The organism is Craterilacuibacter sinensis, assembly GCF_009831765.1.
GTDB lineage: Bacteria > Pseudomonadota > Gammaproteobacteria > Burkholderiales > Chromobacteriaceae > Craterilacuibacter > Craterilacuibacter sinensis.
Window position 1 is genome coordinate 1 of the sequence record NZ_WSSB01000017.1, and the last position, 46336, is coordinate 46336.

Annotated in this window: 51 protein-coding genes and 1 tRNA gene; 25 read left to right on the forward strand and 27 right to left on the reverse strand. The window is 59.9% G+C overall.

Translation table 11 applies throughout. The features are described from left to right. Positions 1–192: 192 nt before the first annotated feature. Both GQF02_RS16175 and xth read right to left on the reverse strand, forming a co-directional pair. Positions 193–1020, reverse strand: a complete 828-nt coding sequence (locus tag GQF02_RS16175; RefSeq protein WP_160798084.1) for an AraC family transcriptional regulator — start codon at positions 1018–1020, stop codon at positions 193–195. Between the two features lie 101 nt (positions 1021–1121). After that, entirely contained in the window at positions 1122–1898 is a 777-nt protein-coding gene (gene xth, locus GQF02_RS14520; protein WP_160798086.1) for an exodeoxyribonuclease III, read from the reverse strand. A 122-nt stretch (positions 1899–2020) separates the two neighbouring features. Between xth and GQF02_RS14525 the strand changes: the two genes are divergently transcribed. Continuing rightward, the gene (locus tag GQF02_RS14525) at positions 2021–2200 is read left to right on the forward strand and encodes a hypothetical protein (RefSeq protein ID WP_160798088.1); all 180 of its coding nucleotides are present in this window, start codon (positions 2021–2023) and stop codon (positions 2198–2200) included. Between the two features lie 50 nt (positions 2201–2250). On the opposite strand, the gene GQF02_RS14530 is transcribed toward GQF02_RS14525, so the two are convergent. The 3 genes from GQF02_RS14530 to GQF02_RS14540 all read right to left on the reverse strand — a co-directional run bounded on the left by GQF02_RS14530 (position 2251) and on the right by GQF02_RS14540 (position 7110). Continuing rightward, entirely contained in the window at positions 2251–3342 is a 1092-nt protein-coding gene (locus GQF02_RS14530) for a porin (RefSeq protein ID WP_160798090.1), read from the reverse strand. A gap of 93 nt (positions 3343–3435) precedes the next feature. Then, positions 3436–4932, reverse strand: a complete 1497-nt coding sequence (locus tag GQF02_RS14535; RefSeq protein ID WP_124736491.1) for an amino acid permease — start codon at positions 4930–4932, stop codon at positions 3436–3438. Positions 4933–5076: 144 nt separating this feature from the next. Then, positions 5077–7110, reverse strand: a complete 2034-nt coding sequence (locus GQF02_RS14540; RefSeq protein WP_160798092.1) for a M3 family metallopeptidase — start codon at positions 7108–7110, stop codon at positions 5077–5079. A 71-nt stretch (positions 7111–7181) separates the two neighbouring features. Between GQF02_RS14540 and GQF02_RS14545 the strand changes: the two genes are divergently transcribed. The 5 genes from GQF02_RS14545 to GQF02_RS14565 all read left to right on the forward strand — a co-directional run bounded on the left by GQF02_RS14545 (position 7182) and on the right by GQF02_RS14565 (position 13434). Next, complete coding sequence (locus GQF02_RS14545; protein WP_160798094.1) at positions 7182–7715, forward strand: gamma carbonic anhydrase family protein; 534 nt, start codon at positions 7182–7184, stop codon at positions 7713–7715. Between the two features lie 230 nt (positions 7716–7945). After that, positions 7946–9289 carry a GntT/GntP/DsdX family permease gene (locus GQF02_RS14550; protein ID WP_124736488.1) on the forward strand — a complete coding sequence of 448 codons (1344 nt, stop codon included), beginning with the start codon at positions 7946–7948 and terminating at the stop codon, positions 9287–9289. A 54-nt stretch (positions 9290–9343) separates the two neighbouring features. Next, positions 9344–10690 carry a D-serine ammonia-lyase gene (dsdA, locus tag GQF02_RS14555; RefSeq protein ID WP_124736487.1) on the forward strand — a complete coding sequence of 449 codons (1347 nt, stop codon included), beginning with the start codon at positions 9344–9346 and terminating at the stop codon, positions 10688–10690. Positions 10691–10773: 83 nt separating this feature from the next. Beyond that, positions 10774–11757, forward strand: a complete 984-nt coding sequence (gene dsdC / locus GQF02_RS14560) for a DNA-binding transcriptional regulator DsdC (protein ID WP_124736486.1) — start codon at positions 10774–10776, stop codon at positions 11755–11757. Between the two features lie 33 nt (positions 11758–11790). Continuing rightward, positions 11791–13434 (forward strand): methyl-accepting chemotaxis protein, encoded by a 1644-nt coding sequence (locus GQF02_RS14565; protein WP_160798096.1) that lies wholly within the window; start codon positions 11791–11793, stop codon positions 13432–13434. Here the strand turns inward: GQF02_RS14565 and tpx are convergent. The 6 genes from tpx to GQF02_RS14595 all read right to left on the reverse strand — a co-directional run bounded on the left by tpx (position 13407) and on the right by GQF02_RS14595 (position 18207). Beyond that, positions 13407–13901: a thiol peroxidase gene (gene tpx / locus GQF02_RS14570; protein ID WP_124736484.1), complete on the reverse strand. Its 495-nt coding sequence runs from the start codon at positions 13899–13901 to the stop codon at positions 13407–13409. The two genes, GQF02_RS14565 and tpx, sit on opposite strands and share 28 nt — an antisense overlap. A 135-nt stretch (positions 13902–14036) precedes the next feature. Beyond that, entirely contained in the window at positions 14037–14651 is a 615-nt protein-coding gene (locus GQF02_RS14575) for an O-methyltransferase (protein WP_160798098.1), read from the reverse strand. A 172-nt stretch (positions 14652–14823) separates the two neighbouring features. Then, a complete protein-coding gene (locus GQF02_RS14580; RefSeq protein WP_160798100.1) occupies positions 14824–15198 on the reverse strand; it encodes a nuclear transport factor 2 family protein in 375 nt (124 codons plus the stop codon). Between the two features lie 236 nt (positions 15199–15434). Continuing rightward, complete coding sequence (locus GQF02_RS14585) at positions 15435–15824, reverse strand: carboxymuconolactone decarboxylase family protein (RefSeq protein WP_160798102.1); 390 nt, start codon at positions 15822–15824, stop codon at positions 15435–15437. A gap of 17 nt (positions 15825–15841) precedes the next feature. Continuing rightward, positions 15842–16741, reverse strand: a complete 900-nt coding sequence (locus GQF02_RS14590) for a DMT family transporter (RefSeq protein ID WP_160798104.1) — start codon at positions 16739–16741, stop codon at positions 15842–15844. Positions 16742–16782: 41 nt separating this feature from the next. Beyond that, positions 16783–18207, reverse strand: coding sequence for an aminotransferase-like domain-containing protein (locus GQF02_RS14595; RefSeq protein ID WP_160798106.1), 1425 nt, complete (start codon positions 18205–18207; stop codon positions 16783–16785). Between the two features lie 120 nt (positions 18208–18327). Here GQF02_RS14595 and GQF02_RS14600 point away from each other — a divergent pair, with 120 nt between their 5' ends. From GQF02_RS14600 to GQF02_RS14615, 4 genes are read left to right on the forward strand one after another with little or no spacing between them, the layout of a single operon-like run. After that, positions 18328–19095, forward strand: a complete 768-nt coding sequence (locus tag GQF02_RS14600) for a transporter substrate-binding domain-containing protein (RefSeq protein ID WP_160798108.1) — start codon at positions 18328–18330, stop codon at positions 19093–19095. Between the two features lie 7 nt (positions 19096–19102). Next, on the forward strand, positions 19103–20209 hold the full coding sequence (locus tag GQF02_RS14605) for a succinylglutamate desuccinylase/aspartoacylase family protein (protein WP_160798110.1): 1107 nt from the start codon (positions 19103–19105) through the stop codon (positions 20207–20209). Between the two features lie 18 nt (positions 20210–20227). After that, positions 20228–20914, forward strand: a complete 687-nt coding sequence (locus GQF02_RS14610; RefSeq protein ID WP_160798112.1) for an ABC transporter permease — start codon at positions 20228–20230, stop codon at positions 20912–20914. Further along, positions 20911–21639, forward strand: a complete 729-nt coding sequence (locus GQF02_RS14615) for an ABC transporter permease (RefSeq protein WP_160798114.1) — start codon at positions 20911–20913, stop codon at positions 21637–21639. Before GQF02_RS14610 ends, GQF02_RS14615 begins: the two co-directional genes overlap by 4 nt. A gap of 64 nt (positions 21640–21703) precedes the next feature. On the opposite strand, the gene GQF02_RS14620 is transcribed toward GQF02_RS14615, so the two are convergent. Next, positions 21704–23137: a sodium:solute symporter family protein gene (locus GQF02_RS14620; RefSeq protein ID WP_160798116.1), complete on the reverse strand. Its 1434-nt coding sequence runs from the start codon at positions 23135–23137 to the stop codon at positions 21704–21706. Positions 23138–23415: 278 nt separating this feature from the next. Further along, on the reverse strand, positions 23416–24264 hold the full coding sequence (locus GQF02_RS14625; protein ID WP_124736588.1) for an MBL fold metallo-hydrolase: 849 nt from the start codon (positions 24262–24264) through the stop codon (positions 23416–23418). 210 nt (positions 24265–24474) lie between these two features. Here GQF02_RS14625 and GQF02_RS14630 point away from each other — a divergent pair, with 210 nt between their 5' ends. Continuing rightward, on the forward strand, positions 24475–25716 hold the full coding sequence (locus GQF02_RS14630; RefSeq protein WP_160798118.1) for a response regulator: 1242 nt from the start codon (positions 24475–24477) through the stop codon (positions 25714–25716). On the opposite strand, the gene GQF02_RS14635 is transcribed toward GQF02_RS14630, so the two are convergent. From GQF02_RS14635 to modA, 7 genes are all read right to left on the reverse strand, one after another. Further along, positions 25713–25964, reverse strand: a complete 252-nt coding sequence (locus GQF02_RS14635) for a FeoC-like transcriptional regulator (protein ID WP_160798120.1) — start codon at positions 25962–25964, stop codon at positions 25713–25715. The two genes, GQF02_RS14630 and GQF02_RS14635, sit on opposite strands and share 4 nt — an antisense overlap. After that, complete coding sequence (feoB, locus tag GQF02_RS14640; protein ID WP_160798122.1) at positions 25958–28243, reverse strand: Fe(2+) transporter permease subunit FeoB; 2286 nt, start codon at positions 28241–28243, stop codon at positions 25958–25960. The genes GQF02_RS14635 and feoB overlap by 7 nt, the downstream gene beginning before the upstream one ends. Further along, positions 28234–28473 (reverse strand): FeoA family protein, encoded by a 240-nt coding sequence (locus tag GQF02_RS14645; protein WP_220789502.1) that lies wholly within the window; start codon positions 28471–28473, stop codon positions 28234–28236. Before GQF02_RS14645 ends, feoB begins: the two co-directional genes overlap by 10 nt. A 98-nt stretch (positions 28474–28571) precedes the next feature. After that, complete coding sequence (locus GQF02_RS14650; RefSeq protein WP_124736593.1) at positions 28572–29435, reverse strand: ATP-binding cassette domain-containing protein; 864 nt, start codon at positions 29433–29435, stop codon at positions 28572–28574. Next, complete coding sequence (gene modB / locus GQF02_RS14655) at positions 29432–30109, reverse strand: molybdate ABC transporter permease subunit (RefSeq protein ID WP_124736594.1); 678 nt, start codon at positions 30107–30109, stop codon at positions 29432–29434. The genes GQF02_RS14650 and modB overlap by 4 nt, the downstream gene beginning before the upstream one ends. Then, complete coding sequence (locus tag GQF02_RS14660) at positions 30099–30500, reverse strand: TOBE domain-containing protein (RefSeq protein ID WP_160798126.1); 402 nt, start codon at positions 30498–30500, stop codon at positions 30099–30101. Before GQF02_RS14660 ends, modB begins: the two co-directional genes overlap by 11 nt. After that, complete coding sequence (gene modA / locus GQF02_RS14665; protein ID WP_160798128.1) at positions 30497–31252, reverse strand: molybdate ABC transporter substrate-binding protein; 756 nt, start codon at positions 31250–31252, stop codon at positions 30497–30499. Before modA ends, GQF02_RS14660 begins: the two co-directional genes overlap by 4 nt. A gap of 200 nt (positions 31253–31452) precedes the next feature. On the opposite strand from modA, the gene GQF02_RS14670 reads away from it, so the two are divergent. Further along, entirely contained in the window at positions 31453–31779 is a 327-nt protein-coding gene (locus tag GQF02_RS14670) for a hypothetical protein (protein WP_124736597.1), read from the forward strand. Between the two features lie 74 nt (positions 31780–31853). On the opposite strand, the gene obgE is transcribed toward GQF02_RS14670, so the two are convergent. The 3 genes from obgE to rplU all read right to left on the reverse strand — a co-directional run bounded on the left by obgE (position 31854) and on the right by rplU (position 33836). Further along, entirely contained in the window at positions 31854–33107 is a 1254-nt protein-coding gene (obgE, locus tag GQF02_RS14675) for a GTPase ObgE (protein ID WP_124736598.1), read from the reverse strand. Positions 33108–33236: 129 nt separating this feature from the next. Further along, positions 33237–33512: a 50S ribosomal protein L27 gene (rpmA, locus tag GQF02_RS14680; protein ID WP_124736599.1), complete on the reverse strand. Its 276-nt coding sequence runs from the start codon at positions 33510–33512 to the stop codon at positions 33237–33239. A gap of 12 nt (positions 33513–33524) precedes the next feature. Further along, positions 33525–33836: a 50S ribosomal protein L21 gene (rplU, locus tag GQF02_RS14685; RefSeq protein ID WP_124736600.1), complete on the reverse strand. Its 312-nt coding sequence runs from the start codon at positions 33834–33836 to the stop codon at positions 33525–33527. 188 nt (positions 33837–34024) lie between these two features. On the opposite strand from rplU, the gene ispB reads away from it, so the two are divergent. The 3 genes from ispB to GQF02_RS14700 all read left to right on the forward strand — a co-directional run bounded on the left by ispB (position 34025) and on the right by GQF02_RS14700 (position 36859). Further along, positions 34025–34996: an octaprenyl diphosphate synthase gene (ispB, locus tag GQF02_RS14690; RefSeq protein ID WP_328698633.1), complete on the forward strand. Its 972-nt coding sequence runs from the start codon at positions 34025–34027 to the stop codon at positions 34994–34996. 11 nt (positions 34997–35007) lie between these two features. Further along, positions 35008–35082, forward strand: a tRNA-Arg gene (locus GQF02_RS14695). A 538-nt stretch (positions 35083–35620) separates the two neighbouring features. Continuing rightward, positions 35621–36859, forward strand: coding sequence for a tyrosine-type recombinase/integrase (locus GQF02_RS14700; protein WP_160798132.1), 1239 nt, complete (start codon positions 35621–35623; stop codon positions 36857–36859). 105 nt (positions 36860–36964) lie between these two features. Here the strand turns inward: GQF02_RS14700 and GQF02_RS14705 are convergent, their stop codons facing one another. Then, complete coding sequence (locus tag GQF02_RS14705; RefSeq protein ID WP_160798134.1) at positions 36965–37135, reverse strand: hypothetical protein; 171 nt, start codon at positions 37133–37135, stop codon at positions 36965–36967. A gap of 187 nt (positions 37136–37322) precedes the next feature. Here GQF02_RS14705 and GQF02_RS14710 point away from each other — a divergent pair, with 187 nt between their 5' ends. From GQF02_RS14710 to GQF02_RS14725, 4 genes are all read left to right on the forward strand, one after another. Next, positions 37323–38201 (forward strand): hypothetical protein, encoded by an 879-nt coding sequence (locus GQF02_RS14710; protein WP_160798136.1) that lies wholly within the window; start codon positions 37323–37325, stop codon positions 38199–38201. A 134-nt stretch (positions 38202–38335) separates the two neighbouring features. Then, the gene (locus GQF02_RS14715; RefSeq protein WP_160798138.1) at positions 38336–38545 is read left to right on the forward strand and encodes a helix-turn-helix domain-containing protein; all 210 of its coding nucleotides are present in this window, start codon (positions 38336–38338) and stop codon (positions 38543–38545) included. Beyond that, entirely contained in the window at positions 38542–38745 is a 204-nt protein-coding gene (locus tag GQF02_RS14720) for a helix-turn-helix transcriptional regulator (protein ID WP_220789503.1), read from the forward strand. Before GQF02_RS14715 ends, GQF02_RS14720 begins: the two co-directional genes overlap by 4 nt. Next, positions 38745–38990, forward strand: a complete 246-nt coding sequence (locus GQF02_RS14725; RefSeq protein WP_160798140.1) for a hypothetical protein — start codon at positions 38745–38747, stop codon at positions 38988–38990. Before GQF02_RS14720 ends, GQF02_RS14725 begins: the two co-directional genes overlap by 1 nt. A gap of 71 nt (positions 38991–39061) precedes the next feature. On the opposite strand, the gene GQF02_RS14730 is transcribed toward GQF02_RS14725, so the two are convergent. Then, complete coding sequence (locus GQF02_RS14730) at positions 39062–39223, reverse strand: hypothetical protein (RefSeq protein WP_160798142.1); 162 nt, start codon at positions 39221–39223, stop codon at positions 39062–39064. On the opposite strand from GQF02_RS14730, the gene GQF02_RS14735 reads away from it, so the two are divergent. The 6 genes from GQF02_RS14735 (at position 39222) to GQF02_RS14760 (ending at position 44131) form a co-directional block, all read left to right on the forward strand. Then, the gene (locus GQF02_RS14735) at positions 39222–39416 is read left to right on the forward strand and encodes a hypothetical protein (RefSeq protein ID WP_160798144.1); all 195 of its coding nucleotides are present in this window, start codon (positions 39222–39224) and stop codon (positions 39414–39416) included. The genes GQF02_RS14730 and GQF02_RS14735 overlap by 2 nt on opposite strands. After that, positions 39413–40090 (forward strand): KilA-N domain-containing protein, encoded by a 678-nt coding sequence (locus GQF02_RS14740; protein WP_160798146.1) that lies wholly within the window; start codon positions 39413–39415, stop codon positions 40088–40090. Before GQF02_RS14735 ends, GQF02_RS14740 begins: the two co-directional genes overlap by 4 nt. Positions 40091–40359: 269 nt before the next feature. Next, complete coding sequence (locus tag GQF02_RS14745; protein ID WP_160798148.1) at positions 40360–40539, forward strand: hypothetical protein; 180 nt, start codon at positions 40360–40362, stop codon at positions 40537–40539. Continuing rightward, the gene (locus tag GQF02_RS14750) at positions 40536–40898 is read left to right on the forward strand and encodes a hypothetical protein (RefSeq protein ID WP_160798150.1); all 363 of its coding nucleotides are present in this window, start codon (positions 40536–40538) and stop codon (positions 40896–40898) included. The genes GQF02_RS14745 and GQF02_RS14750 overlap by 4 nt, the downstream gene beginning before the upstream one ends. 3 nt (positions 40899–40901) lie before the next feature. Beyond that, entirely contained in the window at positions 40902–41228 is a 327-nt protein-coding gene (locus tag GQF02_RS14755; RefSeq protein ID WP_160798152.1) for a hypothetical protein, read from the forward strand. After that, positions 41225–44131: a DUF927 domain-containing protein gene (locus GQF02_RS14760; protein WP_160798154.1), complete on the forward strand. Its 2907-nt coding sequence runs from the start codon at positions 41225–41227 to the stop codon at positions 44129–44131. Before GQF02_RS14755 ends, GQF02_RS14760 begins: the two co-directional genes overlap by 4 nt. Before the next feature lie 837 nt (positions 44132–44968). On the opposite strand, the gene GQF02_RS14765 is transcribed toward GQF02_RS14760, so the two are convergent. Further along, a complete protein-coding gene (locus tag GQF02_RS14765) occupies positions 44969–45223 on the reverse strand; it encodes a hypothetical protein (RefSeq protein ID WP_160798156.1) in 255 nt (84 codons plus the stop codon). Positions 45224–45795: 572 nt separating this feature from the next. Further along, positions 45796–45960: a hypothetical protein gene (locus GQF02_RS14770; RefSeq protein WP_160798158.1), complete on the reverse strand. Its 165-nt coding sequence runs from the start codon at positions 45958–45960 to the stop codon at positions 45796–45798. Between the last annotated feature and the right edge of the window lie 376 nt (positions 45961–46336).

Consider the following 46336-nt stretch of genomic DNA (forward strand, 5'->3'; position numbering starts at 1 on the left):
CGTTAAAGGCGAAGCCGGTACCGTGATCTCGACCGAAAAAGCCGGTATCGAGTGGTACTGATCATTTCCCAGCGGATCTAGCCAAAGCCAGCCTTACCGGCTGGCTTCTTTACCAAGGCTGCGGTCTGAAGCTTGCGTTAAACCATAAAAAAGGCCGGCCCAAAGGGCCGGCTTTTTTCTCTGACGGGCACATCACTCATTCTGCCGGCTACGATATTCGCCCGGGGTCATACCCCGATGGCGCTTGAAAGTCATGGCCAGATGCGAGGCTGAATTGAAGGCCAGACGGTCGGCAATCTCCTGTATCGGCAAACGCGTGGCAAACAGCAGATAATCTGCCGCCTCCATTTTCTTGTCGATCAGATAGGCATGAAATGGCTTGCCAAAGAAGCGCTTGAAAAAGCGGCTGAAACTGGACTCGGACATATGGACCAGACTTGCCGCATGCGCAATATCCAGCGGCTCAGACAGGTGCTCGCGGATGTATTCGCTGATGGTCAGACACAGCTGGATATCCCGCTGTTCGACCGGATGATTCTGCTCCGAAGCCAAAGGGTGCCATTCACGCGCCGTACTGAGCGTATGCAGTATCTGCAGGATGGAAATCAGATACTCCATGCGAAAGCTATTGCGGATCATGAAAAAATCACGCCGCGCATGCATGGCGGTGCCGCCGTGAAACAGCAGGCCGGCAAAACCATGGCGCAGCAGATCCTGGATAGGCGTGAGATAGTGCGAGTTGAAAAATTCCGGCCCCAGGCGGGCCAGATTGATCGCCAGCGAATCCCAGCGCGCATCGGCGGTTCGAACCGTCACATGGTGCCGGACAAAAGGCGAGATAAATAACACGGCATCCGCCGCCAGCTCGACCGGCTCTGCCGTTCCGATCGCGACCAGCACGCCTTCGCTACGGGGAAACACCAGCTGGCTGTAAGGATGAAAATGCGGCGCACTGTCCTGCTGCTGTTGCAGCTTATCAAACAGGGTAAAGTCGAGGCGGTTGTCAAAAGCGTAATCCACACAGGCTCCCAGGCATTCGGCTTGCCGGCCATCATCCGGCAAGCCGGCCTCCCTGCCAACATGGATAGCACATACTCTTGATTCAGAACAAATAGTAAGGACTATTCCGCTGCCAGTGTCAGCACCACCGGCGTGTGATCGGATGGACGCTCCCATTTGCGCGGCACCTTGTCGATATCGCAAGCCAGCGCCCGCGCCTTAAGCGAATCGCTGATCAGAATGTGGTCGATGCGCACGCCAAGATTGCGGCGGAACATCATCGCACGGTAGTCCCACCAGCTGTACTGCTTGTCGTCCTGATTAAACAGGCGGAAAGAATCGGACAAGCCAAGCGCAATCAGGCGGAAGAAGGCGGCGCGCTCGGGTTCCGAGCACAAGACCTTGCCCTGCCAAGCCTCGGGGTCATATACATCGCGGTCGTCGGGTGCGATATTGTAGTCACCCAGCAAGGCGAAATCGGTATGTGCAGCCACTTCGCTTGCCACATAGCCTTCCAGTGCCGCGAGCCAGGCAAGCTTGTACGGGTACTTTTCCGAGTCGACCGCCTCGCCGTTGACGAAGTAGGCACACATCACGCGCACCCCGCCTACCGTGGCGGTGATCACCCGGCGCTGTACATCGTCGTAACCGGGAATACCGCTGACCACATCGCTTAAGGTCAAAGGGCTGCGCACCAGAATCGCCACGCCGTTATACGTTTTTTGTCCCAGCCAGGCTGCGCGGTAACCGGCCGCCTCGATCTCTTCCTGCGGAAACTTGTCCTGATCCAGCTTCAGCTCCTGCAGGCACAAGACATCGACCGGATTATCCTGCAGCCATTGCAAGACTTGTGGCAGGCGCACCTTGAGAGAGTTGACATTCCAGGTAGCCAATTTCATCAATAAACCCAATCCGTTAAACAATACGTTTAATCAATTAAACAACACTCGCCGCAAGAAACATTGTCAGCCCGCTCACCTGCGGCCTAGAATCAAATCGTCATATCAACGGAGAGAGCCTTTTGCGAGCTCAAGACAAGCGTTTGCAGCACACCGATGCACGGGCAATTTGCCCGACGCAGAATCCGAATCGTACCACCCTGACCCCGATTGCGCCGTCATTCGCGCTGCGCACCCCCACCTTCCGCCACCGCCATACGCTGGGTTCACCCGAGCGGGACGAGCCGGAAGCCAGCCGCTGATAATGCAAAACCGCCCGTTATCGGGCGGTTTTGCTTATACCGGAACCTGCCTAGAACGAGTGGGAAACACCGACCCCCAAGGTGTATTCGCTATCGGTGCCGCTGCCGCTATAAAACGGCACGTTCTGGCCATATTTGACATGGCCATACGAGACATAGCTCATGGTGCGTTTGGAAATCTGGTAATCGGTACCGACAACCCACTGCTTGTAGCCGGTGTCTGACTGTTTGGAGCCGTTTGCGTCAACATCCCAGCCATAGGCGTAGGTCAGGCGCGGCGTGAAGTTGCCCAGGCTATAGGACGCGGTCAGCTCGGCCTCGCGGGTTTTGTAGTTAGTGTTCCCCAGCGTGTCAAAACCCGGATTTGCTGCCGGCCACAGGTTGCCACCATAACCTCTGGTTTGCTGATAGCCAGCGGCCAGATACAACGGGCCTTCGCTGTACATCAGTTCGAAACGCTGCCCCAGAGCAGGAGATGTCTCAGCCTCATTATTGTTCTGATAATTCAGATAGCTATACGCAGCAGTAAAAGCATCCCAGTTATACGACACGCCGAAGTTGAAGGTGTTCTGCTTGGGCTGGCCATTGCCCGGCTCGCTAAAACCGTACAACAGGGCAAAGTCGAGACCTCCGAGCAGAGTCGGGCTGTCGTAGCGGATGGCGCTGTCCACCCTGCCATCGGTGCGGGTAAATATATTGCTGCCGTTGACGTGGGTGTTGCCGTTATACGTCCATGGGTCGACGTACTCCATATTCGAGTTCTGAAAGGTGCTGATGCGGCCCAGCTTGACCGAGCCCCAGTCATCCGAGGCCAGGCCGACGAAGCTGTCACGTGTGGCAAAGGTATTGCCCGACCCGCCATCGGTAAAATCAATACCCTGCTCGAGCTGCCAGATCGCCTTCAGGCCATTGCCCAAGGCTTCATTGCCGCGAAAGCCGATATGCGAGTTCACACCGGATGCGCTATCTATCTCGGTGGTAGCGCCAAATGAACCCGCAGTCTGGCCTGCGCTGTTATCCGGATAGGTCGCCGTCGCCGTCTTGTTGCGGGCAATCTCGCCGGTCATCTTGCCGTAGATTTCCACATCGGCCATTGCCGCTGCCGGCAAGGCAGCGATGGCCAACACCATTAATTTTTTCATATCCATAGTCTCCTGTGAAACCCACATCCACCCCAGCAGCACAAGCCTGAAACAGGGTTGCACGCAGCCTTGTGCAAACCCCTTACGTTTTAGTCAACTATCATCCGCTTTGCGCGCAGGCTCTACCCTGGGCGGGAATTGCATCTCGTCTATCCGCACAAACCGGGTCTTGTGTTTGATGCGGTAAACCAGCCACACCAGCAAAAACAGCGGCAAACCGATATAGGTGGCGATGATGCCGTTCCAGTTGATATTGGCCTCGAAAAAGGCTTCATAGTTTTGCCCGAGCACGATAAACAGGCACAAGCTGAAGGCGAACAGGGGGCCGAAGGGAAAGAAGCGCGCACGGTAAGGCAGTTCGGACAAGGAACGCCCTTGTGCGATAAAGCCCTTGCGGAAACGGTAGTGCGAAATGGCAATACCCAGCCAGGCAAGAAAACCGCATAGCCCGGACAGATTGAGCAGCCACAGGTAAATCACCTGATCACCGACCAGCGAGGTAAAAAAGCACAAGGCCCCAACCACAGTCGTCATCAGCAGCGCGTAAATCGGGATGCCGTTCTTGCTGAGTTTGGCAAACACCTTGGGCGCCTGCCCGTCCAGCGCCATCGAATACAGGGTACGGGTAGAGGCGTACATGCCCGAATTGCCCGCAGACAGAATGGCCGTGAGGATCACCGCATTCATGATGGACGCCGCCGCCATGACGCCGCTTTTTTCGAGCACCAGGGTAAAGGGCGAGACCGCGATATCCTTGACATTGCTTCTGAGCAGCAAGGGATCGTTATACGGCAGCAACAGGCCGATCATCAGAATGGACAGCACATAGAAGATCAAGATACGCCAGAACACCTGACGTATGGCTTTGGGTATGGTTTTTTCCGGATGCTCGGCCTCGCCTGCCGTGATACCGATCAGTTCGGTCCCCTGATAGGAAAAGCCGGCAATCATCGCCACACCGATAATAGCGCCCAGACCACCGACAAACGGCGCCTCTCCCATGGTGAAATTGGATAGCCCCGGTGCCGGCCCCTTGCCCAGCACACCCAACAGCATAAAGACACTGGCCAGCAGGAACACCACCACTGCGGCGACCTTGACCATGGAAAACCAGTATTCCCCCTCGCCGAAACTCTTGACCGAAAAAGCATTCAGCAACACAAAGATGGTCAAAAACAGAGCACTCCACCAGTAACCGGGCACGTCGGGAAACCAGAATGCCATCACAATCTGCGCCGCCACCAGTTCAACGGCGATGGTCACCGCCCAGTTGAACCAGTAATTCCAGCCCTGGGCAAAGCCGAAAGCCGGATCGACAAAACGCTCGCTATACAGGGTGAACGAGCCGGATTCGGGCATATACGCCCCCATCTCGCCGAGGCTGGACATCAGGAAATACACCATGATGCCGATCACCAGATAAGCCACCACCGCGCCCCCCGGCCCGGCCTGCGCAACCGAAGCGCCGGAGGCGACAAACAGGCCGGTGCCGATGGCTCCGCCTATCGCGATCATGGTCAGATGGCGTGCCTGCAAGCTGCGATGCAGCCCTGTTGTTGTCTGTTCTTGTGCGCCAGCTTCGCTACTCATGCCTTGTGCTCCTGTCTGAGAGACGCCTGTCTACTCAAAATAGCAGGCCAATGTAATTTCTCCCCCTTCAGGCATCCCAAATGGAAACAAAAAAGCCACCGGATTTACACCGGTGGCTTTTGAATGGAAACATATAGTTTGTGCTTAATGCACCGCTTCAACCATGCCGCCATGGCGCAATAGCGCGTCGATCTGAGGGTCACGACCACGGAAGGCACGGAAGGATTCCAGCGCCGGGCGCGAACCGCCTACGGCCAGAATCTCGTTCCAGAAACGTGCACCAGTTTCCGGGTTGGCGCCGCCCGCTTCTTCGAATGCCGCGTAGGCATCGGCCGACAACACTTCCGCCCACTTGTAGCTGTAATAGCCGGCGGCATAGCCGCCACCGAAGATATGGCTGAACGAGTTGGGGAAGCGGTTATAGGCCGGCGGACGGTTGACGGCCACCTCGTCACGCACCGCGTCCAGCAGCGCCATCCAGTCGCCGTCAGCATCCATCTCGTGGTACATGCGCATGTCGAACAGCGAAAACTCCAGCTGGCGCACCGTCATCATGCCGTTCTGGAAATTCTTGGCCGCGATCATCTTGTCAAACAGCAGCTTGGGCAGCGGCTCGCCGCTGTCCACCTGCGCCGTCATGCCCTGCAGCACATCCCATTCCCAGCAGAAATTCTCCATAAACTGCGATGGCAGCTCGACTGCATCCCACTCGACGCCGGAAATACCGGACACGCCCAGCTCGTCGACGCGGGTCAGCAGGTGGTGCAGGCCATGACCGAACTCGTGGAACAGGGTGATCACTTCGTCGTGGGTAAATACGGCTGGCTTGTCGCCAACCGGGCGGGTGAAGTTGCAGGTGAGGAAGGCCACCGGCTTTTGCACCTTGCCAGCCTTGGCGCGGCGGCCGAATACGTCGGCCATCCACGCGCCCGGACGCTTGCCTTCGCGCGCGTAAAGATCAAGGTAAAAACCGCCGATCAGCTCGCCATCCTTGACGATCTCGAAGTAGTCCACATCGTCGTGCCATACCTTCGCCTCCGCCTTGCGGATGTCGACGCAGTACAGGGTTTTCACCACGCCGAACAGGCCGTCCAGCACGCGCGGCTCAGGGAAGTATTGCTTGAGCTCCTGCTCGGAGAAGGCATAGCGCTGTTCGCGCAGCTTTTCGCTGGCGTAGGCGATGTCCCACGCTTCCAGCGACTCCAGACCCAGCGTTTCGCGGGCAAAGGCTTCCAGCTCGGCGCGGTCTTGCGCCGCATACGGCTTGGCGCGCACCGCCAGATCGCGCAGGAAGGCAATCACCTGCTCCGGCGACTCGGCCATCTTGGTGGCCAGCGACAGCTGGGCGTAGGAGTCAAAACCCAGCAACTGCGCTTCTTCGCGTGCCAGTTTCAGCTTCTCGCGCATAATGGGGGTGTTGTCCTGCTCCGCCGGGCCGAATTCTGACGCGCGCTTGGCGTAGGCTTCATACACCTCGGCGCGCAGTTCACGCTTGTCGGCATACTGCATCACCGGGAAATAGCAAGGAAACTGCAGGGTCAGCTTGAAGCCTTCCTTGCCATCGGCCGCCGCCATCGCGGCAAACATGGCACGCGCGTCGTCCGGCACACCGGCAAGCTCAGCTTCATCGGCAATGATTTTCACCCAGGCATCGGTCGCGTCCTGCACATTCTCGGAAAACTTGGCCGACAGCTCGGACATGCGCGTCGATACCTCGACATAGCGCGCCTTCTGCTCGTCCGGCAGCTCGGCGCCAGCCAGACGGAAGTCGCGCAGCGCATTTTCGATCACGGTCTTGCGCGCCTGTGGCCAGGCAGCAAAATCGCCGGCGGCACGCAAAGCCTGATACTTGGCGAACAGCTCAAGGTTCTGCCCAAGCTCGGTGCCGAACAAGGACACCTTGGGCAGAGCGGCATTGAACGCATCGCGCATGCCGTCCATGTTGAGCACGCTATTAAGGTGGTAGACCGCATTCCATGCGATCCCCAGCCGCTCGGTGGCATCGGTCAGCGGGCCTTCGACATTGTCCCAGCCCGGGGTGTCGCTATTGGCGGTCACAGCAGCGACGGCGGCACGCGCCTCGGCCAGCAGCTGGTCGATGGCGGGCGCGACATGCTCGGCGCGGATTTCATCGAAACGGGGCAGGCCAGAAAAATCGAGCAGCGGGTTGGTATTCATCGTTATGTCATCCTTGGTCGGGGCTCGCCTGTATGATAGGCAGCATCAAACGACAAGATGAGGACAGCCCGATGAATCACAACCTGCGTTCTTTTGATGGCATCACACCAAATGTGGCCGCTTCGGCCTATATCGACCCGGCAGCCGTGGTCATCGGTGAGGTCACACTGGAAAAAGACAGCTCGGTATGGCCGTATGCGGTCATTCGCGGCGACGTAAACAGCATCACCATCGGTGAAGGCAGCAATGTGCAGGACTTCGCCATGTTGCATGTCTCCCACAAAAAAGAATCCGATCCGCTGGGCGCGCCGCTAGTCATCGGCAAGCATGTGACCATCGGCCACCATGTGACGCTGCACGGCTGCACCATAGACGACGAGGTGCTGGTCGGCATCGGCTCCATCGTGCTGGATCGTGCGCATATCGAAAAGCATGTACTGGTCGGGGCAGGTTCGCTGGTGCCGCCGGGCAAACGGCTGGAGTCGGGCCATCTGTATCTAGGCAATCCGGTGAAAAAGGTGCGCGCGTTGACGGCAGACGAGATCGCCTATTTCAAGTACTCGGCCGAGCACTATGTGCGGCTGATGAATAAGCACAAGGGCTGAAGAGCAGCGAACTGAAACCCTGCAGGCGCGGACTCCCGCGCCTGCGTCCACCTCCTGCCACGACGGCTGAAGCACGCTTCCAGCTGCACGCAGCACCCGCTGCCATACATGCACACAAATCATCTGTCACCTGAAAAACCATCCTTTGCCAGTGACAGGGCAACAGCTGTCTAATCGCTCCCATCAGGCACGCTCACGATGCGTAAGCGGCCAATATTCCGGGAGATGTCATGCAAGGTGGTACAGGTTTATTACTGGTATTGCTATTGGCCATCGTGCTGATTGTGGTACTGATCGTCAAAGTCCGGGTTCATGCTTTTCTTGCACTGATGGCGGCCTGTTTCGTGGTCGGCATCGGCTCGGGCATGCCGCTCACCTCGATTGCCGCCTCGTTCGAAAACGGGGTCGGTGGCACGCTGGGCTTTCTGGCGGCGATTATCGGTCTGGGGAGCATTCTGGGCAAAATGCTGGAAGAATCCGGCGGAGCCGAGCGCATCGCCAAGACCCTGCTGCAGACGCTGGGCAAGGATCGCGCTTCATGGGCGATGATGCTGGTCGGCTTCATCGCCGGCATTCCGGTCTTTTTCGAAGTGGGCTTTGTGCTGCTAATTCCGCTGATCTATGTCGTCGCCAAAGAAACTCGCCTCAATATGCTGTATCTGGGCGTGCCGCTGGCCATTTCGCTGATGGTGGTGCATTGCATGCTGCCACCCCACCCTGCCGCCATGGCAATTACCGGCATGCTGGGCGCCGATGTAGGCAAGGTCATCATGTACGGCCTGATCGTGGGCTTGCCGACTGCCATCATCGCCGGCCCGGTCTGGATCAATCTGGTATGCAAGCGTGAAGCACCTTCTACCCAGCAGGCTTTTCTGGAAGAGCGCTGTGACAGCAGCGAGCGCAAGGATCTGCCCGGCTTCGGCATCACCCTGTTCACCATCCTGCTGCCGCTATTGCTGATGGTAGGCAAAACGGTTGCCACCATGGGGCTGACGCAAGGCACCACCAGCTACGAAGTGGTTGCCTTTCTGGGTAACCCGCTGCCAGCGCTGGCGATTGCGGTGATGTTCGCCTATTGGTCGCTGGGGCTGCGTCGCGGCCTGAAGATGGCCGACCTGCTGGTGCTGACCGACAAATGCTTCCCGCCACTGGCCAGCATCTTGCTGATCATCGGTGCCGGCGGTGCCTTCAACGGCATCCTGATCGACAGCGGCGTGGGCAAGGTTCTGGCCGGTACGCTGGCACAACTGGACATGAACCCTATCGTACTGGCCTGGCTGATTGCAGGGCTGATGCACTTCGCCGTCGGCTCGGCCACCGTTGCCATGATCAGCGCGGCCGGCATGGTATTGCCTATGCTGGGCGATAACTCCGGCTACAGCCGTGAAATCATCGTGATTGCCATCGGCGCCGGCGCTATCGGCTGGACCCACGTCACCGACTCGGCATTCTGGGTGGTGAAGGAATATCTGGGTGTCTCGCTATCCGATGCACTGAAGAAATTTACCGGCGGTACCGTGCTGGCCTCCGTGGTCGCACTGGGACTGACCTTGCTGTTGTCGCGCGTGATTTAAGCAGACTACAGACAACACACGATCAAACTTATTATCTGATACAGGAGCAACATCATGATTCTGGGCAAAACAATTGAAAGCTGGTGCGCCAGCTACCCGCTGATCAATGAACTGATCGCCTTGCAGGAAACCAGCTGGTTCAACCCTGGCATCGCACCGACGGCAGAAGCACTGGCAGATGTCGGCCTGACCGCTGCCGATGTGGCCGATGCCAGTGCCCGTCTGGACCGCTTTGCCTCCTACATCATGCAGGTGTTCCCGGAAACCCGCGCCAGCGGCGGTATTATCGAGTCGGGCATTCTGCCCATGCCCAAGCTGCAAGCCGAACTGATGGCGCGTCATGACCAGGAATCTGCCGGCCAGTTGTGGCTCAAGGCAGATTGCAACCTGCCGATTTCCGGTTCGATCAAGGCACGCGGCGGCATCTATGAAGTGCTCAAGCATGCCGAAGACCTGGCGCTGGCTGCCGGCCTGCTCACCATCGATGACGACTACGCCAAACTGGACAGCGATGCCATGCGCGCTTTCTTCGGCCAATACAAGGTCGCGGTCGGCTCGACCGGCAACCTCGGCCTGTCCATCGGCATCATGAGTGCACAGCTGGGCTTCCAGGCCTCGGTGCATATGTCGGCCGATGCCCGCCAGTGGAAGAAGGACAAGCTGCGCGCCCATGGCGTGACCGTGGTTGAATATGAATCCGACTACAGCGTCGCGGTGGCACAAGGCCGCAAACAGGCCGAATCCGATCCTAGCTGCCACTTTGTCGACGATGAAAATTCGACCAGCCTGTTCCTCGGCTACGCCGTTGCCGCCGAGCGCCTGCAGCGCCAGATCGCGGCCGCCGGCATCACTGTCGACGCCGAACACCCGCTGTTCGTCTATCTGCCATGCGGCGTTGGTGGCGGCCCGGGCGGGGTGGCCTTCGGTCTGAAACTGGTATTTGGCGATGCCGTACACTGCATCTTTGCCGAACCGACCCACTCGCCGTGCATGCTGCTGGGCGTCCATACCGGCATGCACGACGCGGTGTCGGTGCAGGACTTCGGCATCGATAACGTCACCGCCGCCGACGGACTGGCGGTCGGCCGTGCCTCCGGTTTTGTCGGCAAGGCGATGCAGCGCCTGCTGGACGGCTACTACACCGTCAGCGATGAAACGCTGTATCGCTATCTGGCACTGGCCGAACAGCTGGAAGGCATCCGCATGGAGCCTTCGGCACTGGCAGGCGTGCAGGGCATGGCGCGGGTACTGCAGGAAACACAGGGCTACCGTGCCCGCATCGGCCTGAGCGCCGAGCGCATGGCCAATGCAACCCATCTGGTATGGGGTACCGGTGGCAGCATGGTGCCGCCGGCTGAAATGGAAGCCTATCTGGCCAAAGGCCGGGCACTACTGGCCTAAACGTCGACACCCTGCACTGCCCGGGCGCGCTGATTGCGGCAGGCCCGGGCGGTTTGCATCCGGCTTTCCGGTACAATGCGACCATGTTGAATCTTTCGCCAAGAATGGGCGCCAAGCTCACCAACGCCCAGTTCGCCAACCTGCATACCTTTCTGGTGGCGGCCCGCCACCTGAGCTTCGCCCGCGCCGCCGAAGAGCTCTGCCTGACCGCCAGCGCCGTCAGCCACCGTATCGCCCGTCTGGAACAAAGCCTGTCACTTGCACTCTTCCACCGCCTGACCCGGAGGGTCGCCCTGACCGAAGACGGCGAGCGCATCTACCGCATTTTGCAAGGAGCGATGGGGGAGCTGTCAGAGGCATTGCAGCAGACACCGCAAGCCGAAGTGGCCGGCGCCATCGCGCTCTATGTCCGTCCGTCACTGGCTCAGTGCTGGCTGGTGCCGCGTCTGGCCAACTTCAGCGCCCGTTACCCGCATATCTCGCTGGATATCCGCGTGGGTAACGATAACGTCGACTTCCGCACGCAAGCCATCGACTTGGCCTTGTACTACGCCGATGGCGAGTTTCCCGGTCTGGTCGGCAGCAAGCTGATGGGGGAGATGATCGCGCCGGTGTGCAGCCCGGAATATGCCCATCAGCATGGTTTGCTGGACACGCCGGACAATCTGCGCCATTGCACCTTGCTGCACGATTCGCTGGCCTGGCATAACGCGGCCTACGATGCCGAATGGCGCTTGTGGGCGCGTCATCACCAGATGGATGCCTTGTTGCCCGAACGTAGCCTGACCTTTGACCGCTCGGATCTATGTGTAATTGCGGCGCTCAACCATGGCGGCATCGCTATCGGCCGCCATCAGCTGGTACAAAAGCGCATCGACAAGGGCGAACTGATCCTGCCCTTCGGCAATTTCACCCAGCCCGGCCACTATGATTATTATCTGGTTCACCCGCCCTACGCGGCCGTCCCCAAGCGACTGCAGGTGTTGATAGACTGGCTGCACGAATGCGCTACCCAGCCTTGCACGCCGGCTATTACTTGTCATAAAAATTTAACCACCCAAGGTTAAGCTGCGGCCATTCATATAAAATGGTGCCAGAGAATGACGATCAGCCAGCGCCTGTGGTCCTCGGTTGCGTTTACCCTCGCCTGCCTGCTGCTGGTCATGGCCAGCAGCGCCTATTTGCTGGAGCGGACACTGGGCGAGCTGGAGCGCAACCGCCAGCAACAGGCGCTCGGCATCCAGCTGTACACCCTCAAGAGCGAGGCGCTGGCCCTGTCCCGCGCCGACCCGCTGCTGGATGAAACGGCCGTCAGGCTCAAGCGTGCCGACGCCACTTACGCCCGCCTGCTGCCAAAGGTGCTGGCGGCCTTGCCGGCCAGCGAGCACGAAGCGTTCCGCAGCGCGGTTGCCGCCAGCTGGACGCAATACCACCAGCAGATGGCCTCGGCACTGCAAATTGCCGCCACCGCACCGGAAGACGCACTTGCCATCCCGGAGTCCGCCTACAGCAGCTTTCTGGCACCACTGGTCACACGGCTGGATCAGGATCTCCAGCGCCTGCAGACTCAGACGGAACGGGACAATCTGCAGATTTCCCGCGACCTCGACCAGCTGCTGTTGCTGGTGCTCGGGCCGCTGGCTCTGGCTTGTCTCGCCGTGGTGCTGTCGCAGGGGCTGATCGCCCACTGGCTCAAACGCCGTCTGCGCGCCATCGACCAGGCTGCCGGCCGTCTGGCCGAGGGCTGGCTGTCGACGCGCCTGCCCGAAGCGGGCAAGGATGAACTGTCGCACGCAGCGCAAGGCATCAACCGTTTTCTGGAAAAACTGTCGACACTGCTGTCCCGCGTCCACAGCCATGCAGCGGCCGGTGCACATGAAAACACGCTGCTGTCCGGGCTGACCCAGCAGGTGATCGCCATCAGCACGGCACAGGCGGAAGAAGCCAGCGTGTCACACCATGCAGCCAGCCGCGTCGATGAAGCGGCCGCCATGATCGCCCGCCATCTGGCAGTGATCGAAGCCGGCACCGCCGACGTGACGCGCCGCACCGCCAGCGCCCGCAGCGCATGCGAACAGGGCGCGGTCAAAATGGGAAGCCTGCTCGAACGCATCGATGCTGTTTCGCTGCAGATGAGTGAACTGAAATGTTCCAGCGACAATATCCGTCAGGTCAGCACGCTGATCCGCGATATCGCCGACCAGACCAATCTGCTGGCGCTCAATGCGGCGATCGAAGCGGCACGCGCCGGCGAGAGCGGCCGCGGCTTTGCCGTGGTCGCCGATGAAGTGCGCAAACTGGCCGAACGCACCCGCGACGCCACCGACGGCATCAGCCAGGCACTGCTGCAGATAGAAAACGCCACTGGCGTGCTCGACGGCACGATCCGGGACGCCGGTGTCACCGGCAACGATAGCCGCCAGGCGCAAAACGTGCTGGCAGAGACGCTGGCCGCTGTCGATGCGGCGCTGAGCGAAGTCAGCCACAAGGTTGGCGAAATTGGCGAGGCGGGCGAAGAGCAGGAGGCCAGCGGGCGACAGATCGTCGACACCAGCCGCCACCTGTCGGACAAGGCCCAAGCCATCGAACAGCAAATGGCCGCCATTGCCCCGATGACGCAACGACTGGATCAGGCCTCGGCGCTATTGCTGGGCGAGATGAGCTGGTTTAAACAGGCAGAGCAGGCGCCAGAAGTGGCGCCCCACCACCCTGGTGCTTACAACACCGCCAGCGCGGCGGCGTAGTCCGGCTCCTGCCCGACTTCGCTCACCAGCTCGCTATGCAACACTTTGTTGTCGGCATCCAGCACCACCACCGCACGCGCAGTCAGGCCCTGCAAGGGGCCGCTGGCGAACTCGACGCCCCAGGTACTGCGGAACTCGGGGTGGCGGAAGGTCGACAGATTGACCACGCCCTCGATACCTTCGGCGCCGCAGAAGCGCTTCTGCGCGAACGGCAGGTCGGCCGAGATGCACAGCACGGTCACGCCAGCGCGACCGGCGGCCTGCTCGTTGAACTTGCGCACCGAGGTGGCGCAGGTCGGGGTGTCGACGCTGGGGAAAATATTCAGGATCTTGTTGCCGGCAAAATCGGCCAGTGTCACCTCGGCCAGATCGCCGTTGGTAAGATTCAGGGCCGGAGCCTGAGAGCCGACGGCAGGCAGGCTGCCAGAAACTTCGATAGGATTACCGCGCAGGGTGATGGTAGGCATGGACTGCTCCTTGTGGGTTGACGCTGTATCGTGCGCCACATGCCATCGAGATTCAACCACACGCGCATGATGGGTAGGGAGGCTTAGACCGAAGGCCGTAACCCACCAGCGACAAAGGCATCCCTACGCGGTGGCTTACTCTGGCGCTACCGGCGCATCTTCCCTCACAGCCCGGGTCGCCATGAATTCACCATTACCGACCGGAACCACACAACAGAAGAATGCAGGATCCGCTTTGACCTGTGCCATAAACCCCACCATTTCCGCTTCGTGGGAGACGGCATTGTCAACGACCAGCAAACCGCCGGGTCGCAGAATACGCCGCAGCTCAGGCCACCAGCCAAGGTATTCTGAGCGCTCTGAATCGAGAAAGATCAGATCGTATGCATCATCCTCTGTCTCTGCCAGCACATGCCCTGCATCTTCTTGCAGCAAGATAATCTGTTGGCCCAGGCCCGAGCGCTCAAAGTTACTGCGTGCCAGCTGACACTTGAATTCAGAAAACTCTACGGTATGGACCTGCCCTCCTGTCGCCCTACATGCCTCGGCAAGCCATAGCGTCGAATAGCCATTCGATGTGCCGATCTCCAGCACTTGCCTTGCCTTGGCACTACGAACAAGCACGCCCAACAACTCCCCGGTGCTGCGGGTAATATTGAGCATGCGCCGGGGACGATCACTGATCGTTGCATCATTGCCCTCGCCAAACTGTTCAAGCTCACGCAATAACTGCTGCAGTCCTGTCTCCATCTTCCATCCTTTATGAGCGATCAGGCCTCTAGCCGAGGCCAAAGCATGAACCCGCCTGCAATGATGTAGCGTTCAAGGGCACCATGGAGGCGGCCGACACACTGCGTAACCCACCATCCACTCAGGCTCAAGCTGACGATGGACGGTTAATGACCTGCCCCTGCATCCCTATTTACCGCTCCACAAAATGAAGCCGCTGCTCATCCATGGCAAATGAAGCTTTATGGATCCGCCCTTGCCTGACTTCGTAAATGCAGAGCATTTCCATGCTGCCAACGCCTTCGGGAAAATTGCGCGTCACCCGCTCGTGATCGATGACGATATCGCCCATCTGCGAGCGCGAAATCAGGTCAGCGTACAGGTCAGCCTCGGCAAAGCGTGCAATGAATCGCAGCCGCATCTCGTCATGGCCTTGTGCCAGGCATTCTCCATGCAGCGCATACAGTGAAGCGTCCGGTGCGTAGGTTTCAAGTAGCGCGTCAATATCTTTAGCGTTGTAAGCATCAAGCTGCGCTTGCACCACCAAGGCTGGGGATGGATAAGACATGGCACCTCGACAAATTGGTGTTAGAGCGTGTTCACGATCTCGCGAGCGAGGGCGAGACAAGGCGAAAACGGCTGAGAAAGCGGAATGTACAGGTGGTACATGAGCATTTCGAAACCGTTTTCAACGCCGTATCGCTGATGCGCAGCAGATCGTGAACAGGTTCTTAGGAATAAAACGGGTGGGCTGAGAGGCCGGCAGAGCACAAGGCTTACCCCGGCGTTACCGGCTAAGCCCCCCTACTCCACCATCTCCAGCCCCAGCTCTGCCATCAGTTCGCGCGCAACGCGGAACGCTTCCACCGCCGCCGGTGCGCCACCGTAGACGCCGGCGTGCAGCAGCACTTCGCGGATTTCGGTAAGGGTCGCGCCGTTGTTGAGCGCGCCGCGCAGATGGCCCTTGAGTTCGGTGCTGCGCCCGAGCACGGCCAGCATCGCGCAGGTGACGAGGCTGCGGGTTTTCAGTTCGATGCCGCCGCGCTGCCAGGTGCTGCCCCAGGCATGCTCGTTGACCCAGTCCTGCAGCGGTTGCGAGAAGGCGTCGGCGCTACCCATCGCGCGCGCGACGAACTCCTCGCCCATCACCCGGGTGCGCATTTCAAGGCCGGCCTGTTTGTCCTGTTCACTCATCGTTGTCTCCTCTCGTGTCAGCGGTTCGCACGCGCGGCCAGCCACACGCCGGACAGGATCAGCGCGATCCCGGCGGCGTGATAGGCATGAAAGGCCTCACCCAAAAACAGCACCGACAGCAAGGCGCCGAACATCGGCATCAGGTGGATGAAGCTGCCAGCCCTGGCCGGTCCGACGCGGGCAACGCCGAGGTTGTAGAAATAGTAGGCGGCTACCGACGGCAGGGTGCCGACGTAGGCGAAGGTAATCAGCGTGGTGGTGTTCAGCGGCGCACGCTGCCCGCTGGCGTATTCGAGCAGGAAAAACGGCGTGATGCAGGAGAGGCCGATCACCACCAGCACGGTAAGCAAACCCAGGCGGTTCAACCCGGCCGGCAGGCCGCGCAGCAACAGGGTATACAGCGCCCACGCCAGCATGGCGGCAAATACCACCACATCGCCGTGGTTGATCTCGAGGCGGATCAGGCGCGCCAGCTCGCCGTGCGCGACGATGGTCAGCACGCCGGCAAACGACAGCAAAATCGCCAGCAACTGCAGGGCGCTGGCCTTGATGCCGAAAAACAGCGCACCCAGCAGCACAATCAGGATGGGAATAAACGAATTCATCAGCACCGCATTGGTGGCGGTGGTTTCCTGCACCCCCAGATACACCAGCGAATTAAAGCCGGCGATGCCGAACACCCCAAGCGCCAGCAAACGGCGCCAATAGGGTAGCCACAGCGCGCGCTGCTGCCATGCCGGCTTCAGCCCGAACGGCAGCAATACCAACAGCGCGATCGCCCAGCGCGCGAACGATAGCGTCAAGGGCGGAATGCTGGCATGGGTGGCACGGGCGAGTACGAAATTGCCGGACCAGAACAGCGTGGTCAGCACCAGGAGCAGATAGGCGGAAGTCAGCGAAGAGCGGGAGGTCGTCATCCCCCGACCTTGCCATGCCATACGAATTACCGCAAGCAGGACTAACCCTGTAGCCCCCCCAGATGCTGGGCCAGAAAAACCTCGACCCGCGCCTCTGCGCTGTATGCCACATTCAGGCGCAGATAATCCGATGCCTGCTGGCCGGGACGGAACAAGGCGCCCGGTGCCAGCATCACCCCCTCCTTGACCCCCTCTGCCGACAGCGCCACGCCATCACAGCCCTGCGGCAGGCGCGCCCAGACAAACATGCCCTCGCTGCCGGCGGCAAACACATCCAGGCCCTGCCGCGCGCACAGCGACAGCGTCTGCGCCCGCGCTTCGGCCAGCCGCGCGCGCAGCCGCGCAATGCGCCGCCGCTGCTGGCCATCGCTCAGCGCGGCCAGCGCCACCCGCTCGGCCAGCTCGGACGAGGTCAGGCCATACACCATCTTGTGATGGATCAGCGCCTCGGCCACCCCGCGCTCGGCGGCGACAAAACCCACGCGTAAACCCGGCGACAGAGTCTTGGAGAAGCTGCCGACATGTACCACCCGTCTCAGTCCGTCCAGCGCCGCCAGCGAGGGCACGCTGCTGGCAGAGAGCCCGGCACAGACATCGTCCTCGACGATCCAGAAGTCGTATTTCTCCGCCAGTTGCAGCACACGGTGGGCCGTGGCCGCGCTATAGCTGGCACCGGTCGGATTGTGCAGGCGCGGATTGGTGAAAAAGACCTTGGGCCGGTGCTGCTCCAGCAGCGCCTCCAGCGCCACCAGATCCGGTCCCTGTGGCGTCCATGGCACACCCAACGGCTGGATGCCGTGCAGCGGCAGACCGATGACCAGATTGCAGTAGCCGGGATCATCGACCAGCACACAGTCACCCGGCCGGGTCAGACAGGCCAGCGCCAGCGTCAGCGCCTGGCTCGCCCCCTGCGTCAGTACCAGTTGCTGGCGGCTCAGCGGCAGCCCCGCCTCGCCCAGTTCGCGCACCAGGTAGTCGCGCAGGGCGGGCAGGCCGCCCGGCTCGCCATAACCGGCCAGTTCGCCGCCCGAAGTACTGCGGGCGACCTGGCGCAGGCCACGCTCCAGCCCCATATCGGCAAACCATGCCGGCGGCAGCCAGCCGCTGCCGGGCTTGATCGCGTCCGGTGGCGGCTCGTACAGGCTGTCGGCCAGCCAGAAAGCATGGGCCGGCAGCGGCGGCAGGCTGTCGAGCTCGGGCCGCCCCTGCCCGCTCCCTGCCAAGTAGAAGCCTTCGCCGCGACGGGCACTGATGATGCCGGTGGCAACCAGACGGTCATAAGCCTCGGCCACGGTAAAGGTGCTGATGCCCAGTTCGCGCGAGAGCTGGCGGATGGACCACAGCCGCTCGCCGGCAGAGAGTTGTCCCTCCTGGGCTGCGCGGCTGATCGCATCCACCAGCTGCTGAACCAGGGTTCCGGCGGCGGGCTGCAGCCTGAAAATGCTGAAAACATGCTGTATAGCCATTTTTACCTGTACGGGCTAGGTGGTATTCCGACCTTACTGTACCTGTTAGCGCAGCCGCCGTGGGCAATAAAGTGTTTGCTCGCCTGCCACGCGGCAAGGCCAGACCCAGAGGAGAACATTATGCAGATCAAGACATGGACCATGCTCACACTGGCCGCCCTGCTCGCAGGCCAGGCCCAGGCCGGCGACACCCTGCGCGTCGCCACCGATGGCACCTTCCCGCCCTATAGCGTGGTTGCACCCGACGGCAAGCTGTCCGGCTTCGATGTCGATATCGCCAATGCGCTGTGCACCGAGATGAAAGCCAAATGCGAGATCATGCGTTACGACTTCGACGGCATGATTCCGGCACTGAACGCACGCAAGTTCGACCTGATCGTCGCCTCGATGGCCATCACCCCCGAGCGCGAGAAGGCCGTGGCCTTCAGTGCCAAATACGAAGGCGGCTATTCGCAGTTTCTCGGCAAGAAAGGCATCCAGCTCACGGGCACGCCAGCGGGCATGAAGGGCAAGACGCTGGGCGTACAGCAGGGCACCATCCAGGAAAAATACGCCAAGGACGTCTTCGGCAAGGCCGGCGCCAAGGTACGCAGCTACAGCACCCCGGCTAACGCGCTGCTGGATCTGAATGCCGGCCGCGTCGACGCGATCATGGTTGAAATCGGTGTCGGCACCGAATTCCTCAAGGGCCCCGGCGGCAACAAACTCTCGCTGTTCGGCCCGAAGTTCAACGACGTCAAATACTTCGGCACCGGCTCGGGCATTGCCATGCGCAAGGCAGATCAGGCGCTGCTACAGAAGGTAAATACCGCGCTGGCGGCCATCCTGAAGAACGGCACCTACAAGAAGATCAACGACCGCTACTTCGACTACAACCAGTACGACTGAGCCTGCCATGCAAATCGAGACCCTGCCCCTGATAAGCCCGATACCGGGCCAGCAACATGCGCTCAAGCTGTGGCGCTTCGGCAATGCCGGCGCGCGCCCGCGCGTCTATCTGCAGGCAGCGCTGCATGCCGACGAAATTCCCGGCATGCTGACGCTGACGCTGCTGCGCGAGCGCCTGGCCGAGATGGAGGCCGAGGGCCACATCTGCGGCGAAATCCTGCTGCTGCCGGTGGCCAACCCCGTCGGTCTGGCGCAGCAGCATCTGGGGCTGGCGCAAGGACGCTTCGATGCGGGCAGCGGTCTCAATTTCAACCGCAACTATCCTGACCTCGGCCCCGGGCTGCTTGCGCGTCTGCAAGGTCTTCCGAGCCAGGGCGAGGCGATCGATACCGCCACCGTGCGCGAGCAGATGCAGGCGCTGCTGGGCGAATCCTGCCCGAAAACCGAGCTGGAAAGCCTGCAGCACACGCTGTTTGCGCTGGCCTGTGTCAGCGATGTGGTGCTCGACCTGCACTGCGATAGCGAGGCCGAGCTGCATCTGTATGTGCACAGCGAGCAACTGGACGAGGCGACGGCACTGGCCGGTTTCATGGGCGCCGCCGCGACCCTGCATGCAACCGAGCAGGGCGGCAACTCCTTCGATGACTGCTGCACCCGGCCGTGGTGGTGGCTGCGCCAGCATTACCCGCAACTGCCCATGGCCTGCTTTGCCGCCACGGTCGAGCTACGCGGCCAACTCGATGTGTCGCTGGAACAGGCGACAGGCGATGCCGCGCATCTGCTGGACTACCTGGTCTGGCGCGGTGCCGTCACCGGCGAGGCGCAACCGCCGGCCGCGCCGGCCATGCCGACCCCGCTGCAGGGTGTATCCGTCAGCTGTGCGCCGCATGGCGGCATCGTCAGCTACTGCCATCCGGTCGGCAGTCCGGTCGAAGCCGGCACACGGCTGGGCTGGGTAATAGACCCGCTGTCCGGCCAGCGCAGCGAACTGTGCGCCGAAGCCAGCGGCATCTATTACGCACGCGTGCTGCAGCGCTTTGTGCCAGCCGGCCTCGAACTGTGCTTTGTCGCCGGCGAGACGCCGCTGCGCAGCGGTCGCCTGCTGGCACTGTAAACCAAGGGAGCACACCGCATGCTTGAAGACTACCTGCCCGGCCTGTTTGCCGGCTTATGGATGACGCTTAAACTGGCGGCGCTGGCACTCTTGTTTGCCATGCTGCTGGGCCTGATGGGCGCGGCCTTCCGGCTGGCGAAAAACCGGCCGCTGGCGCTCTTGGCCGAACTGTATTCGACCATGGTGCGCGGCATCCCCGATCTGGTGTGGATGTTCATCCTGTTTTTCGGCGGCCAGATGCTGGTCAACGATATTGCACTGGCACTGGGCTTAGCACCACTGGACATCGACGCCTTTATCGCTGGCGCACTGACGCTGGGCTTTATCTTCGGCGCCTATATGAGCGAGACCTTCCGCGGGGCCATGCTGGCCGTCCCCCCCGGCCAGATCGAGGCCGGGCACGCCTACGGCATGAGCCGGCTGCGGGTGTTCTGCCGCATCATGCTGCCGCAGATGGTGCGCTTCGCCCTGCCCGGTTTCTCCAATAACTGGCTGGTGCTGGTGAAATCGACAGCACTGGTCTCGGTGATCGGGCTGGACGACATGATGGCACGTGCCGATGTGGCCAAATCGGTGACGCAGCAGCCGTTTACCGTCTACCTGTGCGTGGCGCTGCTGTATCTGGCCATCACCAGCATTTCCATGCTGGCGCTGAACCGGCTGTGCGCACGCTATTCGCTGGGCATCAGGGAGGCCGAACTATGATAGACATGGATCTGGTGCTGGAGAAACTGCCGGCGTTTTTCGGCCTCGCCGAAGCCGGCCCGGCACTGCCCGGACGCGACGGCCTGCTGCTGACGCTGGAACTGCTGACCCTGTCGCTATTGGCCGGCTTCGCTCTGGCCCTGCCGCTGGCCTTGCTGCGCGCATCAAAAAACCGCTGGCTATCGACACCGGTGTGGCTGTACACCTATGTGTTCCGCGGTACGCCGATGCTGGTACAGCTGTTCCTGATCTACTACGGCATCGCGCAATTCGAGGTGGTGCGCGCGAGCTGGCTGTGGACCTATCTGCAGGAAGCGTACTGGTGCGCCATCTTCGCCTTCACCCTCAATACCGCCGCCTATACCACCGAGATCATCGCCGGGCAGATCCGCAATACCGCCCACGGCGAGATCGAAGCCGCGCGCGCCATCGGCATGAGCCGCTGGCAGACGCTGCAGCGTATTGCACTGCCCTCGGCACTGCGCCGCGCGCTGCCGGCCTACAGCAACGAGGTGATCATGATGCTGCAAGGCACCGCCATCGCAGGTCTCGTCACCCTGGCTGACCTCACCGGTGTCGCGCGCCAGATCTACAGCGACAGCTATCAGGCCTTCGAACCCTTCCTGACCGCCGGCGCCTTTTACCTGACACTGACTTTCCTGATCGCCTGGCTGTTCCGCCGTCTGGAACGGCGCTATCTGGCCCATCTGCGGCCACGCAGCTGATGCCCGTGCCCTTCGTGCCATGCAAAACGCCCCGCAATGCGGGGCGTTTTGCATGGTGCGGCAATCAGGCGTGCCGGATTTGCGCGGCTGGTGTCGCCACATATTGCGGCACCAGCGAACCAACGACCATACCGGCAAAGCTCATAATCAGACCCACCAGCTGCGGTGGCCAGAACGCAGCGTCGGTATAGCTGTACTCCAGCGACAGCCACGACACCATGCCAAGAACGATGGCCAGCAAGGCGCCCTGAGTCGTGGCCCGTTTCCAGAACAGGCCGGCAATCAGCGGCACCGAAGCGGCGACCAGCGTGACCTTGTAGGCATTGCCGACCATCTCGTAGATGCTGGCATCGGACAACAAGGCAAAGGCTGTGGTCGAGATGGCGGCCACCACGATGGAGATGCGCATCGCGCGGATGAACTGGCGGTCGGTCATGCGCGGCAGCAAGTGCTTGAGCACGTTTTCGGTAAAGGTGACCGACGGCGCCATCAGCGTACCCGAGGCGGTCGACATGATGGCCGACAGCAGTGCGCCAAAGAACAAGACCTGTGCAAACAACGGCGTCTTGTCGAGGATCAGCGTCGGCAGGATCATCTGCGCATCGCGGGCGGCCACGCTGGCCACCATCCCGGGTTCGATGATCTCGGCCGCATAGGTCAGGAAGATGGGCAGCATGCAGAAGCACAGATAGAAGATCGCGCCTAGGATCGTGCCGCGCTGGGCCACCTGCTCGCTCTTGGCCGACATCACGCGCTGGTAGATATCCTGCTGCGGGATAGAGCCCAGCATCATGGTCACCGCCGCACCGATAAAGCCGACCACGGTCTTGGGGTCAGTGTCGTGCAGGAAGGTGAACTTGTCGGCGGCGACCGCCTTGGCAATCACCACGTCGGCACCGCCGGCCATGCCGCCGATCAGCCACACCAGATACACCAGGCCAATCACGATGATGGACATCTGCAGGAAGTCGGTAAACGCCACCGACAGCATGCCGCCGCACAGCGTATAGACCAGCACGATGACTGCACCCAGCAAGGTGCCCATGGTGGTGCTGATCGCGCCGTCTGACAGCACGTTGAACACCACGCCCAGCGCCGTCATCTGCGCCGCGATCCAGCCCAGGTAGGACAGGATGATGACGATGCTGGAAATTGCCTCGACCACCGGACCATAGCGCTGGCGGAAGAAGTCGCCGATGGTCAGCAGGTTCATCCGGTACAGGCGGCGCGCGAAAAAGATACCGACCAGCATCAGGCAGGCAAAAGAGCCGAACGGATCTTCGACGATGCCGGAGAAGCCTTCAGCCAGGAAGGTGGACGGGATACCCAGAATGGCTTCCGAGCCAAACCAGGTGGCAAACACCATGGCGGTCACCACCGGCAAGGGCATGCTGGCACCGGCCGTGGCAAAGTCCTTGGCATTCTGAACCCGGGTCGAGGCGTACAGGCCGATCCCGACCGTCACCATCAAATAAAGCACGACAAACCAAATCAACATCTCACGCTGTCTCCCGCGATTAGGGTGGTTGTTTTTTGCGGATTATCCGCCATGCCGTGCCCCAGTCGAAGAGTTGTGAACGAAAAAACTACAGTTGCAGTGCCGTCAGCGGCCGCGGCTACCCGGGAAAAGGCAGGGATGGACGGCTGAACCGTCCTCCCTGCCAGTGCTGCAAGGGCTTGCGGATAAGGATTTAGCCAAGAAATGCCTTTAGCCGCATATTTTTGAATTAATAAATTCAACACGCGTTAAACATGTTAAACAAAAACAACACTCAATCACGCCACCGCCAGCACACCCCAGTCCTCGACACCAAAGCGCCCCTTGCCGTCACGCACCACCCTGCCACTGGCCAAATGTGGATCATGGGTAAAGAACAGGCCGCCTTCGCGCGCCAGCAGGCCCTCAAGCAGCGCCTGCTTCTCATCGATCAGCATTTCCGGATAGCGGTCGTAACCCATGGTGATCGGTACATGTACCCAAGGCGTACCCGGAATCAGATCGGCGGCAAACACCAGCGGCCCGGCCTGCGTCGGAATTTCAGTCAGCAACATACCCGGCGTATGCCCATGCGACAGATGAAAGCGCCAGTCTTGTGGCAGGCAATCCGGCATTTCACCATCGGATAGCACCAGACGACCCGATGCCTGCAAAAGCGCAATCAGTTCGGGTATAAAAGAGGCACGATCACGCGCATGCGGCGTCAGTGCACGCTGCCAGGCGGCGCGACCGGCAACAAAGCGCGCATTGGGAAACAGCAGCCGGGCCGGGCCGCCATCCCAGGCCGCAAGCAGACCGCCAGCGTGATCGAAGTGCAGATGCGACAGGATCACCACATCGATATCGGCATCAGACAGGCCCTGCGCTGCCAGTGCGTCCAGCAAGACATGCTGCGCCTCGACCACGCCGTAACGCTCGCGCATTTCAGGCGAGAAAAAAGCACCGATCCCGGTTTCCAGCAGGATACGCTGGCCTGCCGTTTCAACCAGCAGGCAGCGGCAAGCCAGCGGTACACGATTGGCCTCGTCAGGCGCCAGATAGCGCGACCACAAGGCACGCGGTGCATTGCCGAACATCGCGCCGCCATCAAGCTTCTGCGAATTACCATCAAGAGGGGTGAGCTTCATCGAGCCGTGCCTTTGTCATAAAAAGGCACATTATTACCAACAAAGCGGCAGATGCCAATAAACCACCCGCAGCCGGTCCCATTCTGAAGCTGCACGACAGCGCGGCATATGAAAAAGACCTCTTCGGCAAACGGATACAACATACTGCACAAGTCAACCCAGAGGGGTTAATGATATGATCATACCGAGTTGAAGCAAATGGGAAAGAGCATGCCGAGTGGCGATATCCTGCTAATCGAAGACAGTACCGCTATTCTGCACCCGCTGGCGCGGGTGATAGAACGCATGGGCTATTGCGTCCGCATCGCCATGAGCCGCGCCCAGATGCAGCAGGAGTTGCTCAAGGGCGGATTGATGGCCGCTGTGCTGGATTACAGCCTGCCCGATGCACTGGAAGGCGAGGCGCTTTACGACCTGCTGAAAAAAGGTGTCCCGACGCTGGTATTGACCGCACGCAATGATGCCGCGACCCGCGAAAAGATTCTGTCCTATCCGGTCGTCGACTACATCCCCAAAGACATGCCAGCGGCGCTGGAGTATGTAGCCATGCTGCTGCGCCGTCTGGACCGCAACCGCCAGCTGGCCGCATTGGTCGTCGATGATTCGCATACAGTACGCCAACATCTCAAATCGCTGCTGGAACGCTACCTGTTCCAGGTCATTCTTGCCAGCGATGCCGATGAAGCCAAACAGGCACTGAAACAGCACAAACATATCCGTCTGGCGCTGATAGACCATGATATGCCGGGCATGGATGGTGCCAACCTGACCACCGAGATCCGTCGCAGTTTCGGACGCGAGCAACTCGCCATCATCGGCATTTCCGGTTCATCCAATAGCAACACCAATCCGCGCTTTATCAAGGCCGGCGCCGACGATTTTTTGAGTAAACCATTCAATCCTGAAGAGTTTTACTGCCGTATCACGCGTACGATCGAATATCTGGAAAATATGGAGGCCCTGGTGCAGGCAGCCAATCAGGATGCGCTGACCAGCCTGCCCAACCGTCGTGCCTTTTTTGCCGAGGCACTACGCCAGAATGACGATTACGCTGTCGCCATGCTGGATATCGACCATTTCAAGTCCATCAACGACCGCTGCGGCCATGCCGGTGGCGATGAGGCGCTGATAGCGCTGGCAAAACAGCTGCGAGAACATTTTCCGGACGAAATGGCGGCGCGACTGGGCGGGGAGGAGTTTGCCATTATTCTGGGCGGCGATAACCGGGTACAGCAGCAAAGGCTGGAGAACTTCCGCCAGGCGCTGGCAAACCAGAAGCAGCATCTGGCTGGCCAGCACCTGAATCTCACCATCAGCATCGGCCTGTCAGATTGCAGCACCCAGAGTATAGAGCTGCAACTGCATCAGGCCGATGAGCGCCTGTACCAGGCCAAACAAGGCGGACGCAACTGCCTGGTTGCGCGCGAACGCAGCATGCAAGCGGCCAGCTAAGCCTGCTCTAATACAAAAACCGGTCGAGCTGTCTCGTCCCGCCACTGGTAAAGGCGGCAGTCGCTGCTGCTGCTGCAGCCACCACAGCCCCCGCCGCATGCAGCGCCACTGACCTGCACCCGTCCCTTGCGTATCCACAGCGCCAGCATCGGCTCCAGAGCCGATGGCGGCACTTGCATCAGCACTGAGAGCTCGGACAGACTCAAAACGGCACGGCTTTGCAAAATATCCCGCAGCCGGTTCAGCATGCACAGCTCCCGGAAGCGCAAGCCTTGGCCTTGCCTGCCGGCAGGGCATTGGCCGCGCCAGCCTGACGGCCAAAGTAGCGCAACAGCAAAAACCCCAGCCCCAGCATGCCCAGCACGCCAGCGATCCATAACCCGGCCGTGACCGGTGCCGTTGCCAGACGCGAGACCTGATAAGTCAGCGTCGCCGCCGACCAGGCAATCACGAAGCACCACGCCCCGACCCCCGCCATCCAGCGTGCGCCGGCCTCGCGATACACCGCGCCCAGCGCCGCGACGCAAGGCGTGTACAGCAGGATAAACACCAGATAAGCCAGCGCCGCGGCCGCACCGCCAAAACGCATTTGCATCTGGCCAAAGGTGGTCGTGTCCACGCCCTGCTCTTCGGCAATCGCATCGCGGTCGGCCAGATCCCCGACCGACAGGCCCAGCGGATCGGTCAGCTTGTCCCCCAGCGACGCCAGATTATCAGCCACGCTGGCAACGGCGGCCTGCAGGCCGGCCGCCATATCGTAAACCGGCTCATCCTCATGCCCTGCCGCTGCACGCGCCAGATTGCCGTACAGCGAATCCAGCGTACCCACCACGGCTTCTTTGGCGAAGATGCCGGTAAACAGCCCGACCGTTGCCGGCCAGTTATCCTGCGTAATGCCCATAGGGGTAAATACCGGCGTCAGCACCCTGCCGGTTGCCGACAGCAGCGAAGCCTCGGTGTTTTCATTGCCGAAACTGCCGTCTGCACCCAGCGAATTGAACAGCGATAACACCATTACCACCGCCACGATCGCCTTGCCCGCGCGCACGATAAAACTCTTCAGCCGCTGCCAGCTGTGGATCAGCATGCCTTTAAGCGTAGGCAGGCGATAAGGTGGCAGCTCCATCACAAAAGGCGAAATCTCGCCCGACAGCAGGCTGTGCTTCATGGCAAGCCCGGTCAGTACCGCAATAGCGATGCCCAGCAGATACAGGGCAAAAACCACATTCTGCCCGTCGCTGGGGAAGAAGACGGCGGCAAACATCACATACACCGGCAGTCGCGCACCGCACGACATAAAAGGCATCATCATGATGGCGGTCAGCCGGTCGCGGCTGGAGTCCAGTGTGCGCGTGCCCATAATGGCCGGCACATTGCAGCCGAAGCCGACCAGCATGGGAACGAAAGCCTTGCCCGGCAGGCCGACCGCGCGCATGGCACGGTCAACCACCATGGCGGCACGCGCCAGATAGCCCGAGTCTTCCATAAAGGACAGACACAGGAACATGGCGGCAATCACCGGAATAAAGGTCGATACGGTCTGAATGCCGCCGCCGATGCCGTGGGCCAGTACCGCCACCAGCCAGGCCGGCGCACCCATGCCCGAAAGCAGATGGGCGGTGCCGTCCACCAGCAAAGTGCCGGTGGCCAAGTCGAAGAAGTCGATAAACACCGCGCCGGCATTGATCGCCAGCAGGAACATCAGATACATGGCCAGCAGGAACACCGGCAGACCGGTCACACGGCCCAGCGCGAAGCGGTCAAGCCGCGCGGTCATGCCGGGGCTGGCAATATGCTCGCGCCGCAGCACCCTGGCACACAGCAGATCAATGGCGCTATAGCGCGCGCTGGCCAGCGCGATATCGGCGTCCTCCCCAGCCAGATCCGGCAGTGAACTGGCCGTACCCTCCAGCAAACGTGCCGACTGTATGGCACGGCTGACATCCGGCTCGGCCTGTGCCTGCGCCTGCAGCCAGACTTCCAGATCGCCCGCCAGCGTAGGCTGGGGGCAAGGGCTCACGGCGCTCGCCGCCGCCAGCTGGATGGCCGTCACCAGCTCGGCAACCCCCTTGCCACGATTGGCGCAGATGGCAAGCACCGGGCAGCCCAGTGCCTGCTGCAAAGCGGGTATGTCTATGCTGTGGCCGCTGTTTTCCAGCGCATCCACCATATTCAACACCACCAGCATCGGACGGCCCAGATCCAGCAACTGGAAAGTCAGAAACAGATTGCGCTGCAGATTGCCCGCATCCAGCACATTGACAATCAGCCCGTCCGCGCCGGCCAGCACATGGTCGCGGGCGATGCGTTCGTCTTCCGATACGCCTTCGTCACCGCCTTCAATCGAATAGGTGCCGGGCAGATCGACCACCTCCAGCGGGGCATCGCCACGCAGACGCCCGCTCTTGCGCTCTACCGTGACCCCGGGCCAGTTGCCGACTTTCTGCCGCGCGCCGGTCAGCGCATTGAATAATGTGGTTTTACCGCAGTTGGGGTTGCCGATCAGGCTGATGCTGTTTAACGGCATAGCGCCACCTCGATTCCGTCCGCCTCGGCCCGGCGCAGGCACAAAGAAAAGCCACGCAGGCTCAGCTCGACCGGGTCGCCAAATGGCGCGACGCGCACGATTTCGACCATACAGCCCGGAGTCACCCCCATCGCCAGCAGTTTGCGCCGAAATGGCAATGCAGCCGCAGACAAAGCACTGACCGTCGCTTTTTGACCGGGCCGCAATTGGCCCAGAGTGAGAGGCAACATGATGCACACTCCGACACAGATGATAATGGCTCGCATTATCACCCTATCGGCGTGATTTAATCCAGCAATGAATGCGATTTATTCGCATTTATGTCACATCACAGAATCAGCGGACTAAAGCCCTTGGCGGCGATGGTGACACTAGCCCCCACGCGCAGCCGTGCCGCCTCGCCCTCATCCAGCACCACGTCGACAATCTGTCCGCCCACCAGCAAGCTGGCCATCTCGACCACGTCGACACGTCGTATCGCCAGCACCTGTGCCGCCAGATGAAAGCGTCCGCCGCCGCTTTGCGCGAGAAACAGCTCGGCCGGTGCGCCCTCGCCGATCACCTGCCCCGCCTCCAGCCTGAGCACATGCTGCGCCAGACGAAACACCTCGGCCAGATCATGACTGACCAGCACCGTAGACAAGGCAAACCGCTGTTGCAGCGCGAGCAGTTCGCCCTGCAACTGCTCGCGCAAATCCGGGTCCAGCGCCGACAAGGGCTCGTCCAGCAGCAAGAGCCGCGGCTCGGCCGCCAGCGCGCGCGCCAGTGCTACTCGCTGCTGCTGGCCACCGGACAAAGTCGCCGGCTTGCGCGTCGCCAGCGCAGCCAGCCCGGTCAGCGCCAGCAGCTCGTCCACCCGCTGCGGGTCTTTGCGCGCCTGGGCAAACTCGAGATTGCCGCGCACCGATAAATGCGGAAACAGCGCATAGTCCTGAAACACCATGCCTACCCGCCGCGCCTGTGCCGGCAGGCACACACCCTTGCGGCTGTCGAACCAGAGTTCGCCATCAACCACGATGCGCCCGGCGTCCGGGCGCACCAGCCCTGCCAGCATCCTGAGCAAGGTGGTTTTGCCGGCACCCGAGGCGCCAAACAGCGCCACGCGCTGCCCCGAATCCCAGCGGCTATCCACACGCAAGAGTTGGCTACCCGCCGCGCCATCCAGCCGCTTTTCCACGTTGATTTCTATCATGCGGCCCTTAACGCGCGACGGTTAAACAGATACACCGCCAGCAAGATGACAAAGCTCAGGACAAACAGCACGCCGGCGTACAGATTGGCTGCGGCATAGTTCAGGCTTTCGACTTCATCGTAAATGGCAATCGAGGCCACCTTGGTTACCCCCGGAATATTGCCGCCTATCATCAGCACCACGCCGAATTCACCCACGGTATGGGCAAACGACAACACGATACCGGCCAGCAAAGCCCCTTTGATATTGGGCAAAAGCACGGTAAACAGGGTATTGCTGCGCGAGCGCCCCAGCGTATAAGCCGCCTCGCTCAGGCTATGCGGCAAGGCCGACAGGGCCGACTGCAAGGGATGCACCATAAAAGGCAGGCTGAACAGAACCGAGCCCAGCACCAGCCCTTCAAAGGTAAACACCAGACGCAAGTCGAAGGTCGCCAGCAGCCAGCCACCCAGCGCACTATTCGGGCTGAAGGCCAGCAACAGGTAAAAACCCAGCACCGAGGGCGGCAGCACCAGCGGCATGCTGACCAGGGTTTCGGCGACCGGTTTGAAGCGGCTCTGGGTGGCCGCTAGCCACGCCGCCAGCGGCACACCGATCAGCAGCAGGATCAGGGTCGTGATGCCGGCCAGACGGAAGGTCAGCCACAACGGTGCCCAGTCAAGTTCAGTCCACATCAGAGAGCACCGTCAGTTCGTTGGCCTTGACCAGCGCAATCACCTCGTCCCCCACCACAAGCGCCAGCTCATCCGCGCCGCGCCGCGTAATCAGCGCCTCCAGCGTCAGGCCAGCGCAGTCGAGCATAATGCGCGACAGCAAACGGCCATGCTCCAGACGCAATACCCGCCCGGGCAGGCGGTTGCGCAGGCTGATGGCGGACAAGGGCGGGCGCGCCAGCGACACTTCCGCCGCCTTGATGGCGACATACAGGCGTGCGCCGGCCTCGTCCACGCCGTCCAAACCGGCCGACAAGGCGGTCAGCTCGACACCATTATCCAGTCTGAGGTGGCTCAGGCTCAGACAGCCCTCGCGCTCGCGCTCGAGCAAAGTGGCGGCAAAGCGGTTCATGGCAACAGATAACCGTGTTGTTGCAAAATGCGCTGCGCCTCCGGGCCGATCATAAAATCGGCAAAATCCTGGGCGGCTTTGCCCTGCGTGGCGGCACCATGGCGGGTAATCAGCATGGCCTGGCCGATAGGCTGGTACAGCTTGCGGTCTATGTCCACCCACTGTCCCTGCCCCGCCATCTGGCGCGACAACACCACCGCCTTGGCGGTAAAGCCTGCGTCCGCCGCGCGCGAATGGATGTACTGGTTGGTCTGGGCGATGCTCTCGCCAAACACCAGCTTGGCGCGCAAAACGCCATCCAGCTTGAGCCGCGCCAATACCTTCATGCTTTCTCGGCCATAGGGCGCGACCTTGGGGTTGGCGACGGCAATCTTGCCCACAGCGGGCGACAACAGGCTCTGCTGCCAGTTTTTCATATCAAAGCCCGGCTGCCTCGACCACAGCACCAGCTGGCCATAGGCGTAGATGCGCGGCGCGCCGGCAGCATGGCCGGATGCGGCCAGCGCCGCCGGATATTCGGTATCCGCCGACAAGAAAACATCAAATGGCGCGCCGTTCTGGATCTGGGCGGCAAACTTGCCGGAAGAGTTGTACACCGGCTGGAGCGGGATGCCGCTTTGCGCCGTAAAACGCTGCGCCAGTTCGACAAAGGTGTATTGCAGATTGGCGGCGACAGCAACAGTCAAGGGTTCGGCAGCACGTACGCTCAGACCGGAGAACAACAGGACAACAAGCAGTAACAGACGGGGCATGCGGCATATCCTGGCGGGCAATGCCTGCGAGTGTATCAAAACTATCCAGCTTATCGTTGATGGCACCAAAAGCTCGCCTGCACTTCTGCGGCACGTGAACAAATGCACACACCCTACACTTAAAAAGTAACCGCAATCATAATTCAGGCATCGTCAAGGGTGGCAGCAAGCTCACCATCCGCCATACAAGGATATCAAACATGAAAAAACCCCTGATCATTGCCATGCTGCTACTCGGCTGCAGCAGCGTATTTGCCGGAAGCTGGGATGTTCGCAAGGAAATATGGGAAGGCGCGCATGAAGTTGGCCAAGCCAAGCGCGAGGGTGCGCGTGAAGTACTGCAGGAAAGGCGGGAAGCGGCGCGCGACTTCTACAATGCCGATACACCGTGGGAAAAGCGTCAGGCCATCCGTGAAGGTGCCCGCGAAGTCCGCCAGGCCAAGGCGAATGCCTTCCGTGAAGTTAGACAGGAAAAGCGCGAGGCACGCCGCGAAATCCGCCGCGAGATCCGCAAGCACTACCGCTAAGCGCCGGCACAGACAAAAAAATCGGGGGCAGTCCTGCTGACAGGTCTGCCCCCGATTCTTTATCAGGTCAAAGCTTATTCGCCAGCCTGGTTTCCTTCTTCGCGCGCCGCGCGATTGGCGGCTTTGGCCGCGGCCAGTTCGGCTTCTTTCTTGGCACGGGCGTCAGCCGCTGCCGCTTCGCGCTGGGCATGTGCTGCCTGACGCTCGGCCCGCAATACCGCCTTAGCTTCAGCTTCGGCCGCTTCCTTGGCTGCCGCTGCATCACGCTCCTGCTGACGCTTGATGTCGAGGTATTGCATGATGGCGTGGGTCAAGGGCTTGGTGCCTTCACCGGTCAATGCCGAGATGGAGAACACGCGAGGTGTCACCATATCGAACTCGTAGCTGTCGTCCGGCTTGGCCGAAGTCCAGCCGAAAGCCTCAAGGAAAGCCGACACGGTCGGCTCGCGCTCTTCTTCCGGCAGCATGTCCAGCTTGTTCAGCACCAGCCAGCGCGGCTTGCTCAGCAGCTCTTCATCATACTTTTTCAGCTCTTCCACCAGCGCATGCGCCTCGCGCACCGGATCGACATCCGGGTCGAACGGCGCCACATCCACGATGTGCAGCAAGATACCGGTGCGCTGCAAATGCTTGAGGAAGCGGTGACCCAGGCCTGCGCCGTCGGCTGCGCCTTCGATCAGGCCAGGAATATCGGCAATCACGAAGCTCTTGGTATCCTGCATGCGCACCACACCCAGATTGGGGTAGAGCGTGGTAAACGGATAGTCGGCCACCTTGGGCTTGGCCGCAGACACCGAGCGGATAAAGGTCGACTTGCCAGCGTTGGGCATGCCCAGCAAACCGACGTCGGCCAATACCTTCAGCTCCAGACGCAAGGAGCGCGCTTCGCCGTCTTCACCCGGCGTGCACTGGCGCGGCGCCCGGTTGGTCGAGCTCTTGAAGTGGATATTGCCCAGACCGCCGGCACCGCCCTTGGCGATGCACAGGCGCTGGCCGTGATGGCTCAGGTCGGCAACCACTTCGTCAGTATCGGTATCCATGATGATGGTGCCGACCGGCATATGCAGTTCAATATCTGCACCGCCTGCGCCGTAGCAATCGGCGCCACGACCACGCTCACCATGTTCGGCCAGGTATTTACGGACAAAACGGTATTCAACCAGCGTGTTGACGTTCTCGTCGGCCACGGCATAGACACTGCCGCCCTTGCCGCCATCACCACCATCCGGTCCGCCGAACGGCACGAATTTTTCACGGCGGAAGCTGGCTGCGCCATTACCGCCACGGCCCGCTACCACTTCAATACGGGCTTCATCAATAAACTTCATCTTCTCATCCTTGCGCTGGACAGTGAGGAGTCAGGCATCAGATGCCGCGTGTGCAGCACCTCATGCCTCACACCTCACAAAAAAGAAAAGCCCTATCGCAGGATAGGGCTTTCCAGACCGGAACGGCGATTACTCGGCGTCTGCACCGGTGTACGGAACAACATTAACCGTCTTGCGCTGCAGAGCACCTTTGGTGGTGAACTCTACATAACCATCAACCTTGGCGAACAAGGTGTGATCCTTGCCCTGGCCAACGTTCTCACCTGCGTGGAACTTGGTACCGCGCTGACGCACGATGATGGAACCAGCTGGGATCAGCTCGCTACCGTAAACCTTAACGCCGAGGCGTTTGGCTTCGGAGTCACGACCGTTGCGTGAACTACCGCCTGCTTTCTTGTGTGCCATGACTTATGCTCCTTACTTCGAAATCTCGTCGATGCGGACTTCGGTGTAGTTCTGACGGTGACCTTGATGCTTCTGGTAGTGCTTACGACGGCGCATCTTGAAGATGCGAACCTTTTCGCCACGGCCGTGGGCAACAACCGTAACCTTCACGGAAGCACCAGCAACCAGAGGAGCACCTACAGAAACCTGTTCACCGTCAGCGACCATCAGCACTTCTTCAAGTACGATCTGGCTGTCGATGTCTGCAGGTATCTGTTCTATTTTGAGTTTTTGACCAACGGAAACTTTGTACTGTTTCCCGCCGGTTTTTATGACCGCATACATTCGAATAGCTCCTAATTCAAAATCTTCCGTACACGAAGCGTGCGAAAGAGCCGGGAATTCTACGCAAGTGCCTGAATCGTGTCAATTTTTTGCCCGTCACGCCCTCACATGCACAGGGCATGGCGGGGCGCAGGGCTTTTCTGTTAATATCATGCGCTCCTGGCCCTAGCACTCACGCATCCAAAATCATTGTGTCCAACCTCCTCTACCGAACCCTGATCGCCGACGACATGCAGGCGGTTGACCGCGTTATCCGCGAGAGTCTGCACTCCGACGTTGCCCTGATCCGCCAGATGGCCGAATACATTATCGGTGCGGGGGGCAAACGCATGCGCCCGGCACTGACTCTGCTGTCCGGCCTGGCCTGCGGCTACCGTGGCGAGCATCTGTACAAGCTGGCTGCGATGATAGAGTTCATCCACACCTCGACCCTGCTGCACGACGATGTGGTTGACGAGTCCGATATGCGCCGTGGCCGCGAAACCGCCAATGCCCTGTTCGGTAACGCCGCCAGCGTACTGGTGGGTGACTTCCTGTATACCCGCGCCTTCCAGATGATGGTCGGCAGCGGCAATATGCGCGTACTGGAGGTGATGGCCGAAGCCACCAATATCATCGCCGAAGGCGAAGTACTGCAACTGCTGAATATCGGTGAAACCGATGTCAGCGAAGAGCAATACTTGCAGGTTATCCGCTACAAGACCGCCAAACTGTTTGAGGCGGCGGCACAAGTGGGGGCCATCATGGCAGGTGCCGACGAAGACAGTATTGCAGCACTGGCCGCCTATGGCATGCATCTGGGTACGGCGTTCCAGATTATCGACGACGTACTGGACTACAGCGGCGATGCGGCCACCATAGGCAAGAGCCTGGGCGATGATCTGGCCGAGGGCAAGCCGACACTGCCACTGATCTACACCATGCGCCACGGCAGCGCCGAAACCGCAGAGCTGGTACGCGATGCCATTGCCAATGCCAATCGCGACCGTTTCCCAGAAGTGCTGTCTGCGGTACAATGCTGCGGCGCGCTGGATTATGCGACTGCTGAAGCCGAACGCGCAGCCGATGCGGCCATTGCCGCGATTGCCGGCTTGCCCGAGTCGGACATCAAGGCAGCGCTGGTCGATCTGGCTTACCAGGCCGTGCGTCGTCAGGCCTGACCTGTGTCAAAGTCTCCGTAGTTAAATGGATATAACGGCCCCCTCCTAAGGGGCAGTTGTGGGTTCGATTCCCGCCGGGGGCACCAACAAGCAGTTCCGCAAGGTTCCAACAAGTTCACCCAACCCGCACAGCACAAGGCTTTGCGGGTTTTTTGTTGTCCGTAACAGTGCGCCAACGTCCCATAGCAGCCGGCACTTTTTGGGGGTATATCTGGGGGTATCTGCTAAAGGCTAGAAAACTGATACCCCCAGATGGTAAAGTCTGGCCTTGTCATCGGCACCATTTGCAATTCATACACTAATAACAAAAGTGTATATATGCCATACACATATATAGCGATGCCACGTCCATTTGCCACAGCGACACAACAAACCACCCGTACGTCAAAAATCAGGCGGTGACAGCGGTGACGCAGTGACATTGTTGTTTTTAAAGGATTTTTAGACAGTGACAAAATCGGGTGTCACTGCCTGATAGGCGGTGACAGGGCAAAAAACGGCAAAATCAGTGCCATTTTGCGCGCACATAGAAACCCGAAATGAAGCGCCCGGAATGCTAAGGCAGGCCAAAAACACGCGCCAACGCGCTTGCCCGGCAAAGATACCCCCAAAGGAGATACCCCCATGCCACTGACAGATAACGGCTGCAAAAATGCCATGCCAGACCCCGACGGCAAGATTCGCAAAATGTCGGATGCCTTGGGGCTTTCGCTTTGGGTCATGCCTACCGGGCGCAAATACTGGCGCATGAAGTACAGGCACTCAGGAAAAGAAAAATTGCTGGCCATTGGCGTGTACCCAGAAACCAGCCTAAAAGCGGCAAGAGAGAAGCGAGACGAAGCCCGCCTGCTGTTAGCAGAAGGAACCGACCCCGGAGCCAAGCGCAAAGAAGAAAAAATAACGGCCCGCATTGCTGCCGTTAATACCTTTGAGGCCATCGCCCGCGAATGGCACGATAAAGAAAGCCACGAATGGCACCCGGCACACGCTGCTAATGTGATTGCGGCAATGGAGCGGCATATTTTCCCAGCCATCGGAGCGCGGCCCGTGTCGGAAATAAAACCGCTGGAGCTACTGGAGGTGCTGCGACGGGTAGAGAGCGCCGGCAATATCGACACGATGAAGCGATTACGGCAACGCTGTTCCGGCGTATTTCGGCTAGCTATTTTGACCGGACGTTGTGACAGTGATCCCGCCGCGCCGCTAGTTGGGGCACTCAAGACCCAGCAATCCGAGCCACGCAAGGCGCTAAAACGTGAAGACATTCCCGAATTTCTGGCCGCACTAGATCGGTATGACGGAACCCGGCAAACCAAGCTCATGATGGAAATGATGCTGCTAACCTTCACCCGAGTGGGTGAAATGGCCGCCGCTCGCTGGTCTGAAATTAACTTTGATGCTGCGCTATGGACCATCCCGCCCGAGCATCGCAAGCTGACAGAAAAAGCAAAGAAGACCGCGCCGCCGCACCTTGTCCCACTGGCCCCGCGCGCGCTGGAAGTGTTGCGCGAGCTTTCCCAGATCAGCGGCAACCGTGAGCACATTTTCCCCAACAGAAACGAACCATCCCGCCCCATGTCGCCAGAAACCTTGCGCCGCGCCTTGCACCGCATGGGCTACAAGGGGAAAGCGGATATACACGGTTTCAGGTCTACCGCTTCAACCATATTGAACGAGAGCGGTTTTAATCCTGATGCAATAGAAAGACAGCTTGCCCACGCTGAAAAAAACGAAGTCCGGGCCGTGTACAACCGCGCCGAATACATGGATGAACGCCGCGCCATGATGACATGGTGGGCGGCATATGTAGCCGGCCAAGGCGAAGGCGGCAAGGTGATACCGTTCCCATCTAGGGCGGCATGAAAGACCACAGCCAGATCACCAGCCAGTGCCCCACACGTCCAGCCCCGGCCACCGGCAAGCGCCTTACCCTTGCCCGAGCCGGTGACACCCAAGGCCATGACTAGATCACCGACCACTAACCCGCACACCCCAGCACCGACCACGCCGGGCATCGGCAAGAACCTTGCCCATGCCCGAGCGGGTGACGCCAAAGGCCCCGGCCAGACCCACCAGCCAGTACCCACACACCACACCACAGCACCAGCCACGCCGGCCACCGGCAAGCGCCTTGCCCACGCAAAGACCCTATACCTGCAAGACGTACTACACCACGAACGCCGCCGCGATAGGTGTAATCCCCTTAGCCTAACGGCAATTTGATACAATTCTCTAACCACCCCTAGCCCGACGGGGCGAACGCGGGAAGCCTTCACTCGCTGGGGTGGCCTTCTCCATGATGGCGTCACGTGAAGGCGTGATTTAGATGAAAATAATCCTCCCAACAAGCAGGCCGGAATATCTACCTGTTGCGCTATGGGAATGCTACTTGTCAGATGCACAGCATTCACAAGAACCGACGCTAACATATTGCCAACGGCTGCTATTTGGGCCATATGCGCAAGACATGTTCATGTCAATGCAATCCAAAAACGGCGGCATAGCCAAATTATGGACAAATAGTGAGTGGAAAGACTGGTTGCTATTTGCTTCGACTACAGCAACCCGTGTTGCAGAAAAAGACTATGCGGAAATTCTGAGGCGTAGAAAGTTGGTATTGGATGCCATCAAAGATATGGCAGGCAATCTACTTTCCATGATGGATGAAGCTATGGATTTGATGATGGCTGATGGAGTGGCCATGCCTGACCGTGCGGTGGGTATGGATAAGAACTCGCCCCCTCAAGAAAGAGCCCTATTCAATGAGGTTAGAGAACTGTTCTTTGATGTTCAGTATGAACAAAATTTACCTGTAGCGGAGTGGTTAATCTCTCGGGACCGGCGCTTATCCAAAGTCGTGAACAATGAGCCTAGGCTGCGCTATGTCACAACATTTTTAGAGTGCACCAAGGGGTGTACTGTCAAAGTCTCTGATCGTGTAATGGCTTATCAGTGTGCCGCACTTTATGGGTTATCCGATCAATCTGGAGATGAATTAGACAAATTATTGCAAAGCATTACCAAGGCTAGACGGGCACACGAAAAGCGCATGAAAGAACCATCGTATTGCTTAGTTTACTTCGGCCCACCAGAGGAAGGGCCACCAATAAGGCACTACGTGCCTTTCAGCGGTTACGCGGCGTTTTCTTACTGGATGATTAATTTCGTTAAGCGCAACAGGGGGAAGTCTGCGAGGCAAAAATAACAGGCTCCATTACCCCTAGTAGTGAAGCACTAAGAATTACACCGCTTTTTATCCATCCATTCTAAACAGCTACATGAATAAACATACGTCCTGCCGCACTGCTTGGTGCTGTAGCCACCTTACACGGAGGACGTATGCAAACATCAAAAGACAAATATACCCGAGCCGAGGCTGCCGCCTACTTGGGTCGCTCCATTCACACCCTGCATGACTGGGCCTGCACTGGCCGTTATGGCCTGCGCTTTTACCGTGTCGGGCGTAAGTGCGTTTACCTGAAATCTGATCTTGATGCCTTCATGGCCGCCCGTACTGCTGGCACCACGCGCACGGAGGCCGGGCAATGACTCAAGCTGCTTTCTTTATGCGCCTGCCGGATGTGATGGCACGAACTGGCCTGTCAAAAACCACCATTTACGCACTGATTAAAACCGCCACATTTCCGGCACCAGTTCCGCTTGGGGCGCGGGCCGTTGGCTGGGTATCCACCGAAATTGATGGCTGGATGGCTGACCGTCTGAAAGCTGCCGGGCGAAAGGTGGCGTGATGGATTACCGCATTTTTTATCAGCGCCCGACATGGGCACATAGCGGTTATTGCCCCGGTTGCGATCAACCCGCCCTGATTCATTGGAATATTGATGTGGGCCTGCGTGATGATATTAAAACGTCAGGCCGGCACCGGGGGGCCGGTGTGTGCCAGCACTGCCACCAGCGCGCCAATGAAGATGACTTTGCCGCTGCTGAACTAGCCAAAAAGGTATGGATACATCAAGGAAGGATGGCCGCATGAAGCACAAGCCAGAAAGCCAACGCCATCCCGCACGACAACACCCCTGCCATCATTGCCCGATATGTGGCGAACTACGCCCCTTGCCTTGCAGCCTGACCCTTGCCACGCCGGCCAGCGGCCACACAGTTGACGTGTGCGCCGTGTGCTTTGATGCAGCCCAAGCCAGCACGGCTTACCGCACCAGCGCCGGCCATCTCATTGCCCAGCGCCAGCACCATGAAAGGGCGCGCCATGTCCATTGACCAGACAAACCTTGCCCTGCAAAAGGAAACGGCCCCATGTGCGCAAACACATAGAGCCGACAAGCAAAACTACCTGAATCGAAAGAATATCATGTTTTTTCAAACTGTTGCCGGCATTTTGGCGTATCGCCGCTGGCTATTGGGTATGGCTTTGGCGCTGATTACTGGGGATGTCATGCCATGACCAAAATCATCAAGGCCGAATTCAACGGCACCGCCATGCAATTCAATGCCGATGGTTGGATCAATGCCACACTTGCGGCTGAAAAATACGGCAAGCGTGTTGATCACTGGCTGGCAAATCAGGAAACCACCGAATACATTTCCGCACTTGGAGAGGCACTAAATACCCGGAATTCCGGTGATTTAATCTACACGCGAAAAGGTCGGAGCGGCGGAACATGGCTGCATCCCAAGCTGGCAGTTATGTTCGCCCGCTGGCTGAATGTACGCTTCGCCATCTGGTGCGATGAGCAAGTAGAAGCCCTGATCCGTGGCAATGCCGGCCCCGATAGTTGGCAGGCGGCCAGACATGATGCCGGGGCACGCTTCCGGGGCGTATGCGATCTGGTGAAGCTGGTACGTATGGCCGATGGTAAGGATGTGGCCCAGCACCACTACGCCAACGAGGCACGGCTTATCAATTTGGCGCTCACGGGTAGCATTGCCAAGGTAGACCGCAACGCCCTGAATAAACCCGAGCTGCGCTTATTGGAACTGGTCGAGGCACAAGACATGGTATTGCTTGGCCGTGGCGTACCCTACGAAGAACGCAAGCGCGCCCTGATGGTGTTTGCCAACGAACAGCGCCAGCGCCTCGCCCTACCGGCCAATGATGCAGGGAGGGCTTCAGCATGACAGCCTTGACCACGCGCCACGACATAGCACACAATGCCCACGTGCTGCACATCAGCACCGGCTTTGACAGGCTGAACATCTTGGCGGATAGCCGCCATGCGGCATTTTTTACGTCCGTCCATCACGCCACCCGTGCGCCTTCTATGGCGGGCCGTGGCGGGGAGCCTTCGGGCTGCCGGTTCCAAGATGCCGGTCTGTCAACCCTGCCACGCGCTCGCCACCCCCGTTTGACAGCGGGAGCGAGCCTAACGCTCATCTTGGAGGCCACCATGCCTAGCATCGCCCTGCGCGCGTTCCGCGCCGTTTTCCCGCTATTCGCCTATCCCGTTGCCACCGTTGCCCATGAGGCCGAAGCCCGCGCACTGGCTGCACTATTGGTTGCCCAAGGCAAACGCGCCACGATTCAGCGCGCCGAACAAGGCTTTACCGTGTCGGAGGTGGCAGCATGAAAACCGATATGCACACCGCTTCCAGCCTTCCATTGCTGGCTGAATATCACGCCACCCTGCAACAGCACACCGGCTTTTATGACGAACCGTCCATAGACGCCAAAAAGGCATCCTTCTTGGAGAGTCACGCCGGCATGGTGGCAAATGATTGCGCCGACACCATCGAACTGCTGGCACGGCTGGTGGCATTTCGGGACCCGCTTGCCGGTGATGATAAGGAAATCATCGACCACATGGCCGGGGCGCTTCGCCTTGTCGGGTCTGCGCTCAGGCTCGCCAATGACATGGAACGCACAGCAGGCCAAGCCCGCCGGCACCACGAAACCACAGCCCGCCAGCCGGCGCTGACCAAGGAATAGACCATGCATAAAAACGAAATCGCCTTTGCTGGCGAGGCCATCGGCTTGCCTGAAATCAGCCAAAACGCCCTGCAACTGGCTGAACGTGACGGCCTGATGGCTGCCTTGCGGCTGTTGCATGTGATGCGCTGGCACTTGGAGGGGCACGAACACCAAGCCCATGGCCACGAAGCCGCCACGACCTTTGCAGAGAGCTTTTTTAGCGTGTTCGATACGCTACCGGTTGACCCGTTGGCCATTACAAAAGGCCGATCTATCGCTGTGCTGATTGCATCGCTGGTCGAGCACTGCCCCGCCATGATTGATGATTTGGAAAGGGGAATGGCATGAACAATCGTCTACCCTTTTCCGAAGTGAAAGCCGCCGCACTGGCCGCCTTACCGCGTGTGCTGGATTGGGCAGGGATACACCACCAACAAGCCGGGCACGAAATCCAGATGCTCAATCCGACCCGTAGCAATGATGATGGGTTCGGCTCGTTTTCAATTAACAGCGTGACCGGCGTATGGGCTGATTTTGCCAGCGGCGATAAAGGCGGGGATGTGGTGTCTTTGGTGGCCTTTGTCAAAGGCTACGGGCAAGGCGACGCCTGCAAAGACTTGGCACGGCTGTTTGGCATTATCAGCGGCGATGCCTCACCCAACAGCCAGCCGGCCCCGTTGCCACCACCACCGCCACCGGCAACCGATCCATGGCAAGCATTATTGCCTATCCCCGAAGGGATGATGGGCACCATCCCGCGCACCAAGTACAAGCACCCCGGCACGATTAAACAATTCTGGTGGTATCACGATGCCGCCGGCCAAAAACTAGGGGCGGTTGTTCGGGTAGAGCCGGGCATGAATGACCGCAGCAAGGACTATTTCCCGTTGTTCGCTTTCCAGCATAGCGAGAGCGGCAAGCATGAATGGCGCTGGAAAAATATAAACGGCCTGCGCCCCTTGTATGGGCTGGATAAATTGGCGGCCCGGCCTGATGCCCCGGTGGTGATTTGCGAGGGAGAGAAAGCCGCCGATGCCGCTGCCAAACTGTTACCCGGTCACGTTGCCGTGTGCTGGATGGCGGGTGCCAAGGCGCTGGGCAAAGCCGACTTCACCCCGCTATCAGGGCGCAATTGCCTGATCTGGCCGGACAATGACGCCCCCGGCGAAGCCGCCGCGCAAGAGTTGGCAGGGATTCTAGGGCGGGTGGGTGTCGCTGGCGTTTATCAGGTGGACATTGCCGCCTTTGCCGAATTTACCCCTGCCAGCGATCAAGGCCGCGCCGAATTGGCGCATGGTGGCAAATGGGAGGCCGGCGACGATGCCGCCGATGCGCTCGCATATGGCTGGACGGCTGACCATATGCAATGCCTTTCCACCGCCCAACGCCTGATCCTTGCCGACAAGGACAAAACGCCCCCCGTACCGGATACCACGAGCAGTACACCCAGCACCAGCAAGCCCCGAGCACCACGACGCAAGGCGGCCAGCCCTGCACCACCCGGCGGCAACCCGTTTAAGTTGTCGGCGTCTGGCGTGTACTTTCAGACCGAAGATATGGATGTGGCGTTTTGGGTCTGTGGGCCACTGCATATTCTGGCCAGTACCCGCGATGATAACGGCGAAAACTGGGGGCTATTGGTGCAGATGACCGACCCGGACGGCAACGATAAGGAATGGAATATTCCCGCCGAAATGCTGGCCGCTGGCGAAGGCACCGAGATTGTAAAAGGGCTACTCACACGCGGCCTGCGCATAGGTGCTGGCCCCAAAGCCAAGCAACGCTTGCTTGAGTATCTGGGGCGTTACGATGGCGATGCCCGTGCCACCTTGGTGAATCGTATGGGCTGGCACAAAGGCGCTTTCCTGTTGCCGGATGCGTGCATAGGCGACACGTCCGAGCAGCTGGTCTACCGTGCCGAAAGCAAGCAGCGTGAGATCGTCAAAACCGCCGGCACCTTGCCGCAATGGCAGCAAGAGGTGGGGCGTTATTGTGTCGGGAATAGCCGGATGCTGTTTGCCGTATCGACCGCTTTTGCCGGTCCACTCATGGATATTATCGGGGCTGAGTCTGGCGGGTTTCATCTATACGGGGAAAGTTCGCAAGGCAAAAGCACCATCTTTGAAGCCTTGTCTAGCGTGTATGGCACCAAGGATTTTATGCGTTCGTGGCGGTCAACAGACAACAGCCTAGAGGCCGTGGCCACCGAGTATTCAGACTGCGTTTTGCCACTGGACGAAATCGGCATGTGCGACCCGCGCATTGTTGGCGACACCATTTACATGCTGGGCAATGGCAAGGGCAAAGGCCGCGCCAATGACCAAGGCGGCAGCCGGGGGCGTGTTGCCTCATGGCGCTTGCTGTTCTTGTCGTCTGGCGAGGTGACACCCGAAGCCAGAATGCTTGAGGTTGGCCGCAAGATGATGGCCGGCATGGAAGTTCGACTGGTGAATATCCCCAAGAATGAACACACCGAATTCGGCATGTTTGAGTGCATCCATGGTAAGAAATCAGCCAGCGCTTTTGCCGATGGGATCAAGGCCGCCACAGCAAAATACTATGGGACGCCGATACGGGCTTATCTGGACAAGCTAGTAGCCGAGCGGGTTAAAGTCGCGGCGCTCTTGGTGGAAGGTATGAAGCGGTTTGCCGGTGATGTTGTCCCAGATGGGGCGCATGGGCAGGTGCATCGTGTCGCTTACCGCTTTGCACTGGTGGCCATGGCGGGCGAACTGGCGAGCGAATGGGGCGTAACCGGCTGGCCACAAGGGGAAGCGATCAAGGCTGCCCGCCTTTGCTTTACCGATTGGCTGCATTCACGTGGAACCCGAGGAAGCCGCGAAGATGACCAGATCATTGCACGGATAAGGCTGTTTTTTGAGCAGAACGGCGAAGCCAGATTCACTCGCCTATCCACAGAAACGGCACTTTATGACCACGAAGGCAGCGCCCCAGACCCGGACGACCATGCCCCGAAAACGCTGGCCCGTTGTGGCTATCGCCTGAAAGATAAAACCGAAGGGCTGATTAAGTATTACATCTTGCCGGAGAGCTTTAGAACAGAGATTTGCACCGGGCTAGACCATAACCGGGTATGTAAATTATTGCTTGAGCTTGACGCACTGGAGACCACTAAGGGCGGCAATAATCGCTTGCAGGTACGGACAACGCCCGAGGCGAAATACAGCAAGAGCGGGCGGGCTTGGGTGTATTGCATCACGTCTAATCTGTTTGGTGGCAGCCATGACTAGCGCCTTATCGTCGTCGTGGCTAGATGGCCTGTTTTCCCAATCAGAAATAGCACCGGTACAAGAGCAGGCACAAGGCCACAGCGAAACGGCATTTGTGACCAAGGCAGGCGAACAAGCAGACCCGCTTTCACTGCCGTGGTGTACTGATGGCGGGGCCGCGCTATCGGGTACGCTTCACCCCTTAGTCACCGCGCCGCTGATGTGCCGTGCTTGCTATCGGCTGGGGGGAGTATCTTGCCAGTCAGCAGCAAACCCGCCACCAATGGCCACCGCTGCCCGTTGTCAGTCTTTCACGCCGCGTGACGGGGTGACTATCGGCAAGGTTTGGCTATGGCGTGTAGGGCTTATTGGCGGGGGGGTGGTGTGGCTGTCATGCCTTCCAGAGCGAAGCCAGCGCCAAGCAATACAAACCGCCCGCGCTGAGTATAGCGACAAGGTGCTATCTGTTCACCCTTGCCCCGGATTTGACGCCATACCGTAAACCAAGGCCCAGCAATTGTTGGGCCTTTTTGTCGCACGCTTCCCAAGCGGGTGACAGCCAAGACCACAGCCGGACCACCACACCCTGCAAAGCCATGAAGCCAGCACGCGCCGCCAGTGCAACAGCCTACTGGTGACAGCCAAGGCCACAGCCAGACCACCAGCCCGTGCCCCACACGCCACGGCACCGACCACGCCGGCCACCGGCAAGCACCTTACCCTTGCCAGAGCAAGTGACGGCCAAGGCCACGGCCAGATCACCAACCCGTGCCCCACACGCCCCTGTACCGGCCGCGCCAGCCACCGGCAAGCGCCTTGCCCATTCCTGAGCGAATGCTGGCCAAGGCCACGACCAGATCACCGACCAGTAACCCACACGGCCCAGCACTGGCCACGCCAGCCACCGGCAAGCGCCTGGCCCATGCCTGAGCGAATGATGGCCAAGGCCACGCCCAGATCACCGACCAGATCACCGACCAGTAACCCACACGCCCCAGCACTGGCCACGCCAGCCACCGGCAAGCGCCTTGCCCATTCCTGAGCGAATGATGGCCAAGGCCACGACCAGATCACCGACCAGATCACCGACCAGTAACCCACACGGCCCAGCACTGGCCACGCCAGCCACCGGCAAGCGCCTTATCCATGCCCGAGCCAGTGACGGCCAAGACCACCAGCCAGTGCCACACAAGCCACAGCACCAGCCACGCCGGCCATCGGCAAGCACCCTGTCCATACCCGAGCGAGTGACGGATCAAGACCACAGCCAGACCACCAGCCAGTGACCACCACACCCTGCAAGACCATGAAGCCAGCACGCCCCGCCAGTGCAACAGCCCGCTTTCCAGCGCCCGATCCGGTGACGGCCAAGGCCACGGCCAGATCACCAGCCCGTGACCAACACGCCCCAGCACCGACCACGCCGGCCACCGGCAAGCACCTTACCCTTGCCCGAGTTGGTAACAAGCTGAATCACCAGCCAGTGACCACCACACCCTACAAGACCATGAAGCCAGCACGCGCCGCCAGTGCAACAGACCACCGTCCAGCGCCCACGCTGGTGACAGCCAAGGCCACAGCCAGACTACCAGTCCGTGCCCCACACGCCCCTGTACCGGCCGCGCCAGCCACCGGCAAGCACCTTACCATTGCCCGAGCAAGTGACGGCCAAGGCCACGACCAAATCACCGTCCAGTAACCCGCACGCCCCAGCACTGGCCACGCCAGCCACCGGCAAGCGCCTTGCCCATTCCTGAGCGAATGATGGCCAAGGCCACGACCAGATCACCGACCAGATCACCGACCAGTAACCCACACGGCCCAGCACTGGCCACGCCAGCCACCGGCAAGCGCCTTATCCATGCCCGAGCCAGTGACGGCCAAGACCACCAGCCAGTGCCACACAAGCCACAGCACCAGCCACGCCGGCCATCGGCAAGCACCCTGTCCATACCCGAGCGAGTGACGGATCAAGACCACAGCCAGACCACCAGCCAGTGACCACCACACCCTGCAAGACCATGAAGCCAGCACGCCCCGCCAGTGCAACAGCCCGCTTTCCAGCGCCCGATCCGGTGACGGCCAAGGCCACGGCCAGATCACCAGCCCGTGACCAACACGCCCCAGCACCGACCACGCCGGCCACCGGCAAGCACCTTACCCTTGCCCGAGTTGGTAACAAGCTGAATCACCAGCCAGTGACCACCACACCCTACAAGACCATGA

What these genes read in the sequence shown, in the direction of transcription:
- xth (WP_160798086.1), bottom strand. Translation starts at nt 1,898, where the DNA reads ATGAAATTGGCTACCTGGAATGTCAACTCTCTCAAGGTGCGCCTGCCA.
- GQF02_RS14530 (WP_160798090.1), bottom strand. Translation starts at nt 3,342, where the DNA reads ATGAAAAAATTAATGGTGTTGGCCATCGCTGCCTTGCCGGCAGCGGCA.
- GQF02_RS14535 (WP_124736491.1), bottom strand. Translation starts at nt 4,932, where the DNA reads ATGAGTAGCGAAGCTGGCGCACAAGAACAGACAACAACAGGGCTGCAT.
- GQF02_RS14540 (WP_160798092.1), bottom strand. Translation starts at nt 7,110, where the DNA reads ATGAATACCAACCCGCTGCTCGATTTTTCTGGCCTGCCCCGTTTCGAT.
- GQF02_RS14545 (WP_160798094.1), top strand. Translation starts at nt 7,182, where the DNA reads ATGAATCACAACCTGCGTTCTTTTGATGGCATCACACCAAATGTGGCC.
- GQF02_RS14550 (WP_124736488.1), top strand. Translation starts at nt 7,946, where the DNA reads ATGCAAGGTGGTACAGGTTTATTACTGGTATTGCTATTGGCCATCGTG.
- dsdA (WP_124736487.1), top strand. Translation starts at nt 9,344, where the DNA reads ATGATTCTGGGCAAAACAATTGAAAGCTGGTGCGCCAGCTACCCGCTG.
- dsdC (WP_124736486.1), top strand. Translation starts at nt 10,774, where the DNA reads ATGTTGAATCTTTCGCCAAGAATGGGCGCCAAGCTCACCAACGCCCAG.
- GQF02_RS14565 (WP_160798096.1), top strand. Translation starts at nt 11,791, where the DNA reads ATGACGATCAGCCAGCGCCTGTGGTCCTCGGTTGCGTTTACCCTCGCC.
- tpx (WP_124736484.1), bottom strand. Translation starts at nt 13,901, where the DNA reads ATGCCTACCATCACCCTGCGCGGTAATCCTATCGAAGTTTCTGGCAGC.
- GQF02_RS14575 (WP_160798098.1), bottom strand. Translation starts at nt 14,651, where the DNA reads ATGGAGACAGGACTGCAGCAGTTATTGCGTGAGCTTGAACAGTTTGGC.
- GQF02_RS14580 (WP_160798100.1), bottom strand. Translation starts at nt 15,198, where the DNA reads ATGTCTTATCCATCCCCAGCCTTGGTGGTGCAAGCGCAGCTTGATGCT.
- GQF02_RS14585 (WP_160798102.1), bottom strand. Translation starts at nt 15,824, where the DNA reads ATGAGTGAACAGGACAAACAGGCCGGCCTTGAAATGCGCACCCGGGTG.
- GQF02_RS14590 (WP_160798104.1), bottom strand. Translation starts at nt 16,741, where the DNA reads ATGACGACCTCCCGCTCTTCGCTGACTTCCGCCTATCTGCTCCTGGTG.
- GQF02_RS14595 (WP_160798106.1), bottom strand. Translation starts at nt 18,207, where the DNA reads ATGGCTATACAGCATGTTTTCAGCATTTTCAGGCTGCAGCCCGCCGCC.
- GQF02_RS14600 (WP_160798108.1), top strand. Translation starts at nt 18,328, where the DNA reads ATGCAGATCAAGACATGGACCATGCTCACACTGGCCGCCCTGCTCGCA.
- GQF02_RS14605 (WP_160798110.1), top strand. Translation starts at nt 19,103, where the DNA reads ATGCAAATCGAGACCCTGCCCCTGATAAGCCCGATACCGGGCCAGCAA.
- GQF02_RS14610 (WP_160798112.1), top strand. Translation starts at nt 20,228, where the DNA reads ATGCTTGAAGACTACCTGCCCGGCCTGTTTGCCGGCTTATGGATGACG.
- GQF02_RS14615 (WP_160798114.1), top strand. Translation starts at nt 20,911, where the DNA reads ATGATAGACATGGATCTGGTGCTGGAGAAACTGCCGGCGTTTTTCGGC.
- GQF02_RS14620 (WP_160798116.1), bottom strand. Translation starts at nt 23,137, where the DNA reads ATGTTGATTTGGTTTGTCGTGCTTTATTTGATGGTGACGGTCGGGATC.
- GQF02_RS14625 (WP_124736588.1), bottom strand. Translation starts at nt 24,264, where the DNA reads ATGAAGCTCACCCCTCTTGATGGTAATTCGCAGAAGCTTGATGGCGGC.
- GQF02_RS14630 (WP_160798118.1), top strand. Translation starts at nt 24,475, where the DNA reads ATGCCGAGTGGCGATATCCTGCTAATCGAAGACAGTACCGCTATTCTG.
- GQF02_RS14635 (WP_160798120.1), bottom strand. Translation starts at nt 25,964, where the DNA reads ATGCTGAACCGGCTGCGGGATATTTTGCAAAGCCGTGCCGTTTTGAGT.
- feoB (WP_160798122.1), bottom strand. Translation starts at nt 28,243, where the DNA reads ATGCCGTTAAACAGCATCAGCCTGATCGGCAACCCCAACTGCGGTAAA.
- GQF02_RS14645 (WP_220789502.1), bottom strand. Translation starts at nt 28,473, where the DNA reads ATGTTGCCTCTCACTCTGGGCCAATTGCGGCCCGGTCAAAAAGCGACG.
- GQF02_RS14650 (WP_124736593.1), bottom strand. Translation starts at nt 29,435, where the DNA reads ATGATAGAAATCAACGTGGAAAAGCGGCTGGATGGCGCGGCGGGTAGC.
- modB (WP_124736594.1), bottom strand. Translation starts at nt 30,109, where the DNA reads ATGTGGACTGAACTTGACTGGGCACCGTTGTGGCTGACCTTCCGTCTG.
- GQF02_RS14660 (WP_160798126.1), bottom strand. Translation starts at nt 30,500, where the DNA reads ATGAACCGCTTTGCCGCCACTTTGCTCGAGCGCGAGCGCGAGGGCTGT.
- modA (WP_160798128.1), bottom strand. Translation starts at nt 31,252, where the DNA reads ATGCCCCGTCTGTTACTGCTTGTTGTCCTGTTGTTCTCCGGTCTGAGC.
- GQF02_RS14670 (WP_124736597.1), top strand. Translation starts at nt 31,453, where the DNA reads ATGAAAAAACCCCTGATCATTGCCATGCTGCTACTCGGCTGCAGCAGC.
- obgE (WP_124736598.1), bottom strand. Translation starts at nt 33,107, where the DNA reads ATGAAGTTTATTGATGAAGCCCGTATTGAAGTGGTAGCGGGCCGTGGC.
- rpmA (WP_124736599.1), bottom strand. Translation starts at nt 33,512, where the DNA reads ATGGCACACAAGAAAGCAGGCGGTAGTTCACGCAACGGTCGTGACTCC.
- rplU (WP_124736600.1), bottom strand. Translation starts at nt 33,836, where the DNA reads ATGTATGCGGTCATAAAAACCGGCGGGAAACAGTACAAAGTTTCCGTT.
- GQF02_RS14700 (WP_160798132.1), top strand. Translation starts at nt 35,621, where the DNA reads ATGCCACTGACAGATAACGGCTGCAAAAATGCCATGCCAGACCCCGAC.
- GQF02_RS14710 (WP_160798136.1), top strand. Translation starts at nt 37,323, where the DNA reads ATGAAAATAATCCTCCCAACAAGCAGGCCGGAATATCTACCTGTTGCG.
- GQF02_RS14715 (WP_160798138.1), top strand. Translation starts at nt 38,336, where the DNA reads ATGCAAACATCAAAAGACAAATATACCCGAGCCGAGGCTGCCGCCTAC.
- GQF02_RS14720 (WP_220789503.1), top strand. Translation starts at nt 38,542, where the DNA reads ATGACTCAAGCTGCTTTCTTTATGCGCCTGCCGGATGTGATGGCACGA.
- GQF02_RS14725 (WP_160798140.1), top strand. Translation starts at nt 38,745, where the DNA reads ATGGATTACCGCATTTTTTATCAGCGCCCGACATGGGCACATAGCGGT.
- GQF02_RS14735 (WP_160798144.1), top strand. Translation starts at nt 39,222, where the DNA reads ATGTCCATTGACCAGACAAACCTTGCCCTGCAAAAGGAAACGGCCCCA.
- GQF02_RS14730 (WP_160798142.1), bottom strand. Translation starts at nt 39,223, where the DNA reads ATGGCGCGCCCTTTCATGGTGCTGGCGCTGGGCAATGAGATGGCCGGC.
- GQF02_RS14740 (WP_160798146.1), top strand. Translation starts at nt 39,413, where the DNA reads ATGACCAAAATCATCAAGGCCGAATTCAACGGCACCGCCATGCAATTC.
- GQF02_RS14745 (WP_160798148.1), top strand. Translation starts at nt 40,360, where the DNA reads ATGCCTAGCATCGCCCTGCGCGCGTTCCGCGCCGTTTTCCCGCTATTC.
- GQF02_RS14750 (WP_160798150.1), top strand. Translation starts at nt 40,536, where the DNA reads ATGAAAACCGATATGCACACCGCTTCCAGCCTTCCATTGCTGGCTGAA.
- GQF02_RS14755 (WP_160798152.1), top strand. Translation starts at nt 40,902, where the DNA reads ATGCATAAAAACGAAATCGCCTTTGCTGGCGAGGCCATCGGCTTGCCT.
- GQF02_RS14760 (WP_160798154.1), top strand. Translation starts at nt 41,225, where the DNA reads ATGAACAATCGTCTACCCTTTTCCGAAGTGAAAGCCGCCGCACTGGCC.